The organism is Rhabdochromatium marinum (assembly GCF_016583795.1).
GTDB classification, from domain to species: Bacteria; Pseudomonadota; Gammaproteobacteria; order Chromatiales; family Chromatiaceae; genus Rhabdochromatium; species Rhabdochromatium marinum.
Map to the genome: position 1 here is coordinate 1 of NZ_NRRS01000005.1, position 57,671 is coordinate 57,671.

51 protein-coding genes (1 of these 51 running past the window's edge) are annotated in these 57,671 nt (G+C 60.3%); 26 read left to right on the top strand and 25 right to left on the bottom strand.

Annotated features, from left to right (window positions below):
- The first annotated feature begins 152 nt into the window (after positions 1-152).
- Both CKO36_RS02630 and CKO36_RS02635 read left to right on the top strand, forming a co-directional pair.
- Complete coding sequence (locus CKO36_RS02630; RefSeq protein ID WP_338053410.1) at positions 153-1,040, top strand: type ISP restriction/modification enzyme; 888 nt, start codon at positions 153-155, stop codon at positions 1,038-1,040.
- 5 nt (positions 1,041-1,045) lie between these two features.
- Positions 1,046-2,818, top strand: coding sequence for an AAA family ATPase (locus CKO36_RS02635; RefSeq protein WP_200280178.1), 1,773 nt, complete (start codon positions 1,046-1,048; stop codon positions 2,816-2,818).
- A gap of 11 nt (positions 2,819-2,829) precedes the next feature.
- On the opposite strand, the gene ptsP is transcribed toward CKO36_RS02635, so the two are convergent.
- The 12 genes from ptsP to kdsC form a co-directional block, all read right to left on the bottom strand.
- Positions 2,830-4,572 carry a phosphoenolpyruvate--protein phosphotransferase gene (gene ptsP, locus CKO36_RS02640; RefSeq protein ID WP_200280181.1) on the bottom strand — a complete coding sequence of 581 codons (1,743 nt, stop codon included), beginning with the start codon at positions 4,570-4,572 and terminating at the stop codon, positions 2,830-2,832.
- A 6-nt stretch (positions 4,573-4,578) separates the two neighbouring features.
- The gene (locus CKO36_RS02645; protein ID WP_200280184.1) at positions 4,579-4,848 is read right to left on the bottom strand and encodes an HPr family phosphocarrier protein; all 270 of its coding nucleotides are present in this window, start codon (positions 4,846-4,848) and stop codon (positions 4,579-4,581) included.
- A 19-nt stretch (positions 4,849-4,867) separates the two neighbouring features.
- Entirely contained in the window at positions 4,868-5,266 is a 399-nt protein-coding gene (locus CKO36_RS02650; RefSeq protein ID WP_200280187.1) for a PTS sugar transporter subunit IIA domain-containing protein, read from the bottom strand.
- A complete protein-coding gene (gene rapZ / locus CKO36_RS02655; protein ID WP_200280189.1) occupies positions 5,263-6,129 on the bottom strand; it encodes an RNase adapter RapZ in 867 nt (288 codons plus the stop codon). The genes CKO36_RS02650 and rapZ overlap by 4 nt, the downstream gene beginning before the upstream one ends.
- 28 nt (positions 6,130-6,157) lie before the next feature.
- The gene (hprK, locus tag CKO36_RS02660; protein WP_242469347.1) at positions 6,158-6,976 is read right to left on the bottom strand and encodes an HPr(Ser) kinase/phosphatase; all 819 of its coding nucleotides are present in this window, start codon (positions 6,974-6,976) and stop codon (positions 6,158-6,160) included.
- 146 nt (positions 6,977-7,122) lie between these two features.
- Positions 7,123-7,608: a PTS sugar transporter subunit IIA gene (locus CKO36_RS02665; protein WP_200280382.1), complete on the bottom strand. Its 486-nt coding sequence runs from the start codon at positions 7,606-7,608 to the stop codon at positions 7,123-7,125.
- Between the two features lie 136 nt (positions 7,609-7,744).
- Complete coding sequence (hpf, locus tag CKO36_RS02670; RefSeq protein WP_200280192.1) at positions 7,745-8,125, bottom strand: ribosome hibernation-promoting factor, HPF/YfiA family; 381 nt, start codon at positions 8,123-8,125, stop codon at positions 7,745-7,747.
- Positions 8,126-8,196: 71 nt separating this feature from the next.
- Positions 8,197-9,681 (bottom strand): RNA polymerase factor sigma-54, encoded by a 1,485-nt coding sequence (locus tag CKO36_RS02675; RefSeq protein ID WP_200280195.1) that lies wholly within the window; start codon positions 9,679-9,681, stop codon positions 8,197-8,199.
- 171 nt (positions 9,682-9,852) lie between these two features.
- Positions 9,853-10,617: an LPS export ABC transporter ATP-binding protein gene (gene lptB, locus CKO36_RS02680; RefSeq protein WP_200280198.1), complete on the bottom strand. Its 765-nt coding sequence runs from the start codon at positions 10,615-10,617 to the stop codon at positions 9,853-9,855.
- Entirely contained in the window at positions 10,614-11,129 is a 516-nt protein-coding gene (gene lptA, locus CKO36_RS02685; protein ID WP_200280201.1) for a lipopolysaccharide transport periplasmic protein LptA, read from the bottom strand. Before lptA ends, lptB begins: the two co-directional genes overlap by 4 nt.
- Before the next feature lie 25 nt (positions 11,130-11,154).
- Positions 11,155-11,742 (bottom strand): LPS export ABC transporter periplasmic protein LptC, encoded by a 588-nt coding sequence (gene lptC / locus CKO36_RS02690; protein ID WP_200280204.1) that lies wholly within the window; start codon positions 11,740-11,742, stop codon positions 11,155-11,157.
- A gap of 24 nt (positions 11,743-11,766) precedes the next feature.
- Positions 11,767-12,306 carry a 3-deoxy-manno-octulosonate-8-phosphatase KdsC gene (kdsC, locus tag CKO36_RS02695; protein ID WP_200280207.1) on the bottom strand — a complete coding sequence of 180 codons (540 nt, stop codon included), beginning with the start codon at positions 12,304-12,306 and terminating at the stop codon, positions 11,767-11,769.
- A 373-nt stretch (positions 12,307-12,679) separates the two neighbouring features.
- Between kdsC and CKO36_RS02700 the strand changes: the two genes are divergently transcribed.
- The 9 genes from CKO36_RS02700 (at position 12,680) to hisC (ending at position 20,270) form a co-directional block, all read left to right on the top strand.
- The gene (locus CKO36_RS02700; RefSeq protein ID WP_420826308.1) at positions 12,680-13,540 is read left to right on the top strand and encodes an ABC transporter ATP-binding protein; all 861 of its coding nucleotides are present in this window, start codon (positions 12,680-12,682) and stop codon (positions 13,538-13,540) included.
- Positions 13,537-14,316, top strand: coding sequence for a lipid asymmetry maintenance ABC transporter permease subunit MlaE (gene mlaE, locus CKO36_RS02705; protein WP_200280209.1), 780 nt, complete (start codon positions 13,537-13,539; stop codon positions 14,314-14,316). The genes CKO36_RS02700 and mlaE overlap by 4 nt, the downstream gene beginning before the upstream one ends.
- 6 nt (positions 14,317-14,322) lie before the next feature.
- A complete protein-coding gene (gene mlaD, locus CKO36_RS02710; protein ID WP_200280212.1) occupies positions 14,323-14,787 on the top strand; it encodes an outer membrane lipid asymmetry maintenance protein MlaD in 465 nt (154 codons plus the stop codon).
- 5 nt (positions 14,788-14,792) lie between these two features.
- Positions 14,793-15,404, top strand: a complete 612-nt coding sequence (locus CKO36_RS02715; RefSeq protein ID WP_200280215.1) for an MlaC/ttg2D family ABC transporter substrate-binding protein — start codon at positions 14,793-14,795, stop codon at positions 15,402-15,404.
- 5 nt (positions 15,405-15,409) lie between these two features.
- A complete protein-coding gene (locus CKO36_RS02720) occupies positions 15,410-15,760 on the top strand; it encodes an STAS domain-containing protein (RefSeq protein WP_200280218.1) in 351 nt (116 codons plus the stop codon).
- A 74-nt stretch (positions 15,761-15,834) separates the two neighbouring features.
- Positions 15,835-17,118, top strand: coding sequence for a UDP-N-acetylglucosamine 1-carboxyvinyltransferase (murA, locus tag CKO36_RS02725; RefSeq protein ID WP_200280221.1), 1,284 nt, complete (start codon positions 15,835-15,837; stop codon positions 17,116-17,118).
- 15 nt (positions 17,119-17,133) lie between these two features.
- Positions 17,134-17,778: an ATP phosphoribosyltransferase gene (hisG, locus tag CKO36_RS02730; RefSeq protein WP_200280223.1), complete on the top strand. Its 645-nt coding sequence runs from the start codon at positions 17,134-17,136 to the stop codon at positions 17,776-17,778.
- 33 nt (positions 17,779-17,811) lie between these two features.
- The gene (gene hisD, locus CKO36_RS02735; protein ID WP_200280225.1) at positions 17,812-19,134 is read left to right on the top strand and encodes a histidinol dehydrogenase; all 1,323 of its coding nucleotides are present in this window, start codon (positions 17,812-17,814) and stop codon (positions 19,132-19,134) included.
- A 32-nt stretch (positions 19,135-19,166) separates the two neighbouring features.
- Positions 19,167-20,270 (top strand): histidinol-phosphate transaminase, encoded by a 1,104-nt coding sequence (hisC, locus tag CKO36_RS02740; protein WP_207161368.1) that lies wholly within the window; start codon positions 19,167-19,169, stop codon positions 20,268-20,270.
- On the opposite strand, the gene CKO36_RS02745 is transcribed toward hisC, so the two are convergent.
- Both CKO36_RS02745 and CKO36_RS02750 read right to left on the bottom strand, forming a co-directional pair.
- The gene (locus CKO36_RS02745) at positions 20,257-21,312 is read right to left on the bottom strand and encodes a PilT/PilU family type 4a pilus ATPase (protein WP_200280227.1); all 1,056 of its coding nucleotides are present in this window, start codon (positions 21,310-21,312) and stop codon (positions 20,257-20,259) included. The two genes, hisC and CKO36_RS02745, sit on opposite strands and share 14 nt — an antisense overlap.
- A gap of 56 nt (positions 21,313-21,368) precedes the next feature.
- Positions 21,369-22,640 carry a PilT/PilU family type 4a pilus ATPase gene (locus CKO36_RS02750; RefSeq protein WP_200280229.1) on the bottom strand — a complete coding sequence of 424 codons (1,272 nt, stop codon included), beginning with the start codon at positions 22,638-22,640 and terminating at the stop codon, positions 21,369-21,371.
- Positions 22,641-22,762: 122 nt separating this feature from the next.
- On the opposite strand from CKO36_RS02750, the gene gnd reads away from it, so the two are divergent.
- The 3 genes from gnd to CKO36_RS02765 are packed head-to-tail and all read left to right on the top strand — an operon-like array spanning position 22,763 to position 28,936.
- Positions 22,763-23,779, top strand: a complete 1,017-nt coding sequence (gene gnd, locus CKO36_RS02755; protein ID WP_200280231.1) for a phosphogluconate dehydrogenase (NAD(+)-dependent, decarboxylating) — start codon at positions 22,763-22,765, stop codon at positions 23,777-23,779.
- 46 nt (positions 23,780-23,825) lie between these two features.
- Positions 23,826-25,394 (top strand): glucose-6-phosphate dehydrogenase, encoded by a 1,569-nt coding sequence (gene zwf / locus CKO36_RS02760; protein ID WP_200280233.1) that lies wholly within the window; start codon positions 23,826-23,828, stop codon positions 25,392-25,394.
- Between the two features lie 14 nt (positions 25,395-25,408).
- Positions 25,409-28,936 carry a mechanosensitive ion channel domain-containing protein gene (locus CKO36_RS02765; protein ID WP_200280235.1) on the top strand — a complete coding sequence of 1,176 codons (3,528 nt, stop codon included), beginning with the start codon at positions 25,409-25,411 and terminating at the stop codon, positions 28,934-28,936.
- Between the two features lie 8 nt (positions 28,937-28,944).
- Here the strand turns inward: CKO36_RS02765 and CKO36_RS02770 are convergent, their stop codons facing one another.
- Genes CKO36_RS02770 through CKO36_RS02785 form a run of 4 tightly spaced genes read right to left on the bottom strand, consistent with a single transcriptional unit; the run spans position 28,945 to position 33,396 of the window.
- A complete protein-coding gene (locus CKO36_RS02770; RefSeq protein WP_200280238.1) occupies positions 28,945-29,889 on the bottom strand; it encodes a lysylphosphatidylglycerol synthase transmembrane domain-containing protein in 945 nt (314 codons plus the stop codon).
- Between the two features lie 11 nt (positions 29,890-29,900).
- Entirely contained in the window at positions 29,901-30,641 is a 741-nt protein-coding gene (locus tag CKO36_RS02775) for an SDR family oxidoreductase (protein ID WP_200280241.1), read from the bottom strand.
- Positions 30,638-31,957, bottom strand: a complete 1,320-nt coding sequence (locus CKO36_RS02780) for an FAD-binding oxidoreductase (protein WP_200280244.1) — start codon at positions 31,955-31,957, stop codon at positions 30,638-30,640. Before CKO36_RS02780 ends, CKO36_RS02775 begins: the two co-directional genes overlap by 4 nt.
- Positions 31,954-33,396 carry a UbiA family prenyltransferase gene (locus CKO36_RS02785; protein ID WP_200280247.1) on the bottom strand — a complete coding sequence of 481 codons (1,443 nt, stop codon included), beginning with the start codon at positions 33,394-33,396 and terminating at the stop codon, positions 31,954-31,956. The genes CKO36_RS02780 and CKO36_RS02785 overlap by 4 nt, the downstream gene beginning before the upstream one ends.
- A gap of 267 nt (positions 33,397-33,663) precedes the next feature.
- Between CKO36_RS02785 and CKO36_RS02790 the strand changes: the two genes are divergently transcribed.
- Together CKO36_RS02790 and CKO36_RS02795 are read left to right on the top strand one after the other, a co-directional pair.
- Complete coding sequence (locus CKO36_RS02790) at positions 33,664-35,208, top strand: Ppx/GppA phosphatase family protein (protein ID WP_200280250.1); 1,545 nt, start codon at positions 33,664-33,666, stop codon at positions 35,206-35,208.
- 122 nt (positions 35,209-35,330) lie between these two features.
- Positions 35,331-35,744 (top strand): SCP2 sterol-binding domain-containing protein, encoded by a 414-nt coding sequence (locus tag CKO36_RS02795; RefSeq protein WP_200280253.1) that lies wholly within the window; start codon positions 35,331-35,333, stop codon positions 35,742-35,744.
- 105 nt (positions 35,745-35,849) lie between these two features.
- On the opposite strand, the gene CKO36_RS02800 is transcribed toward CKO36_RS02795, so the two are convergent.
- Complete coding sequence (locus CKO36_RS02800) at positions 35,850-36,662, bottom strand: HAD-IA family hydrolase (protein ID WP_200280258.1); 813 nt, start codon at positions 36,660-36,662, stop codon at positions 35,850-35,852.
- A 282-nt stretch (positions 36,663-36,944) separates the two neighbouring features.
- Here CKO36_RS02800 and dksA point away from each other — a divergent pair, with 282 nt between their 5' ends.
- The 4 genes from dksA to CKO36_RS02820 all read left to right on the top strand — a co-directional run bounded on the left by dksA (position 36,945) and on the right by CKO36_RS02820 (position 43,364).
- Positions 36,945-37,379, top strand: coding sequence for an RNA polymerase-binding protein DksA (gene dksA, locus CKO36_RS02805; RefSeq protein WP_200280261.1), 435 nt, complete (start codon positions 36,945-36,947; stop codon positions 37,377-37,379).
- Positions 37,380-37,387: 8 nt separating this feature from the next.
- A complete protein-coding gene (gene gluQRS, locus CKO36_RS02810) occupies positions 37,388-38,299 on the top strand; it encodes a tRNA glutamyl-Q(34) synthetase GluQRS (RefSeq protein WP_338053408.1) in 912 nt (303 codons plus the stop codon).
- Between the two features lie 87 nt (positions 38,300-38,386).
- Entirely contained in the window at positions 38,387-40,777 is a 2,391-nt protein-coding gene (locus CKO36_RS02815; protein ID WP_200280390.1) for a phosphoketolase family protein, read from the top strand.
- Positions 40,778-40,868: 91 nt separating this feature from the next.
- Entirely contained in the window at positions 40,869-43,364 is a 2,496-nt protein-coding gene (locus CKO36_RS02820) for a glycogen/starch/alpha-glucan phosphorylase (RefSeq protein ID WP_200280264.1), read from the top strand.
- A 92-nt stretch (positions 43,365-43,456) separates the two neighbouring features.
- On the opposite strand, the gene CKO36_RS02825 is transcribed toward CKO36_RS02820, so the two are convergent.
- The 3 genes from CKO36_RS02825 to CKO36_RS02835 form a co-directional block, all read right to left on the bottom strand.
- Entirely contained in the window at positions 43,457-44,707 is a 1,251-nt protein-coding gene (locus CKO36_RS02825) for a DUF5610 domain-containing protein (RefSeq protein ID WP_200280267.1), read from the bottom strand.
- A 230-nt stretch (positions 44,708-44,937) separates the two neighbouring features.
- Positions 44,938-45,528 carry a hypothetical protein gene (locus tag CKO36_RS02830; RefSeq protein ID WP_200280270.1) on the bottom strand — a complete coding sequence of 197 codons (591 nt, stop codon included), beginning with the start codon at positions 45,526-45,528 and terminating at the stop codon, positions 44,938-44,940.
- 27 nt (positions 45,529-45,555) lie between these two features.
- Complete coding sequence (locus CKO36_RS02835) at positions 45,556-46,500, bottom strand: hypothetical protein (RefSeq protein ID WP_200280273.1); 945 nt, start codon at positions 46,498-46,500, stop codon at positions 45,556-45,558.
- 218 nt (positions 46,501-46,718) lie between these two features.
- On the opposite strand from CKO36_RS02835, the gene guaB reads away from it, so the two are divergent.
- Genes guaB through tadA form a run of 3 tightly spaced genes read left to right on the top strand, consistent with a single transcriptional unit; the run spans position 46,719 to position 50,275 of the window.
- Positions 46,719-48,185, top strand: a complete 1,467-nt coding sequence (guaB, locus tag CKO36_RS02840; protein ID WP_200280276.1) for an IMP dehydrogenase — start codon at positions 46,719-46,721, stop codon at positions 48,183-48,185.
- A gap of 2 nt (positions 48,186-48,187) precedes the next feature.
- The gene (gene guaA, locus CKO36_RS02845) at positions 48,188-49,765 is read left to right on the top strand and encodes a glutamine-hydrolyzing GMP synthase (RefSeq protein ID WP_200280279.1); all 1,578 of its coding nucleotides are present in this window, start codon (positions 48,188-48,190) and stop codon (positions 49,763-49,765) included.
- Positions 49,766-49,768: 3 nt separating this feature from the next.
- Positions 49,769-50,275, top strand: a complete 507-nt coding sequence (gene tadA / locus CKO36_RS02850; protein ID WP_338053409.1) for a tRNA adenosine(34) deaminase TadA — start codon at positions 49,769-49,771, stop codon at positions 50,273-50,275.
- Between the two features lie 45 nt (positions 50,276-50,320).
- Here the strand turns inward: tadA and CKO36_RS02855 are convergent, their stop codons facing one another.
- Both CKO36_RS02855 and CKO36_RS02860 read right to left on the bottom strand, forming a co-directional pair.
- The gene (locus CKO36_RS02855; RefSeq protein ID WP_242469348.1) at positions 50,321-50,875 is read right to left on the bottom strand and encodes a hypothetical protein; all 555 of its coding nucleotides are present in this window, start codon (positions 50,873-50,875) and stop codon (positions 50,321-50,323) included.
- Between the two features lie 259 nt (positions 50,876-51,134).
- Positions 51,135-52,922, bottom strand: a complete 1,788-nt coding sequence (locus CKO36_RS02860) for an SLC13 family permease (RefSeq protein ID WP_200280285.1) — start codon at positions 52,920-52,922, stop codon at positions 51,135-51,137.
- Positions 52,923-53,010: 88 nt separating this feature from the next.
- On the opposite strand from CKO36_RS02860, the gene pbpC reads away from it, so the two are divergent.
- Both pbpC and ssb read left to right on the top strand, forming a co-directional pair.
- A complete protein-coding gene (gene pbpC / locus CKO36_RS02865; RefSeq protein ID WP_242469349.1) occupies positions 53,011-55,104 on the top strand; it encodes a penicillin-binding protein 1C in 2,094 nt (697 codons plus the stop codon).
- 82 nt (positions 55,105-55,186) lie between these two features.
- A complete protein-coding gene (gene ssb / locus CKO36_RS02870) occupies positions 55,187-55,813 on the top strand; it encodes a single-stranded DNA-binding protein (protein ID WP_200280288.1) in 627 nt (208 codons plus the stop codon).
- Between the two features lie 132 nt (positions 55,814-55,945).
- On the opposite strand, the gene CKO36_RS02875 is transcribed toward ssb, so the two are convergent.
- Positions 55,946-56,503, bottom strand: a complete 558-nt coding sequence (locus CKO36_RS02875) for an N-acetylmuramoyl-L-alanine amidase (RefSeq protein WP_242469350.1) — start codon at positions 56,501-56,503, stop codon at positions 55,946-55,948.
- Between the two features lie 148 nt (positions 56,504-56,651).
- Between CKO36_RS02875 and CKO36_RS02880 the strand changes: the two genes are divergently transcribed.
- Positions 56,652-57,671 carry the 5' portion of a L,D-transpeptidase gene (locus CKO36_RS02880; protein WP_200280291.1) on the top strand. Its footprint extends 417 nt past the window's final position, so the window shows 1,020 of its 1,437 coding nt (coding positions 1-1,020); the start codon lies at positions 56,652-56,654; its stop codon lies off the right edge, out of view.

The window sequence follows — 57,671 nt, forward strand, 5'->3', positions numbered from 1 at the left end:
GAAAGCCATGCGAAAAAATCGCCGGGGTCCGAAAAAACCGCTGACCAAACGCACTCGATACAAAGATAAGCCGCATGTCTCGACCGCCAAGCTTCTGGCCGCTGGTTAGCCCACCTTAAAAGGGCTGGTCTATTGCATCTGCTCAGAAAGACATTGGAGAGCCTACACCTGATTATTTGATGCAAATTGCTTACAGACCCTTTGATATACGCTGGACTTATTACACTGGAACATCAAGAGGTTTTATTTGTCGTCCGCGCCTCGAAGTAATGAGGCATATGAAAACAAATAATTTCGGACTTAGCTTGACCAGAAAAATTGAAGGTTCACGCCCATTTTCGGATACTTTTATTTTTAACCGCCCTATTACCCACCACTCATTAAGCATTAAAGAAGTTAATATTATCTGCCCCCTTTATCTCTACCCCACTGACCAAGACCTTGACCAAACCCGCCGCATCAACTTCGACCCCAAACTGTACGCAAAACTGCAAAAGCTCGCCAAACACCCCGAGCACGGCACCCCCGACGAACTGGCTGTTTTCGACTACCTCTACGGCGTCCTGCACTGCCCCGCCTACCGCGAAACCTACGCCGAATTCCTGAAAATCGACTTCCCACGCATCCCCTGGCCGACTAGCCCGGAGGAATTCTGGGATGTCTCCGCCAAGGGCATCCATCTGCGCCAACTGCACCTGATGGATCCCGACAGCATCGGCGCCACCCCCTATCCCTTCAACGGCGACGGTGACAACCGCATCGATAAGCCGAGATTCGACGACGGCAAAGTCTGGATCAACGCCAGCCAATACTTCGACGCCGTCCCAGCGGTCTCCTGGAGTTTCTATATCGGCGGCTATCAACCCGCCCAAAAATGGCTCAAGGATCGCAAAGGCTGTGCGCTCAACTTCACCGACATCAAACACTATCAGCGCATCCTGAAAATCCTCGCCGAGACCGACCGCATCATGGCAACCATCAGCCTGCGCTCACTGCCAACCGCTGCGCAAGGATCCGAAACAACACCAGAAGAGGCCTGACTCCGATGAGCACAGAAAAACCTCGCTGGCGCATCCCCTATGGAGAGGCCGATTTCATCAAGCTGCGCGGGCACTGTGGCTACTATGTCGATAAAACCCGGTTTCTGCCGCAACTCGAAGACGCCGGGCGCTTTTTGTTTCTGCTCCGCCCGCGCCGTTTCGGCAAAAGCCTGTTGCAGTCGGTAATGGAATGCTATTACGACGCCAACTGGGTCAAGCGCTTCGACCGTCTCTTTACCGACACCTGGATCGCCGAGCATCCCACGCCGGAAAAAGGCCGCTACATCACCCTGCGCTTTGACTTCTCCGCCGTGCGCTCCGACCTGCGACTGGTCGAGGAGTCTTTTGAAGCCCACACCGGCATTCTGCTTGAGGGCGTGCTGGAGCGTCACCGCGAACGCCTGCCCGAGGGCTTGACCGAGCGAGTGATGCGCGAGACCACCCTGATCCGCCGCCTAGAGCGGTTGATCGACGACCTGCTGCTCACAGATCAGCCGCTCTATCTCTTTATTGATGAATACGACAATTTCGCCAACAATATTCTGGTCAATGACGGACATGACGCCTATCGGCAATTGACCCACAGCAGCGGCTTTTTTCGCGATTTCTTCGCGCTGCTGAAAGAAGCGGTAGGACGCACCGGCAGCGGCTTGTCGCGGCTGTTCATCACCGGTGTGTCGCCAGTAACCCTGGATGATGTCACCAGTGGTTTTAACATCGGGCGCAATATCAGTCTGGATCCGCGCTTCAATGCCTTGCTCGGCTTTACCCACGGAGAAGTTGAACGCTTGTTTGTCGACTTTGGGCAAGACTTCAATGCCCATCAAGCGATTATCGATGAGTGGTACAACCACTATCATTTTCACCCGGCGTGCCGCGAATCAGTGGTCAACAGCGACATGGCGCTCTATTATCTGCAATCTCTGGTCGATCTACATCAACCACCGGATGATCTGATTGATCATAATGTGCGCATTGATTATGGCAAGCTGCGCCACCTGGTGCGGGTTGATCGTCAATTAAGCGATCAGAGCATCCCGCCCGCCGCGCATCTGAACGGCAACTTCTCCCGGCTGCGCGCCATCATTGAGTCGGGCGAGCAAGTCGCCACCATCCAACCGAGCTTCCCCGCCGAGGGGCTGTTGCGGCAGGACAATTTTGTCTCCCTGGTCTATTACCTGGGGCTGCTGAGCTTTGCCGGCGAGCGCGAGGGTGCGCCGCTGCTGAAAATCCCCAATCGCACCGTTCGCCAGTTGATGTATGGCTACCTGCGCGCGGCCTATGACGAAGTGGGGGTGTTTCGTCCCAGCACCTATGAGGTCGCTGAAAAACTGCGCTTTATGGCTTATCGCGGTGAATGGCAGGGCTTTTTCGATTATCTCGCCGAGCAGATCGCACAACAGGCCAGTGTGCGCGACTTTCTCCAAGGCGAGAAAATGATCCAGGGTTTTCTGCTGGCCTGGCTGAATCTCAGCCCTTATTTTCGGGTGTTTTCTGAGTCTGAACAGGCCGGCGGTTTTGTCGATCTCTATCTGGCGCCGTTTTATTTCCGCTATCCGGATATGCGCCATGCCTATCTGATTGAACTGAAATATATCAGCCGCGCCGAGAACAGCCCAGCTAGGCGTGAGTCTTTGTTGGAAGACGCCCGCGCCCAGCTCAAACGCTACGCCAGTGATGCGCGCGTCACCCGTCCGCTCGGCGAGGCGACCCTGCATCCACTGGTGCTGCTCTACAGCGGCTGGGAGTTGGTGCACCGGGAGTCGGTGGCGCTCTGAGTCATCTCGTCTTAGGCCGCTTCGGCCAGGCGATCAAGCAGATGCTGGGAGCTAATATCGTCGATGCGTGGCATCAGTTCCACCATGGTGCGCTTGAGCGCACCAACATTACTGTCGCGCACAATGGCTTTGACTTCCAGCAGGGAGCCCGGCTGCATGCTGAATTCGCGCAGCCCCAGGCCCAGCAGTAGCCGGGTGTAGCGGGCATCTCCAGCCATTTCACCGCACATGCTGACCCGGGTGCGAGTCTTGGCAGCAGCTTCGATAATGGACTGGATCAGGCGCAGAATGGCCGGGTGCAGGGGTTCGTACAGATAGCTGACCGAATCGTCCAAGCGATCAATGGCCAGGGTGTATTGAATCAGGTCATTGGTGCCAATCGACAGAAAGTCCAGCCGGCGCGCCAGCGCTTCGGCCATCAGGGCAGCGGCCGGCACCTCAATCATGCCGCCGATGGGCATCAATGGATCGAAAGCCAGCCCTTCGCGGCGCAGCATGCGCTTGGTGGTCTGGATCAGGCGCAGCAGGCTGTCAACTTCGTTCAGGGTGGAGATCATCGGAATCATCAAACGCACCGGCCCGGCGGCCGAAGCGCGCAGAATGGCGCGCAGTTGCGGCAGAAAGAGTTCCGGCTCCTTCAGGCACAGGCGGATAGCGCGCAGGCCGAGCGCGGGATTGATCAATGGTGGCAGGCGCTCGGACAGGTAACGAATGCTTTTATCGACCCCGAGATCCAGGGTGCGAATGGTCAGCGGCAGACCATTGAGGGCGTCGAGAATGCTGAGATAGTTGGCCAGATGCTCATCTTCGCGTGGCGCACGGGTGTGGTTCAAAAAGAGCATTTCGGTACGGTAGAGTCCGACGCCAGAGGCGCCATTGGCCTGAGCCGCCGCACTGTCTTCGGGCAGTTCGAGGTTGGCGAGCAAAACCACCGGAATGCCGTCGCGACTGGTGGAAGGACGCGCGAGCAGTTGCTTGAGCGTTTCGCGGTAGCTTTCGGCGCTGCTGAGCTGACGGCGGAAATAGTCCAGCGTTTCAGGTTCGGTGGTGGCCAGCACAGTACCGGTGGCGGCATTAACCACCAGTTGCTCACCCTGGCGCAGGACGGCGGTGGCGCGATGCACGCCCATCACCGCAGGGATATCCAGGCTGCGCGCCAGGATGGCGGTATGCGACATGGGGCCGCCATGCTCGGTGACGAAAGCCGCGACACCGCGTTGGCGCAATAAAATGGCATCCGCCGGTGTCAGGTCATCAGCGACGATGACGCAATCCTTGACCTGATCAAGGATAAAATCCCCGCTGTCAGGCTCATCATGGCAGTCGAGACACAGCTGAATCTGACGCACCACATGCTCAATATCATCGCGCCGGGCGCTGAGATAAGGGTCGTTCATCTCATCGAACACCTGTACCAGAATGTCGCGCTGGAGCTTGAGCGCCCAGCCGGCATTGATGTGCTGCTCGCGAATCAGGTCGCGGGTGGCATCGACCAGCGCTGAGTCAGTCAGCATCAACAGATGAGTGTCAATGAAATCGGCGATGTGCGCGGGGGTATCAAGCGGAATCTGTTGACGGGTGCGTTCTAGGCGCCGCCGCGCGGCATCCAGCGCGGCATCCAGACGGCGCAACTCGACCTCGGGACGCTCGATTGGATCCGGCGACACATTCGGTTCCTGGCGCAGCAAGGCCGCCGGGCCAACGGCGAGCTTGCGCGCACCGGCCACGCCCAGCCCGACAAAGGCGGTGATCACGGTGACTTACTCCCCTTCTCCGAAGTAATCGGCAATCAGCGCGACCAGTTCGTCCATGACCTCCTGTTCGTCATCACCATCGGTTTCGATGGTAATGCTGGTACCGCGCGCGGCCGCCAGCATCATGACACCCATGATGCTTTTGCCATTGACCCGGCGTCCGTTGCGTTCTACCTGCACATCACTGTTGAAACGGCTGGCACAGGTAACAAATTTCGCCGCTGCACGCGCGTGCAGCCCAAGGCGGTTAATGATGTCGACATCTTTGCGAAGCATGGGGGTTGAGAGGCATTTGTCAGGGGCTTTTAATCTGGCACAGCAGCACGCCATCGCGACCGCCACTCAGGGCTTTTTCGGTCAGCGCGCTCAGATCCAGCCAATGATAATTCAGTGCGCGCACCAGCATGGGCAGATTAACGCCCGCCAGCACCCGCGCCTGATGATCATGGCTGATGCCGGTGGCAATGTTCGAGGGCGTTGAGCCGAACAGATCAGTCAGAATCAACAGGCCGCTGCCATCATCGAGTTCATTGGCAACGCTGATGGCGCGCTCATAGAGCTGATCGGGATCATCGTATTCAGTCACATCCAGCGCGGCTGCGGTCAGCGGACAGGTGCCAAACATGCGCGTGGCAGTGACCAACAGTTCAGCACCGATCTGATTATGGGTGATGACCAGCAGGGAGACGCTCACGGCAGCTCCCGGTGTCGGACTAACACGCGCCGGCCACTGCGCTCAAAATGCGCGCGCAGGGATTCTGCCATATACACCGAACGATGCTGTCCGCCGGTACAGCCAATGGCAATGGTCAGATAGCCACGTCCGTCGCGCTCGAAGCAGGGCGTCCAGCGGCTCAGGAAAGCAATCAGGTCATCGCGCATATCGATGACATCGCGGAATTGTTCCAAATACTCGATCACTCCGGAATCACGACCAGTCTGGCTGCGCAGGTCCGGCTGCCAGTGCGGGTTGGGCAGACAACGGACATCGAACACAAAATCAAAGGACTCGGGCACACCTTTCTTGAAACCGAAGGATTGCAGCAGTATTGAGGTATTGAGTTGCTGGCCGTTACCGAGACAGCCGCGCACCAGATCGCGCAGTTCGTGGATATTGGTGTGGGTGGTGTCGAGCAGCGCATGGGCCACCAGGCGCAGGGGTTCGAGCAGTTCGCGCTCGTAGTCGATGGCTTCACCCAAGGAGCGTTGCGTGCCAGTGAGAGGATGCTTGCGGCGCGTTTCGCTAAAGCGCGTCATCAGACGCTCAGTCTGGGCCTCCAGAAACAGCACCTGCGGCACAATACCCTGCTCGGCCAGGCTGACCAGCACCTGCGGCAGGCGCTGCAAATCATTTGGATCACTGCGCGCGTCGATGCCAACGGCGGTGCCCACACTCTCTGCGCCCGGCAGTGGATGGCTGTGACGCAAACCCAGCGCGAGATCGCTGAGCAGGAACAGCGGCAGGTTGTCGATGCAGTTGTAGCCGATGTCCTCCAGGGTATTCAGGGCCACGCTCTTGCCTGCGCCCGACAGTCCGCTCACGATGATGAAGTCCATGGCTGCGCAAATTCCTGCTGGAGTCGAGTCAGGTATTCCAGGCCGGCACCTGGCCAGCCGTCAACAGATCGGCCTGGCGGTTGGCCAAGTCTGCGCCGGCATCATAGCCACGAGTGCGCAGGATCTGGCTGCGCACGGCGGTTTCCAGCAGCACCGCGAGATTGCGCCCCGGCGCCACGGGAATGGTGATTTCTGCCACTGGCACGCCGAGAATGGTGCGCGCAGACAGGCTGCCTTGCAAGCGATCAATGCAGGCCAGTTCGCTGGCCGCATAGGTGCGCATGCTGACGACCAAGTCCAAATAATCGCTCGCGCGCACCGAGCTTTCGCCAAACATGGCGCGAATATTCAGTACCCCGAGCCCGCGCACTTCAAGAAAATCCTGCAACAACGGGGGGCTGCGTCCCTCAATCAACTCGGGGCCGATGCGGGCAAATTCCGGCGCATCATCGGCAATTAGTCGATGGCCGCGCGCGACCAGTTCCAGTGCCAGTTCACTTTTGCCAATACCGGGATCCCCAACCAGCAGCACGCCCAGGCCCAGCACTTCGATAAAGACCCCGTGCAGGGTGGTGCGCTCGGCCAGAGCATAGGTCAGCGTCTGCTGCAAGCGCTCGACAATATCCTGATCGTCGCAACTGGAACTGAGCAGCGGGATTTGGGTCTGGACTGCGCGTGCACGGAAATCGGCATCAGGTTCAAGTCCGGCGGCAAAAATAATGGCAATGGGTTGCGCGGTGAACACGCGCTTCAGCATATCCGTGCGTGCCTGCGGGTTCAGATCGCGCAGGTAGGCGAATTCAACCGGGCCGACAATCTGCATCCGATTGGGGCGGACGCAATTCATGGAGCCGACCAGGCGTTGACGTGGCGCCTGCGGTGGAGTGGCCAGCGGAACCGGCTGTGGTGGAGGGGGCAGCAGCCAGCGCAGCTGCAGCGGCTCGCGCAGGCTGTCGACAAGACTTTGCAGGGAGTCGATCAGCGTAGCGACTCCTACAGCGGCGTCGCAACGGGCGGCTGACTGCGCTGCGCGGCCTCAAGCAGCACATCGACCAGGGCTTGGGATCCCTCGGTGCCACGCAACTGCTGGCGCAGGGAGTCCTGATCAAACAGCGTGGCCAGACCGGAGAGCAGTTGCAGATGGGTCTCGTCGGCGGCCTCGGGCACCAGCAGCGCAAAGGCCAGATCGACCGGCTGATCGTCAATGGCATCGAAAGCCACCGGCTCGCGGATCTGGATGAAGGCGCCAATGGGATCGGTGACTTCCGCCATACGCGCATGCGGCAAAGCCACACCATGGCCCAACCCGGTGCTGCCAAGGCGTTCGCGCTCCAACAGGCGGTCGAAAACCGACTCGCGGCTCAGGGCCGGCAATTCGCCGACCAGGAGTTCAGCCAGGGTTTCCAGCAGCCGCTTTTTGCTGCGGATGCTAGCCCCACCGAGCACCCGGGGCGCGACAATAAAGTGCGGAGGAAACATGTTCAATACTGGCTCTTCAATTGCAACAAAAACCGGAGCCGCAGGGACCGGCTCCGGTAAGGGTGATTCGTCACGCCTGGCGGCTGGGCCTCGGGTCAACTGACCTGGAGGCCCGGGGCTTCAGGCACCTTGATCTTCAGTCGTCGTCAGGCGCATCCGTGGCTGTCGTAGCGGAGGCTTCCTCAGTAGCAGCGGCCAGCTCGGCACTGGCGGCCTTGGAGCCAGGGGCGCGATGATTCTGCCGTTTCTCCTTGTATTTGATCACTTGTCGGTCGAGCTTGTCGATGAGTCCGTCAATGGCGGCGTACATGTCCTCATGCGTGGCATCAGCAAAGACATTGGCCCCATTGATGAGCAGGGTGGCTTCCGCCTTTTGGCGCACCTTTTCGACGCTCAGGATGACGTGGGCATTAATCACATGGTCAAAGTGGCGCTCTAAGCGGGAAAATTTGTTATCGACGTAGTCCTTGAGTGGTTCAGTGATGTCGATATGATGCCCGGTGAGCTTGATTTGCATAGGTTTTAACTCCTGGATGGGCGAGCGCAGCCTCGACTGATGCCTTAAAGCTGGAGACGGGGTCTCCGTTGTCAGGCGAGGCGCTTGCGCTCATTCGAGGGCGGAATGCCCATGGCTTCGCGATACTTGGCAACTGTACGTCGCGCCACCTGAATCCCCTGCTCCGACAGCACATCAGCAATCTTGCTGTCGCTTAGGGGTTTATTGGGTTTCTCCGCGGCCACGAGTTTGCGGATGAAAGCCCGGATGGCTGTTGACGAACACTCGCCTCCCGAAGAGGTGTTGACGTGGCTGGAAAAAAAGTATTTGAACTCAAAGGTGCCCCTGGGGGTGTGCATGTATTTCTGCGTGGTTACGCGCGAGATAGTGGATTCATGCAGCTCCAGGGTCTCGGCGATGTCGCGCAGAATCAGCGGGCGCATGGCCTCCTCGCCAAAATCAAAGAAGTCTTGCTGCAATTCCACGATCTTGCTGGCCACCCGCAGCACGGTGTCGTTGCGGCTGATCAGACTTTTGATGAACCACTGCGCCTCTTGCAAGTGAGATTTCAGGCACTGATTGTCGGCGGCCTTGTCAGCACGGCGAATCAGTTGCCGATAGCGCTCGTTGACGCGGATTTTTGGCGTGCTGTCCGGGTTGAGCTCCACCTGCCACTGCCCGTCGCGGCGGCGCACCAGCACATCGGGCTTAATGTATTCCGGGCGCATGTCGGTCACAGCGGAGCCGGGGCGCGGGTTCAGGGAGCGGATCAGCGTCAGCGCCTGGGCCAGCTCGCTGTCCTGGAGTTTGCTGCCGCGGCGCATGGCATCAAGATCATTGCGCGCCAAGGCATCGAAATGCCGCATGCAAATCTGCAGCGCACCGTCCCGCTGCGGCTGTGAGTCCGGGAGCTGGCGCAGTTGCAGAATTAGACATTCCTGTAGATCGCGCGCGGCGATGCCGGGCGGATCGAAGCTCTGAATGCGATGCAGGACGGCATCGATTTCATCGGCTTCCAGCGTCGGATCATCCAAAATCACCGGCAATTCGGTGAGATCCAGGCGCAGATAGCCATCGGCGTCGATGGCATCAATCAGCGCCTCGGCGATACTCTGATCGCGCGCATCGAAACGCGCCAGATTGAGCTGCCAGTCGATGTGATCATGCAGCGTCTGGGGGCGCGAGCGTTGGGCAAAGAGATCAAAATCGTTGCCGTCCTGACCGTTGGCTCCGGAGCCAGTGCCGGGGGAATAGCTGTCGAAGGTGTCGGTCCACTGGCTGTCAGTTGGCAGTTCGGCCGGCATAGCATCGCGCTCTGGATGCAGGGAGCTGTCGAGTCGGACCTCTTCGATGCGCGGGTCAGGCGCCTGGGCAGCGAGCTCATCCGGGTTCAGCCGTTCGGCGCCAGCCTCCGACAGCTCATCATCGGCGCTCTCCAGCATCAGGTTGGATTCCAGCGCCTGCTGAATCTCCTGCTGGAGATCCAGAGTCGAGAGTTGCAGGAGTTTAATCGCCTGTTGCAGCTGCGGCGTCATCGTCAGCTGCTGGCCAAGGCGCAATTGCATGCTTTGCTTCATCACGACGCCTTTAACAGAGCTCCGGCGGCATGGGCATGGAGACAAGTGCGGTGGATGGTGAATGATTTTTGCATAGGGCAAATTTCATTGTAGTTGATCTTTCCCGATCCGGTGCAACCCGGTCTGCAATCTTTGCTTAAACAGCCCCAAACAGCCCGGATCAGCCTCAAGTCAGAGCCGAAAATGCTCGCCCAAATAAACCGCACGCACCTGGGCATCGCTCAGCAAGGCCGCCGGAGCGCCCTCGGCGATCACCTGACCATCGTTGATAATGTAGGCACGATTGCAAATATCGAGGGTTTCGCGCACATTATGGTCAGTCACCAGCACGCCGATCCCGCGCTCACGCAGGTGAGTGATGATAGTTTTAATGTCCACCACGGCAATGGGATCGACGCCGGCAAAGGGTTCGTCGAGCAACATCACCTTCGGCTCGACCGCCAGGGCGCGGGCCATTTCCAGGCGCCGGCGCTCGCCGCCGGACAGACTCAGCGCCAGGGATTGGGCGATGTGGCCGATGCCCAGTTCGTCGAGCAGCGCCTCGCAATACTGGCGGCGCTGGCGCTCATTGAGATCCGAGCGAGTTTCCAGCACCGCCATCAGATTATCGGTGGCGGTGAGTTTGCGAAACACCGAGGCTTCCTGCGCCAGGTAGCTCAGACCACGCCGCGCGCGGCTGTGCATGGGTGCCTGGGTGACATCCTCGCCCGCCAGCAGAATACGCCCGGCATCGGCGCCCACCAGCCCGACGATCATGTAGAAACTGGTGGTCTTACCAGCGCCATTGGGACCGAGCAGGCCGACGACCTCGCCGGCATTGACCTCAATGCTCACCCCATCGACCACCCGGCGGCCGCGATAGCTTTTGACCAGCCCGGCGGCTTGCAATGCCCGGGAAGACGCACTGCGATGGGTGGTTCGGGCGCGACGCGTCATTCGTTCGGCGTAATGGTGATTTTGACGCGCTCGCGACCTTGGGCGCTGGTGCCAGCGGTCACGCGCTCCATGGCGCGATTATAGACGATGCGATCGCTGGAAAAGCGATCCTGGCCCTGGGTCAGCAGAGCCTGATCGATAAAGGTAATTTCATTACGATCGGCATTGTACTCCATGCGCTGTGCCCGACCCAGCAGCGGCTCGCTGCTGTCTTCGGTCATCTGGCGATAGTGGGCGGGATCACCAATGGCAATGATCAGCCGCGGCTGGCGGTTGTCGTGATGCTCCACCTCCACGCGATCGGCGCGGATATGCAGACTGCCCTGCTGTACATCGACATGGCCGATGTACAAACTCTGGGAGGTTTTTTCATCGAGCTCCACCGCATCGGCCTCAATAAACAACGGCTGCTCCTGATCGCTGTCAAGCGCCGCCACAGGTTCGGTGGCAACCAAGCCAAGCAGGAACAGACTGGCCGGCAGTTGGAAGGCAGCAAAGGCTTGAAGTCTCATAACGGCATTGAACCATAGTTTCCAGTTAGCGGGTGCTGTGGTCCATGGCGATTCTCGCCCGCACCCGTCCAAACAAGCGCCCGTGCAGCGGCTCAAGGTACCAAAGGTGCAGGCCATGCACGGAGGTGATGCGATGGGGCCCGCTGTCGATTTCGACGAAACGATCAGTCTCGGCATACTTGTCATCCGGAAAAAAGGTCATCTCGCTGGTGAGCAAACGGATGGCCGCACTGTCTGGCGTAGCAGCGCGGTGCGCGGTCACAGCACCGCTGAGGGTAATCTGCTTGGCATCGGCCGCAACCCAGCCACGCTCGGAGCTGATGTCCCAGGACGGCGCCTGCTGGTCATACACCAGCAGCCGGGGGTGTTCCAGTTCGCTGCTGTCATTGTCAGGATAATGCCGCAGTTGTTCCGCACTGAGCCGGCGAGAGGGATGGCCATTATCGTCAAGCATCAGGGCGCGAATGCCATCGACCACATAATCCGGCTGGCGGTCGGTCGCAGCGCCCGGCTGCAGCTCGGGGGCCGGTCGCAGCTGTGCGAACCACCAGGCGAGCAGACCCAGCAACGCCAGGGTGACGGCAAGCAAGCGCTGACGGCGATGCTCAAGCATCCGGTCAATCGAACCCGGCGCCGCCTAGACAGCCCGCAGAGGCGGCAAATAACGGGCCAGCACGGAATCGAGCGAGTTCTGGGCTCGCATAATAAACTCGCACACCTCGCGCGCCGCACCGCGCCCACCGCCCTGCTCGGTTTGCCAGTGGCAATGGGCCTTGACCAGCGGATGGGCATCGGCCACGGTGATGGCCAAACCAACCTGGCACAGAATGGGTAAATCCACTACATCGTCGCCGACATAGGCACAGGCGCTGTCAGGCAAATGCAGGCGCTCCTTGAATTCATCATAGGCCGGCACCTTATCACGCCGCCCCTGATACACATGGTTGATACCGAGGCTTTCCATGCGCAGCCGTACCACCTGGGACTGCCGCCCGGTGATGACCGCCAGGCTAACCCCCGTTTGTTGCAGCATAACCATCCCATGACCATCGCGCGAGTGAAAGGCTTTATACTCCTGACCATCGTCGCCGATGAACAGGCTGCCGTCGGTCAGCACCCCATCAACATCGAAGATCACGGCGCGAATGGCCTTGGCCCTTTCAATGGCATCTTGCATCGGCTGGCTCTCTCTGTAATGGTCATCTCTCAAAGCGTTTTGAGCCAGGCTGGTGGCGGCTGACCAGGGTGATCGGCGGATCGTTTCTGGTCTGAAGGCAACAGCCTGAGCCATGATTGCTTAATCATAGCATTCAAGCGCGCTTGGCTCGCATCCAGCGGAACCAAAATCCTGCTCACGGCTGAGCATTCCGGCCCGGCCGTGAGGATTCGCAGTGGTTGCCTCTGGTGTCTGCTTGACGTGCCTGCGGGAAGTCCAGACAATGGGCGTCTTTCCTGCTGCCGCTTCCAGTCAACGCAAGTACCCGCATGTCTCTTCACATCACCGTCGCCGCTTGGCGCCAGGCTCCTGGCATTCTTGCAGGCCGCCTGGCATGACAGCCGCTTCCGCCCGCCCGCCACAGCCCACGATGACGCCCGCCCCCGAGGCATCCTCTGTGCTGGTCCGCGTGCGCGGGCTGTGCTTCTCTCGCGATGAGCAGGTAATTTTCGATCACCTCGATCTGGACATTGAGCGTGGCAAGGTCACCGCCATTATGGGGCCGAGTGGTGCCGGCAAAACCACCCTGCTGAAACTGATCGGCGGCTTATTGCGACCCGATGCCGGGCGCATCGAAGTGGACGGCCAGGACATTGGCACGCTCAGTCGCCGTGAGCTGTTTGAACTGCGTATTCGCATCGGCATGCTGTTTCAGAGCGGAGCCCTGTTAACCGATCTGAATGTGTTCGAGAATATCGCTTATCCCTTGCGCGAGCATTACCGGCTGCCGGAATCCGTGCTACGGCGCCTGGTGCTGATGAAGCTCGAAGCGGTAGGGCTGCGAGGCGCGGCGCAACTGATGCCCAGCTCCCTGTCGGGAGGCATGGCACGCCGGGTGGCCCTGGCGCGAGCGGTGGCGCTCGATCCGATGATGATCATGTACGATGAGCCCTTTACCGGGCAGGATCCCATTTCCATGGGCGTGCTGGTCAGCCTGATCCGCCAGTTAAACGATGCCAGCGCTATGACCAGCCTGTTGGTATCGCACGATGTGCGCGAAACCCTGAGCATTGCCGATCAGGCCTATCTGATCGCCCAAGGGCGCCTGATTTGTCAGGGCACGCCGCAAGAGATCGCGCGTGAGTCCTCGCCCTGGGTGCGGCAATTCGTTGATGGGCTGCCGGATGGGCCAGTGCATTTTCATTATCCGGCGCCTGATCTGGCCGCCAGTTTGCTCAGCGAGGCGCACCGATGATCAATGCCCTCGCCAGCCTGGGGCACTGGGCGCTGAACACCCTGGCCACCTCCGGACGCTCGCTGCTGTTATTGCTCGGCATGCTTGCGGGTCTGACGTCCTTGCTACGGCGCCCGCGACTCGTGCTCTTGCAAATCTATTCCATCGGGGTGTTATCCATTCTGATTGTCGTGGTCTCCGGGCTCTTTGTCGGTATGGTGCTGGGGCTGCAAGGCTACTATGTGCTATCGCGCTTTGGCGCCGCTGAAAGCCTCGGCGTCATGGTAGCCGCCTCGCTGGTGCGCGAACTCGGCCCGGTGGTGTCGGCACTGTTGGTAGCCGGTCGCGCCGGATCTGCCCTGACCGCCGAGATCGGCCTGATGAAAACCACCGAACAGCTCTCGGGGCTGGAAATGATGGCGGTGGATCCGGTCAAACGGGTGCTGAGTCCGCGCTTGCTCGGTGGCTTTCTGTCCATGCCGCTGCTGGCAGCGTTGTTTAGCGCCATCGGGGTGCTGGGCGGCTACTTTGTCGGCGTGGGCCTGCTCGGCGTGGATTCCGGCGCCTTCTGGAGTCAGATGCAGGCGCAAATTGACTTCAGCAACGATCTGGTTAACGGCGTGATCAAGAGCCTGGTGTTTGGCTTTGTGGTCACCTGGATTGCGCTCTTTGAGGGCTATGATGCCGTGCCGACCGCCACCGGCATCAGTCGCGCCACCACTCGCACGGTGGTGAATGGATCCCTGGCGGTGCTGGCGCTCGACTTTGTCCTGACGGCCTTGATGTTTGGAGACTAAAAAATAATGGTCAAAACGCGCACAGTGGAGATCGCCGTTGGTGCCTTCATGGTCATCGGCTTGGTCGCGCTCTTCTTTCTGGCCATGCATGTCAGTAACCTCAACCAGCTCACCAGTGGCGAGGGTTACCGCATTACGGCCCGCTTCGATAACATCGGCAGCCTCAAAGTGCGCGCACCGGTCAGCATGGCCGGCGTGCGCGTCGGGCGGGTGGAATCCATCCGCTATGACCAGCAACGCTTTCAGGCTGTGGTGACCCTGCGAATTGATGATGAATTCAACGCCATTCCCCTCGATACCTTCGCCAGTATTTTCACGGCCGGCTTGCTGGGCGAAAAATACATCGGACTGGATCCGGGCGGCAGCCTGGAGTCACTCGCTGATGGTGATCAGATCGAACATACCCAGTCGGCACTGGTGCTGGAGCAAATGATCGGACGCTTCCTACTCAATAAGGCGGAAGAGGGTTAACAGACATGAGAATCATCCAATCCTTGGGACTGAGTGCGCTGCTAATGTGGCTGGCGCTCGGAACGTCACAGGCGGCGCAGTCTCCTACTGACTTGGTCCGCACAACGGCCGAGACCATGCTCTCGACCCTGGAGACGCGCCAGGCTGAGATCGAACGCCGCCCGCAACTGATCTACGACCTGGTCGGGCGCATTGTGGCGCCGCATTTTGATTTTGAACTCATTACCCAGTCCGCCGTCGGGCGCGACTGGCGCCAGGCCACCCCGGCGCAACGTCAGGCCTTGATCGACGCCTTTCGCGAGGTTCTGGTAAGCACCTATGCAACCGCCTTGCTCAAATACTCGGGCGAGGACATCCTTTATCAGGCCGCCCGACCCGGCACCCGCTCGGACACCGTGATTGTCCCAACCCAGGTGCGCGCACCCGGCGCCTCGGCCATTCCGGTCGATTATCGCCTGCACAATCAGGACGGCGACTGGAAGGTGTATGACGTGGTGATCGAAAACGTCAGCCTGATTTCCAACTACCGGGGACAGTTTCGCGCCATCCTGGGCCGCAGTGGCATCGACGGTCTGATCGAGGAACTACGTGCCAAGAGTCGCGGGCCCGGAGCCTGACAGCCATGGCGCGCTTGATCGAACTCGGCGCGGGCCGTTTGCGCCTGGAGGGCGAGCTTAACTTGCAAACGGTCCCCGCGCTGGCACGCGAGGCCAGGCATCTGTTTCCGGGCCGCCAGTCGCGCCGCGCCAAACAGCCGGCGGCTGCAACCCCCTTGGAGCTCGATCTGTCCGGTGTCACCCAGGCCAGCAGCGTTGCCGTTGCACTCATGCTCGACTGGCTGGTGCGCGCCCGCGCCGCCGGAACCTCGCTGCGAATCCTCAACTGGCCGCCCTCTATGATCCGCATTGCACGCTTTTCCAATCTGGCTGAGCTGCTTGACTTACCCGCCTCCGGCGATCAGACCCTCCAGTAAAACGGCCACCGTTGCTGGGTGCGCTACGTTTCTCCGGCCTACGAAAAAACAAGCTCCGATGGAATATTGACACCATGCATCAGTTGTTGATCACGGGCGGGCCAAGGCTCGAAGGCGAGGTACGCGCGGCGGGAGCTAAGAATGCCGCACTACCCATTCTGGCAGCGACCCTGCTGGCGGAAAGCCCCTGCCTGCTGTCGAATGTGCCGCATCTGCGCGACATTACCACCACCATGGAACTGCTCGGACGCATGGGGGTGCGCCTGACGGTGGATGATCGCATGCGTATTCACGCCGATGCCAGCGAAGTGCGCGTCTTTGCCGCGCCCTATGAACTGGTCAAAACCATGCGCGCCTCCATTCTGGTGCTGGGGCCACTGCTGGCGCGCTTTGGCGAGGCGGAGGTCTCCCTGCCGGGTGGCTGTGCCATCGGTTCGCGTCCGGTCAATCTGCATATCGACGGCCTGCGCGCCATGGGAGCCGACATTGAGGTGCGCAACGGCTATGTGCAAGCGCGCGCCAAGCGCCTGCACGGCGCGCGCTTTATCATGGATCAGGTCACAGTCACTGGCACCGAGAACCTGATGATGGCCGCCACACTGGCCGAGGGGCGCACCGTGCTCGAAAATGCCGCGCGCGAGCCGGAAGTTGTGGATTTGGCCGACTTCCTCAATGCCATGGGCGCGCGCATCAGCGGAGCTGGCAGCAGTACCCTGGTGATTGATGGCGTCGAGCACTTGAGCGGCGCCGAGTATTCGGTGTTGCCGGATCGCATCGAAACTGGCACCTACCTGGTGGCTGCTGCCATGACACGCGGTCAGGTGCGGGTACGCGCCACGCGCGCCGAGCTGCTTGATGCCGTACTAGCCAAGTTGCGCGAGGCCGGTGCTCACATCGACACGGGTGAGGACTGGATTGAACTCGACATGCGCGGACGACGCCCGCGCGCCGTCGATGTCTATACCGCGCCCTACCCTGCTTTTCCGACCGATATGCAGGCACAGTTCTGCGCGCTGAACAGCATTGCCGAGGGCACCGGCACCGTCACCGAAACCGTATTTGAAAATCGCTTCATGCATGTGCTCGAAATGCAGCGCATGGGCGCAGACATTCGCCTGGAGAGCAATCTGGCGCTGTGCCGTGGCGTCGAGCGCCTGACCGCCGCGCCGGTGATGGCCACAGATCTGCGCGCCTCGGCCAGTCTGGTGCTGGCGGCTCTGGTCGCCGAGGGCGAGACCCTGATCGACCGGATTTACCATATTGATCGCGGCTACGATAACATTGAAGAAAAATTATCCTCCCTGGGGGCCAGGGTGTGCCGTTCCTCCACGCGCACCCCGACCGCCGGGCCTGTTTGATGGAGACTGAACCACTTGACCGCACCACTGACCATCGCGCTGTCCAAGGGCCGCATTTTCGAGCAATCCTTGCCCTTGCTGGCGGCCGCCGGCATTGAGCCGCGCGATGATCCCGACAGCAGCCGCAAGCTGATTCTGGACACCAACCGCCCGGAAGTGAAGCTGGTCATTATCCGTGCCAGCGATGTACCCACTTATGTCGAATACGGCGCGGCCGATGTCGGAATTGCCGGCAAAGACGTGCTGCTGGAACATGGCGGCGAGGGGCTCTACGAGCCGCTTGATCTGGGCATTGCCCGCTGCCGCATGATGGTGGCCGGCAAGCCGGGTGCGCGCCATCAGGGGCCGGGACGCCTGCGCATCGCCACCAAATATGTGCGCTGCGCCGAGCGCTATTTCGCCACCCAGGGCAAGCAGGTCGAGATCATCAAGCTCTATGGTTCGATGGAACTTGCGCCTCTAGTGGGCCTGGCCGATCTGATTGTCGATCTGGTCGAGAGTGGCAACACCCTGAAAGCCAATGGCCTGGTGCCTCTGGAACACATCGACGACATCAGCTCGCGTCTGGTCGTTAACAAAGCCTCCTGGAAAATGAAACATGAGCGCGTAACCCAAATGATCAATGACATCCGCGCCGCTGTGCCATCCCCCCGTCCTTAACCCCAGCTCTCGGCCCACGGCCGGCTTTGCCCTATGCCTGATATTCACCGCCTGTCCACAACTGAAACCGATTTCAATGCCCGTCTCGAGGCCCTGCTGGCCTGGGAGTCGGTGTCCGACAGTGCTGTGCAGCAGCGCGTCGCCGAAATCATCGAGCAGATTCGCACCCGTGGCGATGCCGCGCTGTGCGAATACACCGCGCGCTTCGATGGCTGGTCACCGGCCGATGCCGCCGCCCTGGAGTTACCGCTGGCGCGCGTACAGCAGGCACTCAACAGCATTCCACGCGCCCAGCGCGAGGCTCTCGAAGGCGCAGCCGCGCGCATCCGCGCCTATGCCGAACATCAGCGCGTGCAGAGCTGGGAGTTCACCGAGGCCGATGGCACCCGACTGGGGCAACAGGTCACGCCACTGGATCGGGTCGGGCTCTATGTCCCGGGCGGCAAGGCAGCCTATCCGTCCTCAGTGCTGATGAACGCCCTGCCAGCCAAGGTTGCTGGGGTCGCTGAACTCATCATGGTGGTCCCCACCCCTGGTGGCGAGTTAAACGAGCTGGTATTGGCTGCCGCCGCCCTGGCTGGAGTGGATCGGGTGTTCGCGGTGGGCGGCGCCCAGGCGGTCGCGGCCCTGGCCTATGGCACTGAGCGCATTCCGGCAGTAGACAAGATCGTCGGCCCTGGCAACATCTATGTCGCCACTGCCAAGCGTGCGGTCTTCGGCCAAGTGGGCATCGATATGGTCGCCGGCCCCTCAGAAATCCTCATCCTGTGCGATGGTGAGACCGACCCGGATTGGATCGCCATGGACCTGTTCTCCCAGGCCGAACATGACGAAGACGCCCAATCCATTCTGGTGAGCTGGGAGGCCACCTATCTGGAGCGGGTGGCTGACAGCATTGACCGGCTGCTGCCGAGTCTGGAACGCCGCGACATCATCGCTGCCGCTCTCAAAGCGCGCGGCGCCCTCATTCTGGTGCGCGATCCGGATGAAGCAGTCACCGTGGCCAACCACATTGCCCCTGAGCATCTGGAGCTGTCCGTCGCCGACCCCCAGGCCCTGGCGGCAAAGATTCGCCATGCCGGTGCCATTTTCATGGGGCGCTATACCGCCGAGGCATTGGGAGACTACTGCGCCGGGCCCAATCACGTACTGCCGACCTCGCGCAGTGCGCGCTTTTCCTCCCCGCTGGGAGTCTATGACTTCCAGAAGCGCTCCAGTGTCATCATGGCTTCGGCGGCGGGAGCCGCCAGTCTGGCCACAACGGCCAGCACTCTGGCGCGCGGCGAGGGACTCACCGCCCATGCGCGCTCAGCTGAACTGCGCGGCCAACGCACTGACCATGAGGATCTATCGTAATTAATCACACGTCTGTTCCATCCCATGCTACCTTGGTGGAGTCGCTGATACGCCCGTCCATCCGTGCTATCAAGACCTATCACGTCCCGGATGCACGCGGCCTGACCAAGCTCGATGCCATGGAAAATCCCTATGCCCTGCCAGCAGAGCTGCGCGAACCCTGGCTCGACACCTTGCGCGAACAGGCGCTACACCTCTATCCCGATCCCCAGGCCAGCGCCTTGCAGGCCGCCCTGCGCGACACCATGAACATCGCCCCGGACATGGGGCTGGTGTTGGGCAACGGCTCTGACGAGCTGATCCAGATGCTGGCCCTGGCACTGGCTGGAAGTGGACGCAGTCTGCTGTCGTTCGATCCTGGCTTTGTGATGTATCGGATGATTGCCACCTTTGCCGGACTGGAGTATCACGGCGTCGCCCTGCGCACGCCGGACTTCTCACTGGATCTGGACGCGGCCCTGGCGGCCATTGAGGCTCATCAGCCGGTGCTGACCTTTATCGCCTATCCGAACAACCCGACTGGCAACCTGTTCGACACGCAGGCCATTGCACGTATCATCGAGGCCAGCCCTGGACTGGTGGTAATCGACGAGGCCTATGCACCCTTTACCGATCACAGCTTTTTGCCGCGCCTGGGCGACTGGCCCAATCTGCTGGTATTGCGCACGATGTCAAAGATGGGGTTGGCCGGGCTGCGGTTGGGCTACCTGGCCGGCCCGCCCGAGTGGATTGCGGAAATCGACAAAACCCGGCTGCCGTACAACATCAATGTGTTGACACAAGCCAGCGCCGTCTTTGCCCTGCACCATGCCGAGGTCTTTGCTGCGCAAACCCAGGCAATTCGCACCGAGCGCGAGCGCCTAGCCCAGGCGCTAACCGCCATTGAGGGCCTACACGCCTATCCCAGTGAAGCGAATTTCATTTTGCTGCGCATGCCCAGCGGTACCGCCACACAGGTGTTTGAAGGACTCAAAACCCAAGGGATTCTGATTAAGAACCTCGACGGCGCCCACCCTCAGCTGCACGACTGCCTGCGCGTCACCGTCGGCACCGCTGAGGAAAACCAGCGCTTCCTCAACGCGCTGCATGCCGTGCTCCAGCTCAGCCCGCCGGCCAACCGCCTCAGCCGAAGTTAATCCGCGCCTCCAGATTGGCCGCTGAGTCGGCATTGCCGAGGCAGTCCTCCAGGGAAATGCGCCCGTCGCGATACAGCTTCAGCAACGCATTGTCGAAGGTGACCATGCCTTCTTCCTTGCTTTCCGCCATAGCCGTGCGAATTTCATCGACGCGCCCCTCGCGGATCAGATCGCTGATGTGTGGAGTGTTCATCAGAATTTCGATAGCAGCGGCGCGCTTGCCATCGACGGTGCGCACCAAGCGTTGAGAGATGATGGCGCGCAAGTTGAGCGATAAATCCATAAAGAGCGTCTTGTGCATCTCCATGGGGAACATGTTGATAATGCGCTCCATGGTCTGATAGGCGTTGTTGGCGTGCAGGGTGGAGATGGCCAGATGGCCGGTGCCGGAGAGTTCAATCGCCGCCTCCATGGTTTCGCGGGTGCGGATCTCGCCGATCAGAATCACATCTGGAGCTTCGCGCAGAGCGCTTTTGAGCGCATTGCCATAGTCCAGGGTATCAAGCCCAAGTTCGCGCTGATTGACGATGGATTTCTGGTGGGTATGCAGATACTCGATCGGGTCTTCAATGGTCAGAATATGTCCGGGTGTTGATTTGTTGCGGTGGTCGATCATAGCCGCCAGGGTAGTTGACTTACCCGAGCCGGTGGCCCCCACCATTAAAATAATGCCGCGACGATGCAGCACCAGGCGCTTGAGAATCGGCGGCAGACCTAGTTCATCAATACTGGGGATCTTGCTGGTCAGGTAACGCACCACCATGGCGGCGGTACCACGCTGATAGAAGGCGTTGACACGAAAGCGACCCTGGCCGGTCAGGCCAATACCAAAGTCAAGTTCGCGGTGGGTTTCCAGATGTTCAATCTGCTCCCCTGTCAACACTGAGTGAACGGCGCTCTCGCACATGCTGGCATCGAAAATGGTGTCGCCAATCGACTGAATCACACCGTCGATCTTAATCTTGACCTGGGTGCCGGCGGTAAAAAACAGATCCGAGGCGCGCTTTTGCACCATCAGTTTCAGGTAAGGGGTTATATCCATAGAACATAGACCATCAGGTTCATTCCGGTCTTGAGCGTCACAGCCGGCAGGGGCGGTTATTTTTTAATGTCTGTTTCCAGATCCAGCGAGGCCTCGGCCAGATCGAAACTGTCAAGATCAAAGACGGTTTCCGAGGCATTGTCCGCCGCCGGCTTGCCACCGACTTGTCCAGCCCCTTCCTCCTCGTCGTCCTCGCCCACTAGCGAGAGCCCATTGGTATCGCCAAAGGCATCGCCCTCGGTGGCCTCGGCGCTTTCGAGCTTGATTTTCAGGCGCAGCTCGTTCATCGAATCGGCACTGCGCAGGCCATCTTCCAGAGTAATCAGCCCGGCTTCGTAGAGATCAAACAGCGCCATATCGAAGGTCTGCATGCCCTGCTCGCGCGAGCGTTTCATCACGCCTTTGATCTCATGCACCTTGCCCTTAAAGATGAGATCCTGAATCAGCGGACTGTTAATAAGAATCTCAATCGCGGCCACCCGCCCGCCACCCACGCGTGGCAGCAGCCGTTGGGAAATCACCGCCTTGAGGTTCAGCGACAGGTCCATCAGCAACTGCGGGCGGCGTTCCTCCGGGAACATGTTGATGATGCGATCCAGCGCTTGGTTGGCGTTGTTGGCGTGCAAGGTGGACAGACACAGATGGCCAGTCTCGGCGAAGTTGATCGCATGCTCCATGGTCTCGCGTTGGCGGATCTCACCGATCAGGATGACATTGGGCGCCTGGCGCAGGGTGTTGACCAGCGCATTGTCCCAGGAATCGGTGTCCACCCCCACCTCGCGCTGAGTGATCAGGCAGTTGCGGTGGCGATGCACGAACTCGACCGGATCTTCGATGGTGATGATATGGCCGTGGGTTTTCTCGTTGCGATAGCCGATCATGGCTGCCAGCGAGGTGGATTTACCCGATCCGGTGCCCCCCACCACCAGAATCATGCCGTTCTTGGTCAGCACCAGATCCTTGAGCACCGGCGGCAGGCCCAGCTCATCGATCTCGGGGATTTCGGTCGGAATGGTCCGCAACACCACGCCCGCGCGGCCCTGCTGCACAAAGGCATTGACGCGAAAGCGACCGATGCCAGGCGGGCTGATGGCGAAGTTGCACTCCTTGTTGGCGTCATATTCCTTGAGCTGATAGTCGTTCATAATGGAACGCACCAGCACCCCAGTCTGATCCACGCTCAGAGGTTTTTCGCTCAACGGGGTGAGCTTGCCGTCAATCTTGCAGGCCGGTGGAAAATCAGCGCTGATGAACAAATCTGATCCCTTGCGGGCCATCATCATGCGCAGACAGTCAAGCATGAACTTAGCGGCTTGTTGGCGATCCATGAGGGACTCCTGTAGATTCAGAGGGGCGCAACCGCAGCGATGCGCGGGCCATACTAAACATTACCCCGAATCGTCGCAGGGCGCAGCATGCAAATTAAAGCCAAGAGACTCGGAGATTTCAGATGCAACTCGGAATGATCGGCCTCGGCCGTATGGGTGCAAACATGGTGCAGCGCTTAATGCGCGCCGGCCATGACTGCGTGGTATTCGACAACAATCAGGCCCAGGTGCAAGCACTGGCCACTCAGGGCGCCACGGGCGCAGCAGATCTGGGTGAGTTCTGCGCCAAGCTCCAGGCCCCGCGTGCGATCTGGATCATGGTACCTGCGGCGGTGGTCGAGTCGGTCATTGGGCAACTCGAACCTCATCTAGCCGCCGATGATGTGCTCATTGATGGCGGCAACTCCTACTATCAGGACGACATTCGCCATGCCCAGCGCCTGGCCGCGCGTGGGGTGAACTTTCTCGACTGTGGCACCAGTGGTGGCGTCTGGGGTTTGGAGCGCGGCTATTGTCTAATGATCGGGGGCGACCCGGCGGCCGTCGAGCGACTCGACCCCATTTTTGCGGCCCTGGCTCCCGGTGTGGGCGAGATCGAGCGCACCGCCGCGCGCAGCGGCCCGCCCAGCCGCGCCGAGCACGGCTATCTGCACTGCGGATCCAGCGGCGCCGGGCATTTTGTCAAAATGGTGCACAACGGCATTGAGTACGGTCTGATGGCAGCCTATGCCGAAGGCTTTAATATTCTCAAACATGCCGGTGCCGGTCGCACCGATCACACCACCGATGCCGAGACCGCCCCACTGTCGAAGCCGGAATTCTATCAATACGACATTGATGTCGCACAGGTGGCCGAGCTGTGGCGACGCGGAAGTGTGGTGTCCTCCTGGCTGCTGGACCTAACCGCCAATGCGCTGGCTGCTGATCCGCAGCTGACCGACTTCGGTGGACGGGTTTCGGACTCCGGCGAAGGACGCTGGACCAGCATCGCCGCCATTGAATCCGGCGCCCCGGCCCCGGTGCTGACCGCCGCTTTGTTCGAGCGCTTCAGCTCGCGCGGTGAAGGTGACTTTGCCAACCAGCTGCTCTCAGCACTGCGCTATCAGTTTGGCGGCCATCACGAGAAGCCCCACACCTGAGTCGCCGGCCCCATCCACTCCGCTGTTATTTCATGAGGTCTCCACCATGTCGCTGATGCAGACTGAATACACCCAAGCTCCGCCCGCAACGCCCAATGTGATGATCATTTTCGGTGCCGGCGGCGATCTGACCCGGCGCAAGCTGGTGCCGGCGCTCTATCATCTGTGCGCGGCCGGCCTGCTGCCGGAGAGTTTCGCCATGCTGGGACTTGATCGTCTGGAGCTTGGCGATGAGTCCTTTCGCGACCGCCTGGCTGACACCCTGAGCGAGAGCGTTGGCTCAGCCTACTCCGCCGATGTCTGGGAGCGACTGCGTGGGAGCCTGCATTACATGCGCATCGACATGCTCGCCGATCAAGACTATGAGGAGCTGTGCGAACGCCTCACCCGTATCGATGCCGAACGCGCCACCGAAGGCAATTATCTATTTTACCTGGCCGTACCGCCGAGCCTGTTCGGCGAGATTACCAACCGCCTGGGTGAGGTCGGCCTGCTGCACGAAAGCGACAGCGATTGGCGGCGGGTGATTATCGAAAAACCCTTTGGACACGATCTAGACTCTGCCGTCACGCTCAATGAGGCCATGCACCGCAACATGGATGAGGAGCAGATCTATCGCATTGATCACTACCTCGGCAAGGAGACGGTGCAGAACATCATGGTGTTCCGCTTTGCCAACGGCTTTATCGAACCACTGTGGAACCGCCATCATATTGATCATGTGCAAATTACAGTTGCCGAGTCGGTCGGTGTTGAGCACCGCGGCGCTTACTACGAGGAAGCCGGCGCCCTGCGCGATATGATCCCCAATCACCTACTGGTCCTGCTTGGCTTTCTGGCCATGGAACCGCCCAACTCCTTTGAAGCTCAGGCCGTGCGCGAGGAAATCAACAAAACGCTCGATGCCATCATCCCTCTGACACACGAGCAAGTACTGACGCACAGTGTGCGCGGACAATATGCGGCCGGTACCACAGCTGCGGGCGAAGCGGTCAATGCCTATCGCGATTCGCCCCATGTCGATCCAAAATCACGCACCGAAACCTTCGTTGCGCTTAAGCTCACCATGGATAACTGGCGCTGGGCCGGGGTGCCCTTTTATCTGCGTACCGGCAAACGCCTGGCTGGGCAGTACACTGAAATTGCAATTCAGTTCAAGCGCGCGCCCACCATGATGTTTAAGGATACCGATACCGATCAGCTCGAACCGGACATGCTGGTGCTGCGTATTCAGCCCAATGAGGGCATTCAGATGAGCTTCGGCGCCAAGATTCCCGGGCCGCAAATGCAGGTCGGCACCGTGAATATGGATTTCTGCTACGAGGATTATTTTGGCAACAAACCGGCCACCGGCTATGAAACCCTGATTTATGACTGCATGAACGGCGATGCCACCCTGTTCAAACATGCCGATACTGTCGAGAAAGGCTGGGAGATCGTGCAGTCGGTGATGGATGTCTGGCAAGCCCTGCCGCCCCGGGACTTCCCCAACTACGCCGCTGGCAGCTGGGGCCCCTGTGCCGCCGGTGAACTGCTGCGTCGCGACGGGCGCCGCTGGCGGCGTATCCAAACCGAGGCGGCCACCGCCACCGATTGCACCGGCTCACGCAGCTAGCGCCATTGGTGATCATGCACGCATCCAGGAATCCGCGCCAACACCAAGGACTTGTTGGCAGCGTCCTGCTGGCGATCGTGCTCTCCATACTGCAGCCGGGACTGCTGCACGGCCAGGAGCACTCTGACACCCTCCCCATCAGCAACGGCGCGGCGTCTAGCCTCCAGATCGACAGCGCCAGCGCCAACCCACCGAATATCGAATCGCCGCTGACGGTCGCGCTCTTGCAAAGCAAACTCAAGGAGGTTGAATCCGACGGCACCCTGGACGAAGAAACCGCCAAACGCCTGGCTGAGCTCTACCGCAAGACGCTCAGCAACCTTGAGGAAATTAAGGCCCATGAGGCCCAAACCCAAGGCTATCTGGAGGCCATAGCCACAGCTCCGGATGACATCCAGGCCCTGAAGCGCGACCTGCAAACGCTGTCGCAACAGGCTCCAACCCAACCGGATACCGAGTCACCCCTGCTGGTCAACACCATGAAGGTGGATGAGATCGAGCGCCAACTGATGCACGAGCTGGCCGAGATTACCTCAACTGAAGCCATCCTGGCAGAACTTGACAAGGTCATTGAGGCCAACGCTCTGGAGCCCAATCGTGCACGAAAACGTCTGACCGAGATTAATCAGGCGCTGGAAAGCGTCAATACCGAACTGGCCGCGCCTACTGATCCCAATCTGACCTCCATTGAACTCCAGGCACGGCACTGGGCACTGGAAACCCGGCGCAGCAAGCTGCGCGCAGAACTGCTGATGCTCAATCAGCAACTCCTTAGTTCCAGTGTGCGCACCGAGCGCGCACTGGCACGCCGCGCGTTGGCTGAAGAAAAACTCAACCAATTACGTCTTCAGCGGGCCGGGCTCGAAAACCAGGCTGATCGACTGCGACGCATTGATGCCGAGCGGGTCAAAAGCGAAACCGCAGCCGCCGAGCGCAATCTGACCAATGCCCACCCTATGGTGCGAGCGCTCGCCGAAGAAAACGCCGAATTCAGCCAGTCGATTGGAGAGCTGACCACCCGGCTTGACCAGCTCGATGAAACACAAAAAGACGCCAAAGAAACCCGTGATCGGATTGAAGACGAATATCGCAGTGCCCGTCAACGCCTGGAAGCGGCCGGGCTCAATCGTGCACTCGGGCAAACGCTGGTCACCCAGTTCTACCGCCTTCCTGACCTGCGCAGTCTGCGCACCGCGACCAAGGACAATGCCGATCAGATTGCACTGGCGAATCTGAATCTGGTGCGCTACCGCGATCTGCTGCGCCATGACAATGACTCAAACGCGCAAATTCGCAACGCGGTAGCAACGGTTCCGCCGGCGGATCGCCCGACGCTCCGGGCACATCTGGATCAGCAACTCAAACGTCGCGATGATCTATTGCAACGCCTGATCGATATTGAGGAAAGCTACCTGCGTGGAGTTACGGAACTCGAGCATGACACCCATGCACTGATCCGTGTGGTTGAAGACTACAGCGAGTTTCTCAGTCAGCGCTTGCTGTGGGTGCGCAGCGTGGTGCCCATCACTCAGCAAGCCTTTACCGACCTGCCGCAGGCGCTGCTGTGGTTGGCCACCCCGGCCAACTGGCAGCCACTGCCCGGCATTCTGCTGCTGGAACTCAAAACCTCCCCCCCGCTCTGGGCCGGTTTGACCCTGGTGGTGGTGCTGTTGATTAAAGGGCGCGGCTTACGTCTGCGCATCCTGCGTAACAGCGAACCGCTGCGACGGATCAGCACAGATCGCTTCTTCTACACCATGGACGCGCTCATCACCACCCTGCTGCTGGCTCTGCCCTGGCCCCTGCTGCTGACACTGATCGGCTGGCGCCTGGAAGTCTCGCCGGCCGCCACCCCCTTCAGCCAGGCCATCGGGCCCGCGCTGGTCAGCGTCAGTATCGGCGTCTATTACCTGCGGGCATTTTATTTGGTGTGCATCCCCGGTGGCGTGGCCGATCGGCACTTTCGCTGGAGTACGCAGACCCTTGGCATTATTCGCCGCAACTTTGCCTGGGCCACCCTGGTGCTGCCGCCGCTCGGCTTTGTGGCCGGAACCTTTGTGTTACATCCAGACCCGAATTTCAGTGGCACCCTGGGCCGGGTGGGCATGCTCGCACTCATCCTGGCCCTGACCGTTTTCATGATGCGTCTGATCGATCCGCGCCACGGCGTCTTTGCCAATCAGCTCAGCACCCAGCCAACGAGCTGGTTCAGCCGCTTACGCCTGCTCTGGTATGGCGGCTTGATCGCTGTGCCCCTGGCACTCGCCGGCCTGACACTCACCGGCTATCTGTATACCTCAGCCATTCTAATCGAAGCGCTGATCAGCGAACTGTGGCTGATACTGGCTCTGTTGGTTGCCCATCAGCTGATCGTGCGCTGGCTGATCATTGCGCATCGTGGGCTAGCACTCAAAGCTGCCCTGGAACAGCGCGTCAGTCGCACGGCACAGGACAGCGCCGACAGCAGTCCGACCGAGACCAACCGACCACCGGATGAGAGCATCGATCTGGCCGCACTCGATGGCCAGACCCGCCGCCTGATCAACAGCATGATGGTCATCGCCGGTGGTGTTGGTCTATGGCTGATCTGGTCCGAGGTGTTGCCCGCACTCAGCCTGCTGGACCGGATAACGCTGTGGGATTACAGCAAGACCTTGGATGGTGTCAGCACCCAGGTGCCAGTCACCCTGGTCGATCTTGGGCAACTGCTGCTGATCATCAGCATCGCCCTAATCGCCGGCAAAAACCTGCCCGCGCTGCTTGAAATCATTCTGCTGCGCCATACCGAGGTCAGCCCCGGCGTCCGCTATACCGTCATCACCCTAACCCGCTACAGCATCACCGCCTTTGGCCTACTGCTGGTCTTCAGCACTCTTGGACTGTCTTGGGCACAAGTGCAGTGGCTCATCGCCGCGCTCAGTGTTGGTATTGGCTTTGGTTTGCAGGAAATCGTTGCCAATTTCATCAGCGGCCTGATTATTCTGTTCGAGCGGCCAATTCGTGTCGGCGATGTGGTCACCATCGGCGACACCACCGGCATGGTCACCCGAATTCAAATCCGCGCCACCACCATCCGCAACTGGGACAAGCAGGAACTGCTGGTCCCCAACAAGGAATTCATCACCGGCCGCCTGCTCAACTGGAGTCTGACCGACACCATCAACCGCATGACCCTGGTGGTCGGTGCCGAATACGGCTGCGACACCCGCAAAGCCCTGGCCCTGCTTGCCGAAGCCGCCGCCGAAAACCCGCGCGTCCTCGAAGACCCAGCCCCCGTCATCACTTTCGAAGGCTTCGGCGACAATTCCCTCACCCTGGTCTTGCGCTACTACCTGGGCGCACTCGACTACCGCCTCGCCGTCACCACCGAACTGCATCAAGCCATCAACGATAAATTCGGCGCCGCCGGCATCGGCATCGCCTTCCCGCAGCGCGATCTGCACCTGTATGCCAAGGAGCCTATTCCGGTTGCTGTGCAGCCGCCGGTGATCGGAGCGACAGCAGAGCTAGCGCATAGCGCTTTGAATTTAGACATGAAGTGATGCTGATTCTAGCTGCGGGCTTGGTTAACTGAAGCATGCAGCGTGAGATTCGCCATGACCCCAATCACCACAGCAAACCACAGGGTCGCCAGCCGTATCAGCACGGTTGCCGCCACGGCATCGGCAGCTGTCATGCCTTTCCACATCAACACCGCAACCATCATGCCTTCCGCGCCACCCAAACCCCCGGGCATGAAACTCAAGGCACCCGCCAACATTGAGATTGCATAGACGAAGACGGCGAATGCCAGTGGAGTATCGAATCCCATCCAGTGCAAGATCAAAAAAAAGGCCATGGCTTCCGCTGTCCAAGCCAGCAGGCTCAGGGCATTTGCACTGAACAGCAATTTCGGCTGATGGCAGTGGTGGGCCTGATGCGCGACTTGCAGGACATGGCGCAGCAAAATGCTGAGTTTGGAGTCGCCATTCAAGCGCACCTCCAAGCGATGTAGCAGAGGTTGGTTCGACAGTAGCAACAACCCCGCCAGCACACCGGCCGCGCCGATGCCAATGACGGGCCAGGCTTGCGGGTAGAGCGTCAGGCCGAACAGGGTGAGCAGCACCACAGCGAGCAGATCCGACAGACGCTCGCTGAAAAAAGCCGCAAAGCTGTGTAGATAAGGAACCGACCAGGCTTTCAGCAACACACCGCGCAATGTCTCGCCAGCCTTGCCGGGGGTGGCGGTCAGAGCGAAGCCGGCCAGGTAAATGCGCAGACTCGGCGGCCAGGGTACCGCGTGTCCCATGGCATTCAGATACAGCTGCCAGCGCACAAACCGCAGCCCATAATTCACCAGCGACAGCGACAAGATGATCAGGATGCCAACCAGACCCACCTGAGCCACGGCCACTACGACCTCGCGCCAGCCGCCCCAGAGCGACACGCCCAGGTAGCCCAGCGCCGAGAGCATCACGGAATAGACAACCGCCCGATAGCGCCATCCCGACAGCATCGGCGCGGATTTCACAGCGACATTCGCTTAAACACCACGCTTGGGATCGAACGCACCACCCACATAATCACAGTCCAGAAGGCAGGCGTGTAGAGCACATTGGTTTGGCGTTCGATGCCAGCCAGAATACCTTTCGCCACCACCTCCGGTTGCGCCACCAGTAGCGCTGGCAGCGGCAGGCCCTGGGTCATCGGCGTGGCCACAAAGCCAGGACGGATGTCAATCAGATGCACGCCAACCTTAAACAGTCGTGCCCGCAACCCCTCGCAGAAAGCAGAGACGGCAGCCTTGGCACTGCCATAGAGATAGTTCGATGGGCGGCCCCGATCACCAGCAACCGAGGTAATGACCGCTAGCGTTCCGCCGCGCTGCGATTCCAGCTGATTGGCTAGCTGTGTCAGCAGCCCCACAGTCGCGGTCGCGTTCAGGTTAAATTCCCGCAACGCCAGAGCAGCATCCTGTTCGCAGGCGGCCTGATCCGGCAGGGTGCCATGCGCCACCAGCGCAATGTCGATCCGGCCCAGAGCCTCCTGACAGGCGCTGAGCATGGCCACATGCGCCTCCAGATGAGTGACATCCATCGCATAGGTGTGAACAGTACCGGCACCTCGGGAGCTCAAGTCGGCCGCCGTCTGTGCCAGCTTTTCAGCATTGCGGGCCACCAGGAAAAAAACCGCCCCCTGGCTGGCCCAAAGGCGCGCACAGGCATTGGCAATGGCTGAGGTGGCGCCGATAATCAGGATCTGTTTCATGTGGTTACTCGTGTCCAAAAGCGGGAGCCGAGCGCCGGATCGCGCCAGGCTTCAAGGTGTTGCCAGGCCGGATAGCTGCGACGAAAATCCTCGCCAATCATCTGGGCATCCTTGGCTGGATAGAGTCGCCCACCGGCCTCGCGCACAATGGCGTTGAGGCGTGGGAACAGTGTCTCGACAAGCGCCCTGGACTGCGGAAAATCCAGAGCCAGCGTGGTACCGGGCGCCGGAAACGACAGCCATCCGGGCGAAGCCACTGCACCGCAGCGTTTCAGTACCGCCAGAAAGGAGCCACGCCCCGAGGCGGCAATGGCATCCAGCAACGCCTGCATGGCTGGTTGCGCCTGTGCGTCCGGGATCAGGCACTGATACTGCTGAAAGCCCTTGGGGCCATAGATGCGGTTCCAGTGGTGCACCCCATCCAGAGGATAAAAAAACGGCATGTAGTCGCTGCGTTGGTGTTGACGGGTCGGCGGATGTTTGCGCCAATAATACTCATTGAAAACCCGCAACGACAGGCCATTAATGAGCGACAGCGGCGATGTCAGCGGCACGCTAAGCGCTGCCTTGGTGGCCACCTTCAAGCCACCATCCGGAGCAAAATCCCCCGCCAGATAGACTCCGCGACCGCTGCGCGCCCCAGTGGCTGCACAGTCGATCCAGGCTACGCAGAATTCGTGCTGCTGATCGAGTTCGGCTGACAGTGTGAAAAAATCCGCCAGAGTATCGAAGCGTTCAACCAGACAATCAATCTGGCTGGACGCAATGGGCGTGAGTTGGATCTCGGCCCATTCGATAATGCCCGTCAGTCCCAGTCCGCCAATGGTGGCGGCAAACAAGTCCGCCTGTTCGTCAGGTGAGCACAGCTGCCGCCCCTCCTGGGAGCGCAGCAGGCTCAGGCGGCGCACATGGCAGCCAAAGGTGCCACGCACATGATGATTCTTGCCATGCACATCATTGGCAATAGCCCCCCCCAGGGTAACGAACTGCGTACCAGGGGTGACAGACAAAAACCAGCCGCGCGGGATGGCGAGGGCGAGGATTTCATCCAGAGTGACGCCCGCCTCGGCGGTCAGAACACCGCGACTCCAGTCCGCGTGCAGAAAACGATCTAAAGCGCGCAGATGCAGCACCTGATCGCTCGCAGCCAGACAACTGTCGCCATAGCTGCGGCCGTTGCCAAACGCCAGGGTTGAACCGTACCGATGAACTAGGGCATCCCGTGTGCCGGCGAGTTCCGCTCGCCAATGACAGGCATGAGCCGTCTGAGGAAAGGGTGGATAGTGTCCCCAAGAGTGTAGTGATTGTGCACTCATACCGCAGCCCAGAAAACCAGGACGAAGAGCCCGCCAATGATCAGGCTCATGCGATCACGGATGGCAAAGACCACCGGATCGTCATGCATCTGCCCGCGATGGGTGAGCATCCATACCCGACTGATCCACAGCAACAATAGCGGACAGGCAAGCCAGATCACTTCGGGTTGACGATACAATGTCGTCGCACTCAGATCATTGATATAGAGCGCCAGCACCATCACCGCCACATAGCCGGAGGAAGCGCCCAGTGAGGCAAGCATTTCCAGATCATCCGGATAGTAACCGCGCCCGCGCGCCTGGTTCGTACGGCCTTTGACGCGCGCCTGGCGCAATTCAGCGTAGCGCTTAACCAGCGCTAGGCTGAGAAACATAAACATTGAGAAGGCTAGCATCCAGAAGGTCAGGGGAATCGCCAAGGCCGCAGCACCGGCGATAATGCGCAGCGTATAGAGCGAAGCTAGCGTGATGACATCAATAACTATTTGACGCTTGAGCACCAGGGAATAGGCTAGCGTTAGCGCATAATAGAGTGCCAGCACGGCGATGAATGCCTGAGGCAGCAGCCACCAGGCCCCCAAAAACGCGGTCAGCAGCAGTACCGGAATCGCCAGCAGCCCAGAGTGAAGCGACAGGCGGCCAGCGGCAAAGGGACGATGACGCTTGGTGGCATGATGGCGGTCATCCTCCAGGTCCAGCAAGTCATTGAGCAAATAGACACTGGAGGCGCACAGCCCGAAGAGCACAAAAGCCAGCATACCCTGGACAAGAAGTCCAAGCTCGTCAAAGCGATGTGCAGCGAGCAGGGGAACAAAAATCAGCAAATTCTTCGACCACTGATGCAAGCGCAGCGCCTTGAACCAATCGCCCAAGGTCGGCTGATGCGAGCGAATGGTCGCCGCAATCCTGTCCAGCGACTGCATATGGCGCTCCAGGCTGCGCTGCGGATTCACAACATAAGCGTATCGCGCGGCTTGCCAGACTGGCAGATCATCCCGAGCGTTGCCGGCATAGTCAAATCCACCATCACCAAAGCGGTGAATCAACGCCTCGCGCTTGCGCTCAGCCGCAAGATTCCGCTTGGCATCGCTGGCAATAACGTCATCAAACAGGTGCAGATGCTCGGCCACCCGTTCGGCCAGAGTGTGGTGACTGGCCGTTGCCAATAACACCTCACGCCCCTTGCGCCGCTCGGCTTCAATGAGTTCAATCACCGCCGGATCATAAGGAAGCTGGCGGACATCCAGCGAAGTGGCCAAGGCCAATCCCTCTTTGAGCCTGGCCTTGCCCTGAGTCAACCAGAGCAGCGGCTGCCAGGCACGGGCAGGATGTGCGCGAACAAATGCCAATCCGGTTTCCAGCAGCAAATCCGAGCGCAGAAGCGTACCATCCAAATCTACAACGAGCGGCGGTTCTTTTGATTGTGAGCTTGCTCCCAATTGATCGCTTCCTTAAACAGATGGAAAACAACACGCACTGGGTGACATCATACCAGATAGCTATTACACAGGCTAAATTTCGTTTATCAAGTTACATGAACCGATTCCGCGCCAGGAGACGTGCCAGTTTCGCCCCGCCATCTGAGGGGACGCCATCAAAGCGCGCTATCTGCCCTGCCGCGCTTTTGCTAAGCTGCCGCATCCCTGGCCGCCTGAACGCAACTCCCAGCGGCCCTAGATCATGAATAACTTAAACCTTTCAGTGTCATGGAACCCAAGGCTACCGATACGGATACCACACCCGCGCCCTCCCCGAGCGCTGAAGACAGCGGTGCGACCTTTGCCGCACTGGATTTGGGCTCAAACTCCTTTCATCTACTGATCGCACGCAGCGATGGTGGCACCCTGAAGGTGATGGATCGCTATAAGGAGATGGTGCGCCTGGGCGAGGGGCTGACGCCACTCAAGACCCTGGAGCCCGAGGTGGCGGAGCGGGCGCTGGCCTGCCTGGAGCGCATCGGTCAACGCTTGCGCGCTTTGCCGCCGGCCAATGTACGGGTGGTGGGCACCAATACGCTGCGTCAGTTGCGGGAAACTTCGGATTTTCTGCCGCGTGCCGAAGCGGCACTCGGTCAGCCGATTGAGGTCATTGCCGGGCGCGAAGAGGCACGTCTGGTCTACCTGGGGGTCGCGCATGGCTTGGCCATTGGCGATGAAAAGCGCCTGGTCATCGACATCGGCGGCGGTAGCACGGAGCTCATTGTTGGACACGGTTTTAACACACAGCTGCGCGAAAGTTTGCACATGGGCTGCGTGAGCATGTCGCGGCGCTTTTTCGCCGACGGCCGTATTAGCCTCAAGGCCATGGATCGCGCGGAATTGGCTGCCGCCATGCAAATCCGTCCGGTGCGCGAGTTGTTTCGCCAGTCCGGCTGGGAAACCGCAACGGGCAGTTCCGGCACCATCAAGGCCATCGCTTCGGTGCTTACCGGCGAGGGCTGGTGCTCCGAGGGCGTCTGTGCTGAAGGGCTGACTCGATTGCGCGAGGCGCTGATCGATTGCGGCAAAATCGACGATCTGCGCTTCAAAGGGTTAAGCGACCGGCGCCGTCCTGTTTTTACCGGCGGCGTGGCGGTTCTGCGCGCGCTCTTTCAGAATTTGGCCATCGACCAGATGCGCGTGTCAAATCAAGCCCTGCGCGAGGGTGTCATCTACGAACTGATTGGCCGCACCCAGCAGGAGGATGTACGCGAACGCACGGTAGTGACCTTATGTCGGCGCTTCGATGTCGATCTGGAGCAGGCCCAACGGGTCAAACAGACCGCGTTACGGCTGTACCAACAAATCCGCTGCGACTGGCAGCTGGAGCGCCCGGAATATCTCAGCATGCTGGGCTGGGCCGCGCAGCTGCATGAAATCGGACTCGCCGTCTCCCACAGCCAATACCAAAAGCACGGCGCCTATCTGCTGCGCAACGCCGATCTGTCCGGCTTTACCCGTCAGGAGCAAACCGTGCTGGCCATCCTGGTGCTGGCGCACCGGCGCAAGATGCCCGAGGAATCCTTTGCCAATCTGCCAGAGAACCGGCAGGACTGCGCGCGCCGGCTCTGCGTACTGCTGCGCCTGGCGGTGCTGATTCATCGTGGACGCTCAGCGACAACCAAGCCCAATCCCATGCTAAGCGTTAAGGATGGAGAACTTTCACTCTGTTTTCCCAATGACTGGCTGGCGACTCACCCACTGACACGACTTGAGCTCGAAGAAGAGTCTGAACGCCTGCGCCAGGCTGGGATCGAGCTGCGATTCTACTAGCAAGACTTGGTTCGTGATCGCTTCCTGTTAGAATCAGCGCCTTTACTAGAGATCGCAGCCGCTCAGGCTGCGACAACATCCAACCAACCGCGATACACTCAAACTGAAGGAGGCATCATCACATGGCCCAACTCTTTTCCGCCGACTGGATGAATCAGCTCAAGGACGCCTGGAATGCCGAGCCGGAAGTCAGCCAGAAACTGGCCGAAATCAACTTCAGCTCCGTCATTACCTGCGGTTTCAAGGATGAAGACAACCCGCGCGGATTTTTTAAGGTCGAAAACGGCATCTGCACCAGCGCGGGTGACTGGACTGGCGAAACGCCGGACTGGGACATGCGCGCTGACATGAAAGACTGGCTAAAATGGGTCGAAAAAGGCATCGGCATGATGGGCCTGGGAACCGCCTATGCCACCGGCAAGCTGAAGTTCAAGACCGGTGACTACAGTGCCATGATCAAAGACCCGCGCATGGCCGGGCCGTTCGTGAAAAGCTTTGGCCTGATGCAGCAGGTCGGCGCTGACGAACTCAGCTAAACCGCACTTCGCTGCCAATCCCCCGTCCAAGCCGCACCGGCTGGACGGGGTTTCGCGCACTCACCGCAACCCAAGATTCACCAAGACATCAAGGTTGGCCAAGACTCAGGCGCAGCCACTCCAGACCGCCTGATGCAGGCGCTTAATGAGTTCCAGGTCAACGCAGATCTCAGTCTCCGCCTGTACCTCTAGCGCCGCCACAGCGGTTCCGCCCAGCACCTGCCCTGGCGCGTCGCGCTCGCCCAGTTGATCGACCACCAACGCCGCACGGCTGAAATCCTGCTCCCGGGTATAATGGCTTAGGGTCACAATCAGAGTATCCAGACCCGCCGCCAGGGCCGCCGCCGCACCATTGTCGGAATCCTCAATCACCACACAGTCCGCCGCCGTTAGCCCAAGCTGCTCCAAGGCCAGCGTGAAAATATCCGGTGCCGGCTTTTTGCGCGGCACCACATCACCAGCGGCGATCACCTCAAACCAATCCCGCAGCCCCGGCTCGCCTACATGATTCAGCAGCGCCGTGACGTTTTCAGGCGTCGTCGTGGTCGCGATCGCCAGGCGCACGCCAGCGGCACGCGCCTCGCGCAACAGTCGCAACACCCCGCTGCGCAGCGGCACACCGCCCTGCCCCAGCAGCGCGACATAGTGGCGCGTCTTGGCCTGATGCAGACCGGCGATAAAGTCTTGCAGCGCCTGGCCATGCGGCGCCACAAAGTCCGGGCAATAGCGCTCACAATAGCGGGCGATCCGCTCCTTGCCACCAGTGACTTGCAGCAACTCGCCATAGAGTGCCTCAGACCACTGCCAGTTCAGGCCCGCCTCGGCAAAGGCGGCATTGAAAGCCACCCGATGGCCATCACGTTCAGTATCAGCCAGGGTGCCGTCCACATCGAAAATCAGTGCTTGCAGTTGGCCCACCAGATTACTCCCCAGAATTTTTCCACGACAATTGATAGCCTATGTCTGATCCATCCGCGCACGGATGCCGCCGGATGCTTCAGCAGGAACCACCTTAGCACGGAGGCACACCTGGGCGGCACTGGAGGCAGCACTTGGGGGCGGCATGGCGCAATGATTGCCGAGACTGACAACATCTGGTAGAAAGGCGCGTTTCCCGTCGCGACCGGACTGCACAACTTGACTGCATAACGGCGCGTGAGCACGGGCTTGAATGACCCATTGTTTCCAAGGAGAAGCACAATGGCTGATGCACAAAACGAAGCGGCCAAAGCATTTGGGTTTAAACCCTATCAGGCTGCGACTGATGAAGAGTACATGAACCCGGAACAGGAAACGCATTTTCGCGACATCCTGCTCGCCTGGAAGCACAGCCTGATGGAAGAAGTGGATCGCACCGTTCACCACATGCAGGACGAGGCGACCAATTTTCCGGATCCTAATGATCGCGCCACCCAGGAGTCGGAATTCAGCCTGGAACTGCGCACCCGCGACCGCGAACGCAAGTTGATCAAAAAAATTGATGAAGCGCTGGAGCGGCTTGATGAGCATGACTACGGCTACTGCGAAGCCTGTGGCGTCGAAATCGGCGTGCGCCGCCTGGAGGCCCGCCCGACAGCCACCCTGTGCATTGACTGCAAAACGCTCGACGAAATTCGCGAAAAACAACGCGGCTGAGTGCCCCTGTGCCAAGCGCGCCCGTCTATCGCGGACGCTTTGCTCCATCTCCAACCGGCCCTCTGCATTTCGGCTCCCTGGTGGCCGCCCTCGGCAGCTGCCTTGATGCCCGCGCGGCCGGTGGTGAATGGCTGCTACGCATGGAAGACCTGGACCGCAAGCGCGAACGGCCTGGCGCGGCGGACAGCATTCTGCGCACACTCGAGGCCCTGGGACTGCACTGGGACGGCACGGTGGACTACCAGCACCGGCACCTGGAACGCTATGCAGACGCCCTGGCCGAACTACGCCGCAGCGGCCATATCTACCCCTGCGGCTGCTCACGCAAAACCCTGACCGCCACTGCCCGCAGCGGGCGGGAAGGGCCGATCTATCCCGGTACCTGCCGCGCCGGACTCAAGCCTGGCACCCAGGCGCGCACCCTGCGCCTGCGCACGCTGCCTGATGAGATTATCGCGATCACTGACCGCATTCAGGGACGGATTGCGCTTGATGTCAACGCTGAACTGGGCGATTTCGTCATCCATCGCGCCGATGGCATCCCTGCTTATCAACTGGCGGTGGTCGTCGATGATGCCGCCCAGGGCATCACACAGATTGTCCGTGGCGCCGACCTGCTGCTGTGCACCCTGCGCCAGCGGCTGTTGCAGCAGCGACTGCAACTCCCCGGCCTCACCTATGCTCACCTGCCTCTGGTGCTGGATCAGCAGGGACGCAAACTGTCGAAATCCGCCACCGACCAGCCACTCGACGCCACCACCCCGCTGAGCAGCCTCAAACGCGCCTGGCATTTTCTCGGCCAGGTGCCCTTACCCGCCGACCTTGATCGCTTGGAGGATTTCTGGCCCATGGCCATCGCGCACTGGTCCCTGTCCCGGGTGCCGGTTGAAACAGCCCGAACTTCACCGAATTTTCACTAAAGAAGTGTAATCTTTATACCTCAGCTTTGGCTTCACGCTACGCAGGAGACCATCATGACGCAATCGCCACCAACCACCCGCCCCCCCATGACTGCCGCACCGGGAACCTCTGCGCTCCAGGCTCCCCTGTCCGACGAGTCACTGCACAGCCTGGATGCCTACTGGCGCGCCTGCTGCTATCTGGCCGCCGGCATGATCTACCTGCGCGACAATCCTCTGCTGCGCAAACCGCTCGCCGAGGAACACATCAAGCAGCGCCTGCTCGGTCACTGGGGCGCCAGCCCTGGCCTGGCGTTCGTCTATGTGCACCTGAATCGCATCATCAACGAACAGCAGCAGTCGGCGATCTTCCTCGCCGGCCCCGGTCATGGCGCCCCTGGGGTGCTGGCGCCGGTCTATCTGGAAGGCACTTACTCGGAAATCTATCCCAACAAGAGCGAGGACGAGGAAGGGCTGCGCTCGTTTTTCAAGCAGTTCTCCTTCCCCGGTGGTATCGGCTCGCACTGCACCCCCGAAACCCCGGGATCGATTCACGAGGGCGGCGAGCTGGGTTATTCCATCTCTCATGCCTTTGGCGCCGCTTTCGATAATCCGGAGCTGCTGGTCACCGTGGTGGTGGGCGATGGCGAGTCCGAGACCGGCCCCCTGGCGACCTCCTGGCATTCGAGCAAGTTTTTGAATCCCATCCGCGACGGTGCCGTGCTGCCAGTGCTGCATCTGAACGGCTACAAGATCAACAACCCGACACTGCTGTCGCGCATTCCCCACGAGGAACTGGCCAGTCTGATGCGCGGCTATGGCTGGGAGCCGCATTTCGTCGAGGGCGATGATCCCATGACCATGCATCAGGCCATGGCAGCGACTCTGGATGACTGCCATGCCAAGATTCGCTCCATTCAGCAGCAGGCGCGCAACGGGGGTCAGGCTAAGCGCGCCATCTGGCCGATGATTGTGCTGCGCTCACCCAAGGGCTGGACTGGGCCGAAGGAAGTCGATGGGCACAAGGTGGAAGGCTTCTGGCGCGCCCATCAGGTCCCTCTGTCCGGATTGCACGGCAATCCCGAGCATCTGGCGCAACTGGAAGCCTGGCTGCGCAGTTACAAGCCAGAGAAGCTGTTTGACGAGGACGGCAAGCTGATCCCCGAGCTCAAAGCCCTGGCCCCGAGTGGCACCCTGCGCATGAGCGCCAATCCGCACGCCAACGGTGGCTTGCTGCGCCGCAGCCTGCGCATGCCGGACTTTCATGATTATGCGTTAGAGGTGCCCAAGCCCGGGGTGCAGCGCGCCGGCAATACCTATCCGCTCGGAGTCTTCCTGCGCGACATCATGGCCGAGAACATGACCAATTTCCGCGTCTTCGGTCCAGATGAGAATACCTCCAACAAGCTGCAAGCCATCTATGAGGTCAGCAAAAAGCTGTGGCTGGAGGACTATCTGCCCGAGGATGACGACGGCGGCGAACTGGCCCCGGATGGCCGGGTGATGGAGATGCTTTCCGAGCACACCCTGGAGGGCTGGCTGGAAGGCTATCTGCTCACCGGTCGCCACGGCTTTTTCTCGACTTATGAAGCCTTTGTACATGTGATCGACTCCATGTTCAATCAGCATGCCAAGTGGCTGTCCATCACTCAGGATATTCCCTGGCGTGCGCCCATTTCCTCACTCAATCTGCTGATCACCTCCACCGTGTGGCGTCAAGATCACAATGGCTTTACCCATCAGGATCCCGGCTTTCTCAATGTAGTGGTCAACAAGGATCCAGATGTCATTCGCATCTATCTGCCCCCGGATGTGAATACTCTGCTGTCCACCGCCAATCACTGCCTGAAAAGCCGCGACTATGTCAACGTTATCGTCTCGGACAAGCAGCAGCATCTGCAATTTCTTGACATGGACGCCGCTGTACGCCACTGCACCAAAGGGCTGGGCATCTGGGACTGGGCGAGCAACGACGAGGGCGCGGAGCCGGATCTGGTGATGGTCGGCTGCGGTGACATTCCCACCAAGGAGGCCCTGGCCGCCACCGCCCTGCTGCGTGAGCACTTCCCGGAGCTGAAAATCCGCTTCATCAATGTGGTCGATCTGCTGCGCCTGCTGCCGGAGCGCGAGCACCCGCATGGGCTGTCGGATCGGGATTTCGATGGCCTCTTCACCAAGGATCGCCATGTGATTTTCAACTTCCATGGCTATCCCTGGCTAATCCATCGCCTGACTTATGCGCGCACCAACCACCACAACTTCCATGTGCGCGGCTACAAGGAAAAGGGCAACATCAACACCCCGTTGGAGCTGGCGATCAACAATGAGATCGACCGCTTCACCCTGGCCATTGATGCCATCAACCGGCTGCCGGAGTTGCAGGTCAAGGGTGCGCATGTGCGCGAACGCCTGCGCGATCAGCAGATCGAGTGCCGCAACCATGCCTACAAATACGGCATTGATCTGCCCGAAATCGACAACTGGACCTGGCCGTTCTAAAACAGCCGCCGTGCGGCGCCTGGCGTCGCGGATCGGCTGATTTGACCGAGCGCCCACTGGGCGCTCTTGATAACCTGATAGGTTGCATCACATGAGCACAAACAAGACCGCCCGATCCGCAGCCGACGCGCGTGAACCCACCCGCACCGGCCTGTCAAAAGATACCCTGGTGCAGGCTTTCGGCGACAACCTGTTTTATGTCCAGGGTCGTTTTCGCGAGGTCGCCACCCCCTATGATCTGTTTCTGGCCGCCGCCTATACGGTGCGCGACCGCATGCTGGAACGCTGGATCAAATCCGCCCGCACCTACAAGGAACGGAATTCGCGCACCGTCGCCTATCTGTCCGCCGAGTTTCTGATAGGCCCGCAACTGGGGCTGAATATGGTCAAGCTCGGCATCACCGAAGCGGCTCAGGAAGCCGCCCAAGAGCTGGATCTTGATCTCACCGCCATTCTCGAAACCGAAGAAGAACCCGGCCTGGGCAATGGCGGCTTGGGGCGACTGGCGGCCTGCTACATGGACTCCATGGCCACCTTGCAAATCCCGGCCATTGGCTATGGCATTCGCTATGAGTTCGGCATTTTCGATCAGCAGATCATCGACGGCTGGCAGGTCGAAAAGGGCGACACCTGGCTGCGCAATGGCAATCCCTGGGAAATTCACCGCCCGAAAATCTGCTTTCCGATCGGCTTTGGTGGCCATACTGAGCAGTACACCGACTCCGCCGGCATCAGCCGTACTCGCTGGATGCCCGCGCTGGTCGTCAATGGCGTGGCCTATGACACCCCCATTCCCGGCTATGGGGTCAATAACGTCAATCTGCTGCGACTGTGGAAATCTGAGGCCCCCGAATCCTTTGACTTCCAGGCCTTCAATACCGGCAACTACTATGGCGCCGTGCATGCCAAGATTGAGGCCGAAACCATCTCCAAGGTGCTCTACCCCAATGATGACCCGGAAGTCGGCAAGGAGCTGCGCCTGAAGCAGCAGTTCTTTTTCGTTTCCTGTTCGCTGCGCGACATGATTCGCCTGGAGTTGAGCAATACCGGCACACTGGAGCAGTTTCACCAGAAATTCGCCATTCAGCTCAACGACACTCACCCCTCATTGGCGGTGGCCGAGCTGATGCGCCTGCTGGTCGATGAGCACTTGATGCCGTGGGAACAAGCCTGGGAGATCACCCAGCAGGCCTGTCATTTCACCAACCACACCCTACTGCCCGAAGCACTGGAAACCTGGCCGATTGATTTGTTTGAGCGCCTGCTGCCGCGCCATCTGGACATCATTTACCAGATCAACGCCAATTTTCTTGACCAAGTGCGGGTTAAGTTCTTTGAGGATGACGAACGGGTGCGACGCCTGTCGCTGATTGATGAGAACAACGGCCGGCGCGTGCGCATGGCGCACCTGGCTGCCGTGGGCAGTTGCGCCATTAATGGCGTGGCGGAATTGCACAGCGAACTGCTGAAAAGCACGGTGATGCAGGACTTCCATGCCATGGTGCCCGAACGCTTTCATAATGTCACCAACGGCGTCACCCCGCGCCGTTTCATGGTGTTGAGCAATCCGCGCCTAGCCACACTCATCACCGAAATCTGCGGCGATAACCAATGGGTGCGCCAACTCGACCATCTGAGCGCGCTGGAACCCCATGCCGATGACAGCAACCTGCAGGAGCGCTGGCAGGCGGTCAAAACAGCCGCCAAGACCGATCTGTCCAACTGGCTGGGGCAGGAAACCGGCATCACCCCCGATCCCAACAGCCTGTTCGACATCCAGGCCAAGCGCATCCATGAGTACAAGCGCCAGCACCTGAATCTGCTGCACATTCTAGCGCTCTATGAGCAGATCAAAACCCACGGCTGCGACAGCATTGTGCCGCGCACCTTTATTTTTGGCGGCAAAGCTGCGCCCGGCTATTACATGGCCAAGCTCATCATTAAGCTGATCAATGCCGTGGGTGAGGTCATCAACCATGACCCGGCAGTCAATGGTGCCCTGCGTGTCATTTTCATGCCGGACTTTAACGTCAAGCGCGCCCAGCGTCTGTACCCGGCGGCGGATCTTTCCGAGCAAATTTCCCTGGCCGGCAAGGAGGCCTCGGGCACCGGCAACATGAAGTTCTCCATGAACGGTGCCCTGACCATTGGCACCCTGGATGGAGCCAATGTCGAGATTCGCGAGGAAGTGGGGGCGGAGAATTTCTTCCTGTTCGGCATGACCGCCGCCGAGGTGCAGCAGCGCCAGGCTGCCGGCTATGACCCCTATGCAATCTACAGCACGGATGAGCCGATCAAATCCCTGATCGACCTGATCGCCTCAGGGCTGTTTTCACACGGTGATACCGAGCTGTTCAAACCGCTGGTCGAGAACCTGATGCACCATGATCCCTTCATGGTGCTGGCGGACTTCCGTGCCTATCTCAAGTGTCAGCAACAGGTCGCCAAGGTTTATCAGAACGCGCACAACTGGCAACGGATGTCGATTCTGAATGTCGCACGCATCGGCAAATTCTCCTCTGACCGCGCCATTCAGGAATATGCCGAGCGCATCTGGCAGATTAAGCCGGAGCCGGTCAGCCTTTAGACCAACATCTAGCCTAACTTCTGGCCCAACAGAAAACCGCCCCTGAGCCTATAGGGCTCAGGGGCGGTTGGGGCTTCCCCAGTGATCAGGACTTACTCCGTCTGATTGGGAGGATTAGCTTGGTTGGCTGAATCGGCCACCTTGTTTTGCGGCTGGTTCACACTGCTCAGCAGGTCCTCAAGCTTGGCTTGCAACCGCTCGCGATTGTCGGGACTGGCCTCTTTCATGCGGGTATCCTGCTCAAACAGGCCGCGCATGAATCCAGCACTGGTGTCTGCGGGGTTTTCCAGGAACCCCAGCGTGGAGCGATTGAAGAGATCACGCATCGAGTTAATTAACTGACCAAGACGCATCCCTGGGCGCTGCTCTTCAGGCGGAGCCTCAATCTGCTGGGTCTCCTTGTAAGCCTGAGCCGCCGTATATTGCTGCGACTGGCTCATATTCAGCTCAAAAGACGCCAACTGCGAACCATCGAAACTCATATCGCCCGCCTGATCGAGGGCCTTTTGCACATCACCGTCAAAGAAATCATTGGCCAGCTGACTCACATCCCGCACCAGATCACGAATGGCGGTGGTTTCCTCCTTACTCAGATCGCCCTCAATGCTGAAGGAATAGCCACTCTGCTCGGTGCGACTCATCGAATAGCTGGCGGCAGCATTACCATCCGAGTCCACATAGGCCGATGAACTAGTTGCAAATTCGCTGCTCTGACCAAAACGCACGGTTACCTCGTCACCGTCCTGAGTGCGAAGCTGCAATTCGAAAGACGAGGCGCTTTTATACTGCTCCATCGCTGACATCGCCACACTGCCACGGCCAGTAACATTGACCTGATCGCGCCCCCGGCTGGGATCGAGTTCAGCCAGTACATCACGGGTGCGTTTGGCTGTTTCGTCCACCTGATCGGCGATCGTGCCCTGCAGCAGGCTCAGACTCTCCAGAGTCTCCCTGGCATCCGCCAGGCCCTGCTCCATCCCCTGCACGGCGCTGTTGTAAAGCGATTGGACTTCCGCATCGCTGCGACCATTGGCGCGTGCGTTCTCAAGTCCCTTGCTGACAAACTGACCGATGCGATCAGCAATGGCTTCCGGTGAAAAGTCTTCCGCTTTGCGTTGTTGCAGATCAGCAAGATCGACGCCGGGAATGCGCTCCACCAGGCGGCTCATCAGACTTTCCTGCAAGGCCCCCAAAGCGGCACCTGCCGGACCACCGGCCCGCGCCTTGTAAGCCTCATCACGCCTCTGCGTACTGTCAAGACTGGAATCCTGAACACGCGGAGGGTTAATCTGCATGTTACTCAGGGGACTGAATGCGATGGAATTGGGATCAGAAGAGAACATAGCTATCGACTCCGCAGCTTAAGGCCGGTGATCATACGAAAGCGGTCATCCGATCGGTCATCAAGGGGGATGCCGAGGACCACATTGCGCAATCGGCAAATCATCCAATAAGGCCTGTTAACGGCTGCCAGCGCACGGGCTTTAACAAGCAGATCACTGACAAGTCGATCAGGGCCTTGTCAGAGTCAGAGTTCGGTCAGCTTCAGGTCAGCTTCAGGTCAGATCAGTCTCTACCGGCGCGTCAAGGTGTGCTTCCCCTGGCCGGAGGCTTGCTCCAGCGCTAGCAAGGCCTCCTGCTGCGCATCGACCAGCCTCAATCCGGTTTCAGGGTCTTCAAGCCGCGCACGCAGGCGTCGTTCCTGGCGCATCCGGATGCCATACCCCAGCGCCGCACCACCAGCGGTCGAGACGGTCAGCAGACCCAAGGTAAGAAATTGCGCCAGCATCATCGCCACCCCAACGCCAGCCATGCCGCCTACCGCCAGTCCGGTCCTGAGCTTCACACCAGCCTGGCCCTTGGTCTTGGTATGCTTGACGGTCAGCTTGGCCCGCTGACGCTCGGCCTCCAGGCGGATTTTCTCGCGCTCGCGTGAGTGGCGTTGCTGAGCGCGCGACAGCGCCTTGTCGCTGACTTGGCCGGCAATGGACTCAAACCACAGGGTCACCAGCACCCCGGAACTCGCCCCCAACGCCACAAACAAGGGCCAGGTCATGGCCAGGTCGGTTTGCAACGCGGTATAGGTCACCAGCACGGTGACCGCCTGCAAGGCCAGAATGCCAATTAAAAACCGCAACAGACTGCCCAAGCGGTAGCCGAACATCTCGTACCCCCTGTGAATAAAGGTCGGTCAACTGCCGTGCGTGGCACGCACTTCCACCGCCGGCTGCGCGGCAGCTGGCTCCAGCAAAAATACCCATTGATTGCCACTCGAACTGCCGGCCGGCGAGTCCAAATGCCACAAACGCTGGCGCAGCTCAAAGAGCGCGGCATCCGTCCCTGTCGCCACAGCCGACACCGGACGATCATAGGCATCCACCACCGGATACAGATATTCCGGCCCTATGGCGCTCAGATCCGCCAGCAGGAGCGCAGGGTCCTCCTGGCTTGGCAGCAGATCAAAGCTGGTGCGCGAGACCAGAAAGGGCCCGGGCGCTTCACGCAGCCGGCTCGCCAAAGCCCCCTGGCTCTGTGCTTCCAGCCGGGCAGCCAGTGCTTGGCGCGCCGCATCGGCTAGCACCGGGGCACTGCGTTCGGCCAGCGGCAGGGAAGCGAGTCCGGCGTAGACGGGCACAAGAAACTCATGCCGGGCTGATCGTTGCCCGGCACCCGCCGTGCCATCCGTATCAATGACATAGGTATCGATCAGCCGCAGTAGTTCAAATTCAGTATGGCGCCAGGGGCGCGTGTGTTGAGGGTTTCGACCATCGCCGGCCCCATAGAGCACATAGGTATAGAGGTCTCCGGGGTGCTGCTCATTGGTCAGACTCAGGCGCTCGGCAGCGGACAGCGGCGGAAAAGCCGCCAGGGTGTCACCGCTCTGGCCATAGGGCCAATAGGCGTTCGCACCCGAGACTGCATCCGGCGCCGAACCCGATGCTGAATCCAAAGCCGCTGATGGAGCAACGGTCGGTGGTTCAGGCTGTGGCTCAAGCTGAGCCGGCCTCTGGGGAGCATGCCCGCAGGCACTCAACAGCAGCGCTGACATCAGCAAGACCAGCAGGAAAAGCCGGCTACCCAACAACAGGCGCCCGCGCAACAGGCGCCGGTGAAAACATAATGGCTGGTTGTTCATGATGTTCCGCTGTCCATCCCGGGCAAGGCATTTGAATTGCGCCGAGTTCCACTGCGATCAATATCAATGTTTCTTTGCGTCTCAGGCGCTAGGATACCCTGTTTTCACCAGCGGCCGTGCTGACCTGAGCAAATGTCAGAATCTTGGTATCGCCGTGCGTAATGCCGACAGGTATGATGCACCTTAGCTGAATTTTTTCGACCCTGGAGTCCGTTCTGATGCGTCTGATCGAAGAGGCCCTGACCTTCGACGATGTGCTGCTGGTGCCCGCACATTCCACCGTGGTACCCAGCGAAGTCGATCTTGGCACCCAACTCACGCGCGACATCGCGCTAAAAATCCCCCTGCTGTCGTCGGCCATGGACACCGTGACCGAAAGCCGCCTCGCCATCGCAATGGCGCTTGAGGGCGGCATTGGCATTGTGCATAAAAATATGCGCATTGAGCGACAGGCGCGCGAGGTGCTGGGCGTCAAAAAATACGAAAGCGGCATTATCCGCGATCCCATCACCGTTCCGCCGCATACCAGCGTCGGGAGCGTCCTGCAACTCACGCGCGCGCGCAATATCAGCGGCGTACCGGTGACCGAGGACGGCAAGCTGGTCGGTATCGTCACCAGCCGCGACCTGCGCTTTGAGCACCGCATGGAGGCTCCGGTGGCTGCGATTATGACCGAACGCGAGCGCCTGGTCACCGTGCTGGAAGGCGCGCCGCGCGAGGAAGTCCTGAGCCTGCTGCACAAGCACCGCATCGAAAAAGTCCTGGTGGTCAACGAGGATTTCGAGCTGCGCGGCCTGATTACTGTGAAGGATATCCAGAAAGCCAAGGACTTTCCCAAAGCCTCGCGCGATCACCACGAGCGTCTGCGCGTCGGCGCGGCGGTCGGGGTTGGGCGCGGGACCGAGGAACGGGTCACCGCGCTGGTCGAGGCCGGCGTCGATGTGCTGGTGGTGGATACCGCCCATGGCCATTCCCAGGGCGTCCTCGACCGCATTGCCTGGACCAAACAGCATTTTCCCGAAGTCCAGGTCATCGGGGGCAATATCGCCACCGCCGATGCCGCCCTGGCGCTGGCCAAAGCCGGCGCTGATGCGGTCAAGGTCGGCATCGGCCCGGGCTCTATCTGCACTACGCGCATTGTCGCCGGCGTGGGCGTGCCGCAGATCACCGCCGTCAGCAATGTCACCCAGGCGCTGGAAGGCTCTGGTATTCCGGTCATCGCTGATGGCGGCCTGCGCTACTCAGGCGATGTCGCCAAGGTCATTGCGGCTGGTGCGCACAGTGTGATGATCGGCAGCTTGTTCGCCGGGACCGACGAGGCACCGGGCGAGGTTGAAATCTATCAGGGCCGCTCGTACAAATCCTATCGCGGCATGGGCTCGCTCGGCGCCATGGGCAGCCAGGAAGGTTCCAGTGACCGCTATTTTCAGGAAAACGTCGCGAAGGAAAAGCTGGTACCGGAAGGCATTGAGGGCCGGGTGCCTTACAAAGGCAGCCTGATTAACGTGATCGCGCAGTTAATCGGCGGCCTGGCTTCCAGCATGGGCTACACCGGCTGCCGCACCATTGATGAGATGCGCACCCGGCCGCAGTTCGTGCGGGTCAGCGCGGCCGGCATGCGCGAATCCCACGTCCATGATGTGCAAATCACCAAAGAAGCTCCCAACTACCGGATTGATAACTAATCGTGACTCAAGCTTTGCATGCTGACCGGATTCTGATTCTCGATTTCGGCTCTCAGTACAGCCAACTCATCGCCCGCCGCGTGCGCGAAGCGGGCGTTTATTGCGAACTCCACCCCTATGACCTCGACGTCGCCGTGCTGCGCGAATTCGCCCCGCGCGGCATCATTCTGTCCGGCGGCCCGGAATCCGTGCATCAGGGCACGGCACCCCAGGCCCCCGCACAACTGTTCGAGCTTGGCGTTCCGGTGCTTGGCATCTGCTACGGTATGCAGGCCATGGCCGCCCAGCTTGGCGGTCAGGTCGCGGCGGCCGAACAGCGCGAATACGGCTATGCACAGGTGCGCGCACGCGGACACTCGCAGCTGTTGCGTGCCATTGAGGATCACGACTCCTTGGAGGGCTTCGGCCTGCTGGATGTCTGGATGAGCCATGCGGACCGGGTCGAGCGTCTGCCCGAGGGTTTTCAGGTCATTGCCGAGACTGACAATGCCCCGCTGGCCGGGATCGCCGATGAAGCGCGCGGCTTCTACGGGCTGCAATTTCACCCCGAAGTGACCCATACCCGCCAGGGCAAACGCATCCTCGAACGCTTTGTGCATGAAATCTGTGATTGTAGCAAACAGTGGACACCGGCCAACATCGCCGAGGAGGCCATTGCCAAAATTCGCGCCCAGGTTGGCGAGGATCAGGTGCTGCTCGGCCTGTCTGGCGGCGTGGATTCCTCCGTGGTCGCGGCCCTGCTACATCGCGCCATCGGCGAGCGTTTGGTGTGCGTCTTTGTCGATAACGGCCTGTTGCGCGCCGGTGAGGCTGATCAGGTCATGGCCACCTTTGCGCGGCACATGGGTGTGCGTGTCATCCGCGTCGAGGCCGAAGAACGCTTCCTTACCCGTCTCGCCGGCATCAGCGATCCAGAACACAAGCGCAAAATCATCGGCAATACCTTCATTGAAGTCTTTGAGGAAGAAGCCGCACGCTTGAGCGATGTACATTGGCTGGCCCAGGGCACCATTTACCCCGATGTCATCGAATCGGCCGGCGCTCGCACCGGCAAGGCCAAGGTGATTAAATCCCACCACAATGTCGGCGGCCTGCCCGAGCGCATGCAACTCAAGCTGGTCGAACCGCTGCGGGACTTGTTCAAGGATGAGGTACGCAAACTCGGCCTGGAACTCGGTCTGCCGGCGGATATGATCCAGCGCCACCCTTTCCCTGGCCCCGGACTGGGCGTGCGCATCCTGGGTGAGGTGTACAAGGAAGCCGCTGATGTACTGCGCCTAGCCGATGCCATTTTCATCGAAGAACTGCGCCGTGAACATCTCTACGACCAGGTCTCCCAAGCCTTCGCCGTCTTCCTGCCGGTGCGCTCGGTGGGCGTGGTGGGTGACAACCGCCAGTACGCCCATGTCATCGCCTTGCGTGCCGTTGAAACGCTGGATTTCATGACCGCCCGCTGGGCTGATCTGCCTTATGCCTTCCTGGCTCATGTCAGCCAGCGCATCGTCAATGAAATCGCCGGCGTTTCGCGCGTCGTCTACGATGTCACCGGAAAACCGCCGGGGACCATTGAGTGGGAATAGTACGTGGAATGCAACGACCAGCACTGGATGCAGCAGGCGCTTGCCTTAGCCAAGCGGGCCGCTTGCGAAGGTGAGGTGCCCGTTGGTGCTGTGCTGGTGCGGGATGGGGTTTTAATCGGAGCGGGCTGGAATCGTCCGCTGGCCACACATGATCCCAGCGCCCATGCCGAGATTTTGGCGCTGCGCGATGCCGGGCAGCGACTCGGCAATTATCGACTGCCTGCGTCCAGACTCTATGTCACCCTGGAACCCTGCGTCATGTGCGCTGGGGCCATGATTCACGCCCGGGTCGAGACTGTGATTTTCGGCACCCTGGATCCCAAAGCCGGTGCCTGTGGCAGCGTGTTTGACCTGCTTCCCGCAGATGGGCGTTTCAATCACCACACCCAATGTCGCGGCCCGATCCTTGCCACGGCTTGCGGAGAACTGTTGAGGGAATTTTTCCGGAATCGACGCGCGAGCCACAAAGGTGCAAACCAGCGTCGCCCTGACAGACAGCCCCAAAAATAACCGCGCCGCGCGAGCAGTCGCGACGCAGTTATTTGGGCTGATCAGCTAGCCCTGGCTGCCAACGCGCTTCGCAATGATGGCGCCGCGCATCGAAATCATGAAAAAGGTGCTGGCAAAAAAGCCGGCGGCAGCGACCGCAAGGGTCATCATAAAGGGCTTGGATTGCGCATCGGCCACGCCGAAGGTCTCGCCCAGCTGGATCAGTGCAGGGTTATTCTCGGGAACGGCAATCAGGAAGGCGCAGTAGACCAGGAAGGCAGACAAAAACAGCATCCGGATGTCCATCTGAATGGCCGCGAGCACCGCAGCAAAAGCAATCAGATACACCAGAAGAATAGTGTACTGCTGATCACTCATCAGCTCGCGAATCCCCTGAGTGTTCAGAAGATAGACCAGACCGATCAGTGCACCCCAGTGAATGCCCTGGCGGATCAGATACCACAGACGAGATTCGTCATTCAGGTACATCTGCCCCCACCCGGATCCCAGAGAAAAGAGTGCAAGGACGGGGATGAACAGCTCCCAGTAACGGGAAGCCCCGGCGAGCCCTCCGCTGGTGAGACTATAGAGCAAGACAACGACACCAAAGAGGAGCAACATCGGGATCATGCCAGACAGCATGGAGTTGCTGCGCTTGGACCTGCTGGACGCAGCCCCACTGGAAACAGTGCTTGGCGACTGGGACATGGAATTTCCTCCCATGAAAGATCAATGGTAAGTAGACCGACAGCGCCTGACGGCGAACGTCGATCAAACGGCGACATGGAGCTTTAGTGGCTCACCCGGCCATATTAACCTTTTACTATTTGGGTGTTAAGAAAAAAACTGACCTAGCGCAGCTTAAGTGCGGAAAAAGTGATCACAGCGGCCAAATCAGAGGCACCAGCAACACGGTTATCATCCCCACCAAGGCGGTCAGCGGCGTACCAACCCGGACAAAATCGGCGAAGCGATAGCCCCCCACGCTAAACACCATGAGATTGGTCTGATAACCAATCGGCGTGGCGAAGCTTGCGGACGCCGCCACCATCACCACCACCATAAAGGCGGTGGGATCGACACCCATTTGCACCGCCGTATCCAGTGCAATCGGAAACGCCAGCACCGCAGCGACATTGTTGGTGGCCAGCGCGGTCAGAAAAGCGGTCGCAACAAATACCAGCGCCAGCGACAACCAAGCATCACCCTGGGCCAGCCCGATCAGCGAATCCGCCAACAGCGTCGCCACCCCGGTTTTCTCCAACGCCGCCCCAATGCCAAAGGAGGTCGCAATCACCACCAGCACCTGCCAATCCGGCGCGCGGCGGGCGATATGCCCGGCTGTGCAGCGGGTGATCAGCATGGCACCGGCGGCCAGCAGCGCGGCCTCCAGCATGCTGAACAGCCCCAACCCGGCCAGGGCCACCATGGCGCTCACAATGGCAATCGCCACAGGCGCACGCTGATGTTGCAGCGGATGCTGGTCGCCGAGCTGACTAACCACCAGAAAATCACGCGAATCGCGCTGCTGCACGACAAATTCCGGGCGCGATTCCAGCAACAGGGTGTCACCGGCCTGGAGCGCAATATCGCCAATTTTGCTCTGCACCCGTTCACCATTGCGCGACAGGGCGATAATCACGGCATTGTAGCGGGTGCGAAAACGTCCCTCGCGCACCGTCAAGCCGATAAAGGGACATTTGTTCGACAGCACCGCCTCGACAAAGCAACGGTCCTGCCGCGGCCCGCCGAGCTTAAACACCTGATTGGTCGCCGGTACCAGACCGCGAATGCGCTGCAGATCCATCACCGAGTCAATCACCCCGGCAAACACCAGCCGATCATTACCATACAGGGGTTCCTGAGAGGACACCGCCGGAATACTGCGCCCCTGGCGCTCGATCTCGACCAGAAACAGCCCCGGCAACTGCCGCAACCCGGCCTGCTCGATGCTCTTGCCCACCAGGGCGCTGCCAGACTCCACCAGCATCTCCACCGTATAGCGGCGCACATCCTCAAACCCCGCCGCCGCCGGCGCGCGCATCGGCAGCAACCAGCGTCCGGTCAACAGCACAAAGATCACCACAGCGGCAATCAGGGGCACGCCGATCCAGGCCAGCTCAAAGAGCCCAAACCCCGCTGCCCCGGTGCGTTCCACATAGAGCCCATTGATCACCAAATTGGTGCTGGTGCCAATCAGGGTGCAGGTGCCCCCGGCAATGCTGGCATAGCTAAGCGGAATCAGCAGCTTGGATAACTGCAACCCATTGCGCCGCGCCCAATCGACCACAGCGGGAATAAAAATCGCCACCACCGGCGTATTGTTTAAAAAGGCACTCAACCCCGCCACTGGAAGCATCAAGCGCAGTTGCGCGCGCGCCTCCCCGTGCGGGCGCCCCAGCAGCGACTGACTGATCCAGCCCACCGCCCCGGTTTCGGTCAAGCCACTGACCACCACATAGAGCACCGCCACCGTCAACATGCCCGGATTGGAAAAACCCGCCAGCGCCTCGCCCGGCGTCAGCACCCCCGTCACCAGCAGCAGGGTCAACCCGGCGGAGGTGACAAGATCCGGCGCGATGCGCGTGCAAGCAAAGAGCAAAAAACACAAAATAACGACTGATAGGGTCAGGACTGCGGGCCAGCCCAGCGCGAGCAAATCAGCCATGTGCGTGTGACCTGTTAGAGTAGCAGCAGGATTGCAGCAAAAATTATAGCCCTTGGTGACGGTTCAAACATCAACGCACGCGGATCGCTTGAGCCAAGCGAAGCCTTCCTTACTGGTCCTGGGCCTGTCTGCGCTCCTGGTCGCCGGACTTGGCTTGCTCGCCGTACTCAGCCTGGGCAGCCACATGCAGCCGGCACCCAGTCTGACTACCCCCAGTTCCCGGCTGATTCTTGATCGCGACGGGCGGCTGCTGCGCGCCCTGCCCGTCGCCGACGGACGTTGGCGTCTGCCGCTCACCTTAGACGACCTCGATCCTTTGCTGATCGACCTGCTGCTGTGCTGGGAAGATCGGCGCTTTTTGGCCCATTCAGGCATCGACTGGGCCGCCATGACACGTGCTCTGGTGCAACTGCTCCGACACGGGCGCATCGTCTCTGGTGGCTCCACGCTCAGCATGCAGCTGGTGCGCCTGCTCGAACAGACACCCACCCACTCCCTGCGCGGCAAATGGCAGCAGCTCACCGGCGCACTGGCGCTCGAACGCCAGGCCAGCAAGCGCGAGATTCTGCGCGCCTACCTGCAGCACGCTGGCTATGGCGGCAATCTCGAAGGCGTGCGTTCGGCAAGCCTGGCCTATTTCAGCAAGGAACCGCGTCACCTGAGCCCGGCCCAGGCCGCCCTGCTGGTCGCCCTACCCCAGTCACCGGAGCGCCGCCGCCCGGATCGCCATCCCCAGGCCGCCAAAACCGCACGCAACCGAGTGCTGGCCCGCGCCGCCGCGCAAGGTGTGATCGATCGCGAGACGGCCAAGCAGGCGATGGCGGCCCCCATCCCGCACACCCGACAGCCGCTCCCGCGTCTGGCTGCGCATCGCAGTGGCTACTGGGCGCGCCACCACTCTGAAGCACCGCAGCTGCAACTCACCCTTTCCGCCCCCTTGCAACGCTCACTCGAACAGCTCGCCCAGACGCGGGCCACCACTCTAGCGCCACGCCTGTCCCTGGCCCTCATGGTGGTTGATCATCGCAGCGGCGACATTCTGGCCTCCGTCGGCTCAGCCGGCTATACCGATGCTTCCCGTCATGGCTTTATCGACATGACAGACGCGGTGCGCTCCCCCGGCTCGACACTCAAGCCGCTGATTTACGGGCTGGCTTTCGAGCTGGGCCTGGCGCATCCCGAAAGCCTGATCGAAGACCGTCCCAGCGGCTTCGGCCACTATGCCCCGACCAACTTTGACGGTGACTTTGCCGGCACCGTCACAGTGCGCGAGGCACTGCAACGCTCGCTCAATGTGCCCGCCGTGACCATGCTCGAACGCGTCGGCCCAGCTCGCCTGCTCGCACGGCTGCGCCGTGCCGGCGTTCAGGCGCAACGCCCGGGTGAGCGACCCGCCGGACTGGCCATTGCGCTCGGTGGCGTGGGTCTGCGCCTGCGCGACCTGATGGCGCTTTACACCGCCATTGCCCGGGGCGGCCAGTCGATCGCCTTGCGCGAATGGATCCGGCCCAACACCCCCCCATCAGCACGCCAATCCGCTACTCAGGCCCCAGTGCTGGAGGCACGCGCCGCCTGGTACCTGAGTTCCATCCTGTCCGGCGCCGATGCCCAGCACAGCGGCGCAGCGAGCATTGCCATCAAAACCGGCACCTCCTACGGCTATCGCGACGCCTGGGCGCTGGGCTTTGACGGCGCCCATGTGGTCGGCGTCTGGGTGGGGCGCCCGGATGGCGCCCCGGTCAGCGAACTCACTGGCGCCGGGACCGCTGTGCCGATTCTGATCGACGCCTTCACCCGTCTCGGCTCCCCCAGCCCTTTGCCGCCCGCCCCCGAAGGCATCCTGACCCTGAGCAGTGCGCAGCTCCCGCCGCCTCTGCAGCGGGTTGAATCCAGCCACAGCGCTGGCCAGCCAGCGCCACGAGTGCAGATCGCCTATCCACCCGACGGCGCTCGCGTCGACCTAGAGCTGGGACTGGAGAATCACGGCGTCCGCCGTCCGACCCTGGCCTTGAAAGCACGCGGTGGCCACGCCCCCTTCACCTGGATCATCAATGGTGGCACCGTCCAGCGGGAAGCCTTCGCGCGTAGCAGCCAATGGCATCCTGATGGGCAGGGATTCGCTGACATCTTGCTGATTGATGCCGCAGGAGCCAGGGCCAGCGCCCAGGTCTTAATCGAATAACGGCTGGCGCTGCGCTGGACAAGGCGCACCCGCTTTGGGCAAGATGCCGATCAATGAAAACCGATGGCGATGGAGAACCCCAATGGCTTCGCGTGGTGTCAACAAAGTGATTCTAATCGGAAATCTGGGTAATGACCCGGATGTCCGCTACCTCCCCAGCGGCGACCCGGTCGCCAACCTGTCGCTCGCCACCAGCGAAAGCTGGAAAGACAAAACCACCGGCGAGCCACAGGAACGCACGGAATGGCATCGCGTTGTGATTTTTGGCCGCACCGCCGAAGTCGCCAAGCAATACCTGCACAAAGGCTCCAAAGTCTATATTGAGGGCAAGCTGCGCACCCGCAAATGGCAGGGCCAGGACGGCCAGGATCGCTACACCACCGAGGTGGTCGTCGATATCACCGGCAGTATGCAAATGCTCGACAGCCGCACCAGCGATGGGGGTGGCGCTGGTGCCTACGCTACTCCCAACCCCTGGTCCAGCGATGCAGCACACGACAACTCTGCTGCCGCCGCGCCGGCCCCAGCGCACCAACCCTCTCCCGATCAACCCAGCGCCCAACAGTCCCAGCCGCCAGCACAACCCCCAGCTCAGCAGCACTCGGCTCAACACCCGGCCCCGCCACACCAGCCCCCACCCCAGAACAGTGGCGGCCCCAGCCAAGCCCCAGACATCGACGAACCCTTCGACGACGACATCCCATTCTGACTGACTGCACTTGGCGAGCAGGCCGAACAGGGCATCGAATTCACTGGCACGAGCGAGCGGGGTCGTAATTCCACGACTGCCCGCACACGGAAATTTTCCGCCATCGATCCTTTGAGGCCAAGCCAACTTGGTTTAACTCAGCGCGTTCAGCACTCGCTGCCAGGGAAACGCCTGCCCTGGATCCTGTTTGCGTTTCATCTCAATGCCGTTGCAATCAATGGTCGAATCATCCAGCTCGGCATGCGACTTGATGGCCGTCACATCCAGCCCATAGCGCTCCAGCAGCTCACGCAGCAGAGCGATCAGGCGGTCGATCTGCGTCGCATCAAACGGATCCATGCCATCCCCATCATTGACCAGCTCAATACCAATTGAATCCTGATTGTGCCCGCGCACATGGTAGGCCACCTGAGACTCCGGCACCATGCTCACGATGGAGCCATCGCGTCCAATCACATAATGAATGCTGATCCGGCCCTGATTGCGCAAAAAATGCTGCACAATTCCCGCCAGAGTACCCCCCCGAAAACGGCGCGACGCATCACAATCCGGACCACCCGTGGCATGAATAACAATCTGCCGCACCGCCGCTTGACGCGGCTTGCCCACTACTGGCACCTGCCCATCACCCGCAGCCAGCGGCATGGCAACACCGATCAATAGCACAGGCAGAAGGGCCACCAAGTTCATAACAGTCTCCTGATGTTATCCACAGATCTTAAGAGATTACGTGCAGCAACACAGCTCCGGTGCCGCTCCCTTTTCACGCAGCGCTGCTACAATACAAACAAGCCGCCGCCCGAAAGCTCCCTGCCGAGAAGCCTAAGAAAAACTAATTATGATCTCCAGAGTGCTGCATCGCGACCTCCTGTCGCCAACCGTCCTTGTTACCACCTTATTTGCACTGTCCAGCCCTGCACCCGCTGCCACGCACCCGGTGGTGCATATTGCCGATTATCCACAGGAAGCGGCTGCCTGGCGCGCATGGGACCAGCTGCGTGAACAGAGTCCGCAAGCCATCTCTGGGCTTAAACCACAGGTGGTAAAACGTGACTGGGTTTATACATTAATTGGAGTAGCCGATCAGGGAAAAGCTGAACATAGTTGCCAACAACTGCGCCAAGTGGGTCAGCAATGTTTTATCAGCCAGGCCAACGTTGCCGATGATCCAACGGCCACACCAACCCTGGAAACCAGCACACCATCACCACCGCCGCCAACGTCAACACCTGCAGCCATTCCTGCAACCCAAGACCGCACAGCGTTACAACAGCCTCCAACCGCCAGTCTTCTAGCCTCCCCTCCTCCGCCCTCCAGAACCAACCCACGTGAGCCGTCCAGTGACCAGTCCCCCGGCCTGCAACTCGCGCTCTATCACCAGCGCGCAATGGCTGAACAGGGTTGGCAAACTTTGTCGAGCCGCTTCCCTGACTTGCTGGCCAATGCAACACCGGTGTATTCACAATTCAATGGTTATATCGCGCTGCGAGCGGTCGTCGCCAACACAAGCCTGCGCGATACCATCTGCGCCAGCCTGCGCCAGCGCGGCGCCGAATGCCTGCCTGTCACACTCGCCCCACACGAGCGTCCAGCTACGCCCAGCGCACCCAGCGCTAACGCTAACACCGCCACCCCGGACCAACCAGCGGCCAACAGCGCCACCAGCAACGCCAATAAACCTCCACCTCAGAATCCGCCCCCAGCTGCGCCCGCCGCACCAACCACCCAGACCCCCAGTGCCTCCAGTGCCACAACAGCACCCGTCCCATTGCCTCCCCCGCCCCAATTTGGCCACGGCGGTCTAAACAAGCAATACAGCGCATCCCCCCTGGGACCGAATTCCATTCTGATTTCCACC

What these genes read in the sequence shown, in the direction of transcription:
- CKO36_RS02860 (WP_200280285.1), bottom strand. Translation starts at nt 52,922, where the DNA reads ATGGCTGATTTGCTCGCGCTGGGCTGGCCCGCAGTCCTGACCCTATCA.
- CKO36_RS02720 (WP_200280218.1), top strand. Translation starts at nt 15,410, where the DNA reads ATGGCGCGCTTGATCGAACTCGGCGCGGGCCGTTTGCGCCTGGAGGGC.
- CKO36_RS02635 (WP_200280178.1), top strand. Translation starts at nt 1,046, where the DNA reads ATGAGCACAGAAAAACCTCGCTGGCGCATCCCCTATGGAGAGGCCGAT.
- dksA (WP_200280261.1), top strand. Translation starts at nt 36,945, where the DNA reads ATGGCTGATGCACAAAACGAAGCGGCCAAAGCATTTGGGTTTAAACCC.
- zwf (WP_200280233.1), top strand. Translation starts at nt 23,826, where the DNA reads ATGTCGCTGATGCAGACTGAATACACCCAAGCTCCGCCCGCAACGCCC.
- CKO36_RS02795 (WP_200280253.1), top strand. Translation starts at nt 35,331, where the DNA reads ATGGCCCAACTCTTTTCCGCCGACTGGATGAATCAGCTCAAGGACGCC.
- hisD (WP_200280225.1), top strand. Translation starts at nt 17,812, where the DNA reads ATGCCTGATATTCACCGCCTGTCCACAACTGAAACCGATTTCAATGCC.
- CKO36_RS02815 (WP_200280390.1), top strand. Translation starts at nt 38,387, where the DNA reads ATGACTGCCGCACCGGGAACCTCTGCGCTCCAGGCTCCCCTGTCCGAC.
- CKO36_RS02765 (WP_200280235.1), top strand. Translation starts at nt 25,409, where the DNA reads ATGCACGCATCCAGGAATCCGCGCCAACACCAAGGACTTGTTGGCAGC.
- kdsC (WP_200280207.1), bottom strand. Translation starts at nt 12,306, where the DNA reads ATGCAAGATGCCATTGAAAGGGCCAAGGCCATTCGCGCCGTGATCTTC.
- mlaE (WP_200280209.1), top strand. Translation starts at nt 13,537, where the DNA reads ATGATCAATGCCCTCGCCAGCCTGGGGCACTGGGCGCTGAACACCCTG.
- lptA (WP_200280201.1), bottom strand. Translation starts at nt 11,129, where the DNA reads ATGAGACTTCAAGCCTTTGCTGCCTTCCAACTGCCGGCCAGTCTGTTC.
- CKO36_RS02820 (WP_200280264.1), top strand. Translation starts at nt 40,869, where the DNA reads ATGAGCACAAACAAGACCGCCCGATCCGCAGCCGACGCGCGTGAACCC.
- hprK (WP_242469347.1), bottom strand. Translation starts at nt 6,976, where the DNA reads ATGAATTGCGTCCGCCCCAATCGGATGCAGATTGTCGGCCCGGTTGAA.
- CKO36_RS02770 (WP_200280238.1), bottom strand. Translation starts at nt 29,889, where the DNA reads ATGCTGTCGGGATGGCGCTATCGGGCGGTTGTCTATTCCGTGATGCTC.
- CKO36_RS02780 (WP_200280244.1), bottom strand. Translation starts at nt 31,957, where the DNA reads ATGAGTGCACAATCACTACACTCTTGGGGACACTATCCACCCTTTCCT.
- CKO36_RS02875 (WP_242469350.1), bottom strand. Translation starts at nt 56,503, where the DNA reads ATGAACTTGGTGGCCCTTCTGCCTGTGCTATTGATCGGTGTTGCCATG.
- rapZ (WP_200280189.1), bottom strand. Translation starts at nt 6,129, where the DNA reads ATGGACTTCATCATCGTGAGCGGACTGTCGGGCGCAGGCAAGAGCGTG.
- CKO36_RS02835 (WP_200280273.1), bottom strand. Translation starts at nt 46,500, where the DNA reads ATGAACAACCAGCCATTATGTTTTCACCGGCGCCTGTTGCGCGGGCGC.
- CKO36_RS02745 (WP_200280227.1), bottom strand. Translation starts at nt 21,312, where the DNA reads ATGGATATAACCCCTTACCTGAAACTGATGGTGCAAAAGCGCGCCTCG.
- CKO36_RS02645 (WP_200280184.1), bottom strand. Translation starts at nt 4,848, where the DNA reads ATGCTTCGCAAAGATGTCGACATCATTAACCGCCTTGGGCTGCACGCG.
- CKO36_RS02775 (WP_200280241.1), bottom strand. Translation starts at nt 30,641, where the DNA reads ATGAAACAGATCCTGATTATCGGCGCCACCTCAGCCATTGCCAATGCC.
- CKO36_RS02855 (WP_242469348.1), bottom strand. Translation starts at nt 50,875, where the DNA reads ATGTTGCTCCTCTTTGGTGTCGTTGTCTTGCTCTATAGTCTCACCAGC.
- CKO36_RS02830 (WP_200280270.1), bottom strand. Translation starts at nt 45,528, where the DNA reads ATGTTCGGCTACCGCTTGGGCAGTCTGTTGCGGTTTTTAATTGGCATT.
- gnd (WP_200280231.1), top strand. Translation starts at nt 22,763, where the DNA reads ATGCAACTCGGAATGATCGGCCTCGGCCGTATGGGTGCAAACATGGTG.
- CKO36_RS02665 (WP_200280382.1), bottom strand. Translation starts at nt 7,608, where the DNA reads ATGTTTCCTCCGCACTTTATTGTCGCGCCCCGGGTGCTCGGTGGGGCT.
- CKO36_RS02700 (WP_420826308.1), top strand. Translation starts at nt 12,680, where the DNA reads ATGACAGCCGCTTCCGCCCGCCCGCCACAGCCCACGATGACGCCCGCC.
- guaB (WP_200280276.1), top strand. Translation starts at nt 46,719, where the DNA reads ATGCGTCTGATCGAAGAGGCCCTGACCTTCGACGATGTGCTGCTGGTG.
- murA (WP_200280221.1), top strand. Translation starts at nt 15,835, where the DNA reads ATGCATCAGTTGTTGATCACGGGCGGGCCAAGGCTCGAAGGCGAGGTA.
- CKO36_RS02675 (WP_200280195.1), bottom strand. Translation starts at nt 9,681, where the DNA reads ATGAAGCAAAGCATGCAATTGCGCCTTGGCCAGCAGCTGACGATGACG.
- lptC (WP_200280204.1), bottom strand. Translation starts at nt 11,742, where the DNA reads ATGCTTGAGCATCGCCGTCAGCGCTTGCTTGCCGTCACCCTGGCGTTG.
- CKO36_RS02825 (WP_200280267.1), bottom strand. Translation starts at nt 44,707, where the DNA reads ATGTTCTCTTCTGATCCCAATTCCATCGCATTCAGTCCCCTGAGTAAC.
- ssb (WP_200280288.1), top strand. Translation starts at nt 55,187, where the DNA reads ATGGCTTCGCGTGGTGTCAACAAAGTGATTCTAATCGGAAATCTGGGT.
- CKO36_RS02750 (WP_200280229.1), bottom strand. Translation starts at nt 22,640, where the DNA reads ATGGATCGCCAACAAGCCGCTAAGTTCATGCTTGACTGTCTGCGCATG.
- hpf (WP_200280192.1), bottom strand. Translation starts at nt 8,125, where the DNA reads ATGCAAATCAAGCTCACCGGGCATCATATCGACATCACTGAACCACTC.
- CKO36_RS02715 (WP_200280215.1), top strand. Translation starts at nt 14,793, where the DNA reads ATGAGAATCATCCAATCCTTGGGACTGAGTGCGCTGCTAATGTGGCTG.
- CKO36_RS02790 (WP_200280250.1), top strand. Translation starts at nt 33,664, where the DNA reads ATGGAACCCAAGGCTACCGATACGGATACCACACCCGCGCCCTCCCCG.
- mlaD (WP_200280212.1), top strand. Translation starts at nt 14,323, where the DNA reads ATGGTCAAAACGCGCACAGTGGAGATCGCCGTTGGTGCCTTCATGGTC.
- lptB (WP_200280198.1), bottom strand. Translation starts at nt 10,617, where the DNA reads ATGACGCGTCGCGCCCGAACCACCCATCGCAGTGCGTCTTCCCGGGCA.